A 57,671-nucleotide genomic window follows, 5' to 3' on the forward strand; every position below is an offset into this window, starting at 1 on the left:
CACCTTAAATTATTACGAACGTTTTGTATTTACCAAGCTTATTACCGGAAGTTTTAGAATTGGAGTGAGTCAGAAATTAATGACGCGTGCTTTATTGAAAGCTACAGAAATCGATGAAGATATTTTAGCTTATAAATTAATGGGAAATTGGGATCCTGCCACTACAACTTTTACCGATTTAGTGCTGGAGGAAAAACCGGAAGACTACCTCTCTAAACCCTATCCGTTTTACTTGGCGTATGCGATTGAAGATGAACCCGAGACATTGGGTGATGTAAAAGAATGGGTGGCAGAACATAAATGGGATGGTATTCGTTCACAGGTGATTATTAGAAATGGAGAGCTATTTGTGTGGAGTCGCGGAGAAGAATTAGTAACCGATAAATATCCAGAGTTCGAAAAATTTATCCACCTAATTCCGGATGGGACGGTCATCGATGGAGAAATTTTACCTTTTCCGAAGAATGAAATCGGTACGTTTAAAGACTTACAAACCAGAATTGGACGTAAAAATATCACCAAGAAACTATTAGAAAAAACACCAGTTATTTTAAAAGCTTATGATCTTTTAGAATGGAAAGGGGAAGATATTCGAGAAAAAGCTTATCAAAAACGCCGCGAGTTATTAGAACAACTTTTTGTGGATGTTGCTTCAGATGAAATTCCACTGCATATCTCTTCGACGATTTCATTTCAAACTTGGGATGAGGTGGCTAAAGAACGCGATCGATCCCGTGAAGTAAAATCTGAAGGATTAATGCTAAAACGCTGGGATTCTCCTTACCTCGTCGGAAGAAAAAAAGGTGATTGGTGGAAGTGGAAAGTAGATCCGCTCACCATTGATGCCGTGTTAACCTATGCGATGCGTGGCCACGGAAGACGAAGTAACTTATTTACCGATTACACGTTTGGGCTATGGGATGAGGAAAAAGAAGAACTCGTCACCTTTGCAAAAGCGTATTCCGGTCTCACCGATGCTGAATTTAGAAAAGTTGATGCGTGGATCAAAAAAAACACCTTAGAACGTTTTGGTCCCGTGCGTAGCGTAACGCCACAGCACGTTTTTGAAATCGCTTTTGAAGGTATAGCCGAGTCGAGCCGACATAAAAGCGGAGTGGCTACTCGTTTTCCTCGAATTTTACGCTGGCGACACGATAAAAAAATTGAAGAGGCCAATACCTTAGAAGATTTAAAAGCTTTAATTCCGAAGTGAAACTTCTACTTAAAAAGGAGAGGAAATTTAAAAAGTTCCTTTCTAATTTAGTGAAGGAGGATTCTGAAGCGATAACGAAAGAAGACGGAAGGGGAAAAATTACAAATGAAAAATAAATTCATACATAACAAAAAATATCTAGAACCTTTCCGTAAGGAATTAAGAAATAATTTAACCCCTGCAGAAGCATTTCTATGGAAACAATTACAGAAAAGACAACTAAAAGGAAGAAAATTTAGAAGACAACATAGCATTGAAAATTTCATTGTAGATTTTTATTGTCCACAAGAGCAATTAATTATTGAATTAGATGGTGAAATTCATAAAAATGCAGTTGCAGAAGAAAATGATAGAAAACGAGATCAACGGTTAGAAGAGTTAGGGTTTAAGGTATTACGTTTTGAAAATAAAACGGTATTTGATTTTTTACCTTCGGTATTAAAAGAAATTGATGATAATTTTAAATGAAACCACCCCTTACCCTTCCTTTTTGAGGGGATCAAAAATGTTCCTTTCCTTAATAAGGAAAGGTGGCGTTCCGCAGGAATGACGGAAAGGTTAAAAAGTAACTTTTGAAGCGATAGCGGAAGAAGACGGAAGGGTAAAATAATGAATTAAAATGAATAAGAAAGAGCTTTTAGCGATTGCACAACATTGGTTTACCAATCAAGGCTGGAAGCCTTTTCCTTTCCAGAAAAAAGCATGGGATGCTTATTTAAAAGGTGAAAACGGACTCCTAAACGCGCCTACTGGAAGCGGTAAAACCTATGCGCTTTGGGTGCCGATAGTGTTAGAATACCTCAAAAAAAATCCGGATTATAAAACCAAACACCAAAAAGGCTTAAAAGCCATTTGGATCACGCCACTCCGAGCACTTTCTGTTGAAATTGCACAGGCCGCTTCTCGATTTGCAGAAGAAACACAATCAGGTTTAACGGTTGGGATTCGTACCGGTGATACTTCTCAAAAAGAGCGTGCAGCACAGAAAAAGGCGATGCCTGATTTACTCATTACTACTCCAGAAAGTTTACATTTATTACTTTCTTCAAAAAACTACCCGAAGCTTTTTAAAAATCTAAATGCCATAGTGGTCGATGAATGGCATGAACTGCTAGGAAGCAAGCGTGGCGTTCAAACCGAATTAGCACTTTCTCGTTTAAAAACAGTCGCTAAGAATTTAAAAATATGGGGTATTTCAGCAACCATTGGCAATCTAGATCAGGCGCGAGAAGTTTTGTTGGGAGCAAAAAGCGAAGCACTTCAACATTCAACCTTAATCAAAGCGAATATTCAAAAGAAAATTGAAGTGAAATCGATTATTCCCGAGTCAATGGAGAAATTTCCGTGGCGTGGTCATTTAGGCTTGCATTTACTAGATGAGGTAGTTCCCATCATCAATAATTCTAAGACCACATTGATATTCACTAATACGCGTTCGCAATGTGAATTGTGGTTTCAAAAATTAATGAACAAGTATCCGGAGTTTGCAGGTGAAGTAGCCATGCATCACGGGAGTATTAATAAAGAAACAAGACTTTGGGTAGAGCAAGCGATTAGAAATGAAAGTTTAAAAGCGGTGATTTGCACGTCGAGTTTAGACTTAGGAGTAGATTTTGCACCGGTAGAAACCATTATTCAGATTGGTGGACCCAAAGGGGTAGCTCGATTTTTACAGCGCGCAGGAAGAAGCGGTCACCAGCCGGGAAAAGCCAGTAGAATTTATTTTTTACCTACGCATGCTATCGAGTTGATTGAAGCTTCAGCTTTACAGAAAGCGGTTGAGAAAAAAGCGGTAGAAGATCGAATTCCCTACTTGCAAAGTTTTGATGTGTTGGTGCAATACCTCACCACTTTAGCAGTTTCAGATGGTTTTTACCCAAAAGAAATTTATCCTGAAATCAAGTCAACGTTTTGTTTTCAAGGCTTAACAGATGAAGAATGGCGTTGGTGCTTAAATTTTATCACGAAAGGAAGTCAGAGTCTGCAAACCTATGATGAATATAAAAAAGTAGAAATTGAAGACGACGGCAAGTTTAAAGTCAATCAACGTGGAGTAGCGATGCGTCATCGCTTACAAATAGGTACCATTGTAAGTGATGCCATGTTAACCGTAAAATATGTGAAAGGAGGTTTTATTGGTACGATAGAAGAATGGTTTGTTTCAAAACTTTCACCCGGAGATGTATTTACATTTGCCGGTAGAAATTTAGAACTTTCTCGCATTAAAGGAATGCAAGTATTGGTGCGAAAATCTAAAAAGAAAACTGCTAAAGTGCCGAGTTGGATGGGAGGTAGGATGGCATTTTCAGCGCAAATGAGTGAATTGCTTCGTGAAGAATTGTATGAGGCCGCAGAAAGCTTCACTGTCACTTCAAGCGGAGTCGAGAAGTCTCCAGAGTTAAAAGCGCTTCAACCAATTTTAGAGCGTCAGCAATTAGAATCAATTATTCCAAAGCATAATGAATTTCTTATCGAAACCTTTAAAACACGAGAAGGCTATCACGCCATTTTTTATCCGTTTGAAGGTCGGTTTGTACACGAAGCTTTAGGCAGTTTATTGGCGTATCGCATAAGTTTGTTATCCCCTATTTCTTTTAGTATAGCCTTTAACGATTATGGTTTCGAGCTGCTTTCCGATCAAGAAATCGATATGCAGCAGCTATTGGATAACGATTTGTTTTCTGCTAAATTTTTGATGGACGATCTCTACAAAAGTTTAAATGCGACAGAAATGGCACGCCGAAAATTTAGAGATATTGCCGTCATTGCCGGTTTGGTGTTTACCGGTTATCCCAATAAATTGATCAAAAGTAAACACTTGCAATCAAGCTCTCAATTACTTTTTGATGTATTTCGAGATTATGAAGATGATAATTTGTTATTTCAGCAAGCCTTCAGGGAGACTTTTGAGCACCAGTTGGAAGAAGGAAGATTGCGACAAGCATTAGAGCGCATCCATCAGCAAAAAATCGTTTGGAAATCTTGCCAAAAACCCACTCCATTTTCATTTCCCATCATTACCGATCGTTTGCGTGAAAAGCTCTCTTCAGAAAAATTAGAAGATCGCATTCAGCGTATGCTTAAGCAATTTGAAAAATAAAATTTCTACGCAGACTAGAAATCTCTTAAAAAATAGAAATTTATAAAGTATCCCTTTTCTTATGACGTAAAGGGTGAACCATTTGGGCGTTTCCCTTCGGGTCGGGCTATTCGTTACAATTCCTCATAAGTTTTTGCTAGCGCTACAACTTACTGCGGGATTTCCACTACTATCCCTAACGCAAAAAGCATGTTAAGAGAAATACATTTCAAGTCCCAATGCTCTATCTTAGCATTTCAAAAAAATATATATGAAAAATTTTATTTATATCTGTTTAGCTGTGTTTTTTTTTAGTTGTAACTCAGCAAAAACCACACAACATATGGCACCAAAAGTAATTTCAGAAGGTAATTTATATGGTAGTGGGAGCGAAGGTTTAAGGCAACAAAATACCATTATCACCAATGAAACAGAGTGGAAAGAATTTATGCTTAAGTTAAATTCTGCCAATGAAACAATTAAGAAGGATCAAGCTTCGAAAATAGATTTTGACGAACAAAATGTAATCGCAATCATCGATCAACAGCGTACAACCGGGGGCCATAAAATAGAAATCGGTCAAACCTATACTCAAAACGGAACGGTGTATTTCACTATCAAAAAATCACATCCGGAAGGGATGGCTACTATGGTAATGACGCAGCCTTATTACTTGGCAACGATCCCTAAAACAAAACAAGAGATAAAATTCAAAGAAGCCGAGTAATTGTCTCTAATTACAATTCAAAATAACCATTTTCAGCTGGCATGCAGTGGTGTTTCCTATTGGGAAGAGCAAAAAGCCTTGCTGGTGGCCGATGTGCATTTGGGAAAGATTTCTCATTTTCGAAAGCACGGCAGCGCAGTGCCACCAACCGCAATTCAGACTAATTTTGATCGTTTAGATCAAGCGGTAGCGCAGTTTCAACCACAAAAAATCATCTTTTTGGGTGATCTTTTTCATAGTGCTTTAAATGCAGAATGGAATTTATTCGAAAACTGGCTTCAAAATCAACAAGCTAAAATTATACTGATCGCCGGAAACCACGATATTATTTCTCCGCTGCATTATACCCAATTGGGCGTTGAAATCTATCAGGAATTATGGCTAGAGAATTTTCGATTAACGCACCATCCTGAAGAAAAAGAAGGAAGTTTTAATATCTGCGGACATATTCATCCAGGATATCGATTGGTAGGTTTGGCCAAACAACATCTAAAACTGAAATGCTTTTTCCGAAGTAAAAATCAACTCATTTTACCCGCTTTCGGTGAATTTACCGGTACTTTTTTAATGAATCCCGAAGCCGAAGATCAGGTTTTTGTATGTGCAAAAACTGAAGTAATTCGGGTGAATTAGCACAATTAATTTTTATCAGAATAAACTTTAACCTAACGCTAACATGGGGTTAATTCGTTAATAGTTAATTTTAAGAATTAATTAAGCCATCCCAGAGCTGTCTCGCCGGTAGGCAGGTTTAGAATGACTCTTGATCATCAAAATTATGAAACCAAAACTGCTCGCTGTTCTCAATTTTATTTCTGTAGTTATCACGCTTTTTGTGAGTTATTATACCCAGGCTGTGAAGCTCAATGGAAATACAATGGGCAGCCTAAGTCACGAATATTTCAACCTTTTTACGCCGGCCGATTATGCTTTTGCGATTTGGGGAATTATCTACTTAGGATTACTGGCATTTTCAGGATACCAGCTTTATCAAGCTTTCGGCCCAAAAACCGATTTGCAGTTTCTTCAGCAAACAAAGTTTTGGTTTATTATAGCCAATCTTGCCAATGCTGTATGGGTGATTGTTTGGTTGTATGAATACACAGGCTTATCCATCTTTTTGATGTTGTTGATTTTGTTTTCGCTCATCAAAATTATCCTAAATACCAATATGGAACGTTGGGATGCGCCTTTAAAGATCATCGCTTTTAGCTGGTGGCCTATTTGTTTGTATTCAGGATGGATTGCTGTGGCGACCATTGCGAATATCGCCGCCTATTTAGCTAAAATTGGATGGAAGGGAGGCATTTTCTCTGAAGTACAATGGACGATTATAATGATTGTAGTCGCTGCGATTTTGAATATTGTAATGATTTATACCCGATGTATGCGGGAGTTCGCAGTCGTTGGGATATGGGCGTTGTTTGCCATTTATATGCGGCATTCTGAAGACCAAACTTTAATCGCTTACGTTGCCTTGGGTGGCGCTATTTTAATCGGTCTTAACGCTGCTTATCACGGTTTTATTAACCGAAAGCAAAACTCAATATATCGAATGATGAACAAGAATTAGATTTTAGACCAGCTTTGCCTATTCGATTTTAAAGTTTAGATCGCTTCACTGTTAGAAAATAGAATCAAGATGAGAGAATCAGGAATCAGGATTAAAAAGGTTAACTTTTAATCCTGAATTTTGAAGTCTTTTTTTGCTGATAGCTAGGGTGTTTTTTACTCAATTAAAAGACTGTCTAAACTCTATAGGAGAACTATCGGTTTTCTTCTTGAATAATTTACTGAAAGAAGCAGAGTGCTCAAAGCCTAATTCAAAAGCAATTTCGCTGATACTTAGGGTTGTAGTCGATAATTTTTCTTTAGCTTTTTCAATTAATTTGTTCTGAATGTGTTGCTGTGTGCTTTGTCCGCTGATTATTTTTAACGTACTGCTTAAATAGTTAGGAGAAAGATTTAAATCATTTGCAATCTGGCTCACCGTCGGAATTCCATTCGCTGCCACCTCCGAGTTGTTGAAATAGTAATCTAAGCGTTTTTCCAATTTGGTAAGGATATGGTGATTGGTGATCTTTCTTGTTATAAATTGTCTTTCGTAATAACGTTCAGCATAATTCAGGAGTAACTCAATCTGTGAAATGATGATATTTTGACTGAATTTATCAATAGTTGATTGATATTCTTTTTGAATGTTTTTAAAGAGCGCGACTATATTAGTTTCTTCTTTTTCTGATAAAAATAACGCCTCATTAACGGCATAACCAAAGAAGGCGTAATTTTTAATGGATGTTGCCAAGGGCGTGTTCCATAAAAAATCGGGGTGGATCAATACTAACCACCCCGATGCATTTGCTTTTACAGCTTGATTTATTTGTATGTTCAGGGTTTGTTGGGGTGCCACGAAAGACAATACCCCTTCATCAAAATCATAGTTTTGCTGTCCGTAATTAAACTTTTCGCTTACATTTCGCTTTAAACCTATAGAATAAAAATCTTGTATCCACTTAATTTCACCGACATCTGTTGGGTAGCTAACTTTACTATAATCAATTAAACTAATCAAGGGATGCTCGGGTTTGGGTAAGTTGCTATAGCTATGAAATTCGCTAACAGATTTAAATCGAAATAGGTTTTTCATTTTTTAAAAGTAAGGATTAAAGTTCTTTGTACAGTACCATTCCTGCGTGATACAAGATTCCATTTTTAAATTCCCCATCAGCGGTAAAGCCTGTATCATCTTTGTAATCTATATGATTTCCTGAAACTTTATAAGCTCCCTGATATGCACTTTTTCGGGTGCCTCGTGCTTCATCATATCGATTATTAGGCAATAACTCATGACGAATGTTTCCATCTGCTGTTACCCACATCCCAATATATTCTTTTGATTCTTCTAATGTCATACCCAAAAATTTAATTTTTAAATCCTGTTGAGGTTCCTAAAACTTCGTTCTCTTTCATCGCTTTTTGAATGGTTTCAATTTTGAGATTTGCATAGTGATAGGCATCTTCTCCCATAAAAAAATGTACAGGTGGATTTTTGTGTTCACTTAGTGCAATAAATACGTCTGCAGCTTTTTCAGGGTCGTTGGGTTGATTACCATTGATGTCGTTTAAATGGGCTTGTTCCATTTCACGAGCAGCTTTATAGTCTTCAATTTCCCGGGTTGGTGTTTGAACTGAACCTTTTGATAAAAAATGGGTTCTAAAATATCCAGGATATACTAAAGTAGTATGAACTCCAAAGGCTTTCATTTCTTCTGCCAATGCTTCGGTAAAACCGGCAACAGCAAACTTCGTAGCGCAATATATACCAAAACCGGCAAAATTTCCTGTATAACCACCTATGGAGGAAATGTTGAAAATATGCCCAGATTGTTGCTTGCGCAAATATGGGGCAACATTTCGAATAACATTCAGCGAACCAAATACATTTACCTTAAAGTTGCGTTCTACTTCTTCTGCAGCAAGTTCTTCTAAAGTTCCTATTTGGCTATAGCCTGCATTGTTCACTACAACATCAATTTTACCAAAATGCGCAATAGTGGCCTCAATAGCTTGCTTCACATGCTCGTTATGGGTTAAATCCATTTCGATGGGTAAGCATTTTTCATTTGCTGCTCCGATCTCTCTTATTAAGGATTGTTTGTTTCGTGAAGTAGCTGCTACACTAAAACCCAGAGCGAGTAATTTTTTGGTTAGGGTTAAACCTAATCCTTTAGAGGCTCCTGTAATAAACCATACTTTTGTTGTATTCATTTTCTTTAATTTTAAATTAGAATGCAAAGTTGGTGTAACAAAAGGGGGATCACTTTTCCATATCTACGGAATGCATGTTCAAATCTATCTTATACGAGGCTTGGTTGATTTGGTAATGGAAAAAATAACGAATAGGAGTGTGATTGAGAATTTTTCAATTTAAAGAGTATTGTGATTTCTATGTTGTGATTTTAAACTTTTCAAACTTTGAAAACTGCTAACAGTCCCTGCCAACTGAAGGCTGGCGTCTATATTTTATGCGCTAGTTTCTAAAATCGCACTACTAAAAATGAAATATTCAAAACCTGATAAATGTCATATTTTAAACGCTAGCTACTTTTCATCTTTGGGGATTAAACTTAAAACGAATGAAAAACGCCATATCCCCACATCAATTTCATATTCCGGTGATGGGCATTGCTTACACCATTGATACGCCGGTAAAAGTGGCGCATTTTGGGATAAACTCTTCCATTTCAATTATCGAAGATCACCTTATCGAAAAAATGCGCGCGTATTATTACAAATTGAATAACGAGCCTTTTCTGCCCATAAGCAAAAAGGAACCCAATTATAGAGCTAAACGGATTACCGATTATCTGAATCTGATAAGTGAAGAAGTGAAAAAGAAAGTAGAAGGGGTGAAAACCGCTGCTTTTTCAAGTACTTCAGAAATCACCAAGTATTTTGAAATGCTGCCGGAAGTGTCTGAATTAAAACAGAAGTACCTTAAATTTCTTCAGCTAACGGATCCTTCCGAAAAAGAGAGTCTGGAGTCTGAACTGCGAAATGAGGTAAAGCCCGGTGCGATTGAAGTCAATATCATGACGAAAATCGATAGCGATCAAATCGATGACAACAAAGAAGTTATCGAAAATGGATCTGATGCTTTACAGGCTTTAAAAGGGTATGCAGAAAGCAATTTAGAGCATTCAACCCTGGTTTTTTCGGCTGGGATGAATCCAAGATTGTTCAATTATCTATCCTCTTTTAAAAGCTTTCATTCCGATAACAACGGTAACTTCAGCAAAGCCATTGCTATAAAAGTCAGCGATTACCGTTCGGCTTTAATTCAGGGAAAATACCTCGCCAAACGGGGAATCTGGGTGAGTGAATTCAGAATTGAATCCGGCTTAAACTGTGGGGGTCACGCCTTTGCAACCGATGGTTATCTGCTGGGGCCAATACTGGAAGAATTTAAGCAGAACAAAGCCCAATTACACTCGGAATTATCGGCACTTTACCGAAGTGCTGTTGGTGAAGAAGCTGAAATTTCTGAATTACCCGAAATAAAGATTACCGTTCAGGGTGGGATAGGTACTTTTGAAGAAGATACCTTGCTAAAAGATTATTTTCAGGCTGATGCGACTGGTTGGGGATCGCCGTTTTTACTGTGTCCGGAAGTAACCAATGTCGATTCTGCAACCTTAGGGAAACTTCAACAATCAAAAGAAGAAGATATTGTTTTGAGCCACAGTTCGCCCTTGGGTGTTCGGTTTAACTACCTGAAGGGAGCTAGTGGAGAAGACTTCCGAAGAAAAAATCTTTTACGAAATAAACCCGGTAGTTCGTGTCCCGAGAAATTATTAGAAGCGAATACCGAATTTACCGAAAAACCGATTTGTACTGCTTCGCATAAATACCAAAAATTAAAACTGAAGCAAATTCAACATTCCGATTTATCGAGAGCTGAAAAGGCAAAGGAAGCCGATTTGTTGTTTGAGAAAGAGTGTTTGTGTACCGGTTTGTGCACTAGTGTCGCTAAAAACTACAACTTCACCTTTGTAAAGAAAATGGATTTTGTGACCGTTTGTCCCGGCCCTAATTTGGCCTATTTCTCGGGTAAATATTCGCTACAAGAATTGACCGATCACATCTATGGTCGCAAAAATGTGCTGAGTGGCTATCGCCCGCATATGTTTATTAAAGAGCTGCAGTTGTACATCGATTACTTAAAAGAATTGGCAGAGAGTACCGATTTTTCAAATAGACGGGAAGCAAAAAAGTTCACCCGATTTACACAAAATCTGGAAGAAGGCATTGACTATTATAAGAATATGTTCTCTAAAAAGCTGATTAAAGAAAACCAGTTTTTAACCGATTTACATATTTGCGAAAACCGAATTTTAGAAATCACACAGCAAGCTGAAGTGGCTTAAATGCTAAACTTTGAATGTATTTTTGTTGAAAGCTAATGACTTATTGCTGTAAACTGTAAACCGTATATTGTAAATTTTTGAAAATGAATTAATGTGCTACTTAGAATGTCACTTATAGTGATTCTAGTACAGCGGTAGCGGAAATTAAATTGTATCGAGAAGTTATGAGTGAATGTTTTTCGTCATAATTCACTTTATTAACCTTTCTAGGAGTACTTGACCTGAGGATGTTCGTTTTAAAATAATAGATGATGAAAATGTACTATGTTTATATATTACAATGCTCTGACAACACATATTATACAGGAATAACTTCTAAACTTGAAGAAAGGTTGTTTCAACATAATTCAGGTTTTTATAGAGATGGTTATACCTATAGGCGACGTCCTGTGGAACTTAAATATTATACGACATTTTCCAATTCTGGAAAGGCAATTGATTTTGAAAAGAAAATTAAAAAATGGTCGAAAGCTAAAAAGGAAGCACTCATTAATTCTGAATATGATCAACTTCCTAATTTAGCAAAGAAAAAATTTTAGGAATAATGCTTTAGCCACTTCAAGTGATTTTAGTGTAGCTAAAATTGTATCGATAAGCTCTGTGAGATATGTTCTCGATACGATTTACCTCCGTTTCACTTTGGTAAATCACTCGAACTGACTTTTTGAGTTTGGTTGTTGGTCACTTCGAGTGATTTTTGGGAGCGATAGCGACAAACAATTGTATCGAGAAGTTATTTTGAGAATAGTTCTCGATACAATTTACCTCCGTTTCACTTTGGTAAATCACTCGAACTGACTTTTTGGGTTTGTTTGTTGGTCACTTCGAGTGATTTTTGGGAGCGATAGCGACAAACAATTGTATCGATAAGCTCTGTGAGATATGTTCTCGATACAATTTACCTCCGTTTCACTTTGGCAAATCACTAGAACTGACTTTTGGTGTTTGTTTGTTGGTCACTTCGAGTGATTCTAGTACAGCGGTAGCGGAAATTAAGTTGTATCGAGAAGTTATGTTGGGAATAGTTCTCGATACAATTTACCTCCGTTTCACTTTGGTAAATCACTCGAAACCGACTCAAGTTTCTCTATTTAGTTTCCTGTATTTTAGTTCTTCTAAGGCTATTTTTGCTTCAGAAACTAAATCTTCCTCTAACTTTTTATTTATTTCTACAATTTCTAATGCTGAAAAATTCCTTTTAAAAAATTCACCTTTTTTATTCTTTCTGTTTATAACTTCTTCTTCATCTTTTACGAAGGTTGAAAATAGAGAATCGAAAAGTGATTTTCTAAATATAAAAGCGTGAATTAAAAATATTAAGAAAGCACCAATAGAGAAATTAAAAACGTAGGCTGTAAAAGAAATAGGTGTAAAACTTACAATTAACAATACAACAGCAAAAAAATATTTATAAAAGTGGCTTCCAGAAAGAAAAAATAAGATAGAAATTCCTAATAAAAGTAAGGCAATAATTTGCCTATAATCATAGACATATCCTTCCCAAATGGAAATAAATATTGAAACTGTAGAGAAAAATGAAACAATTCCTAATGGAATAAACTCTTTAATCTTTTTTAATAGCATTTGATAAGTAAAGAATAGGTCTTACTATAAAATCAGCTTTGTTCAATGAGTTCAGATTGAAAGTTAGACAATCTACAACTCCTTAAACCCCATATTCCATAAGGTAAACCCAAAAATATCGGCGTATTGCTCGATGGTTTTGCTAACGGGCGTTCCCGCACCATGCCCGGCATTCGTTTCAATTCTAATGAGCACGGGGTTATTACCGGTTTGTTTGGCTTGAAGTTCTGCCGCAAACTTAAAACTGTGAGCAGGAACCACCCGATCGTCATGGTCACCTGTAGTGATTAACGTAGCGGGATACTCGACGCCTTCTTTTACATTTTGTACCGGAGAATAGTTGTATAAATACTCAAACATTTCTTTGGAGTCTTCGGCAGTTCCATAGTCGTACGCCCAACCGGCTCCTGCAGTAAACGTGTGGTAACGTAGCATATCTAACACGCCCACGGCCGGTAAAGCAACTTTCATTAATTTTGGACGTTGTGTCATTGTCGCTCCCACTAGCAATCCACCGTTAGAACCCCCACGAATGGCTAAGTAATCGCTGGAAGTATAATTGTTTTCAATTAAGTATTCAGCGGCAGCAATAAAATCGTCAAAAACGTTTTGTTTTTTCATTTTAATTCCCGCATCGTGCCATTCTTTTCCGTATTCACCACCTCCGCGAAGGTTAGGAACGGCGAAAATTCCGCCTTGTTCCATCCAAACTGCATTGGTGATGCTAAAAGCGGGGGTTAAGCTAATATTGAATCCGCCATAACCGTAAAGAATAGTTGGGTTTTTGCCGTTCAACTCGATTCCTTTTTTATGCGTGATAATCATCGGAACTTTAGTACCGTCTTTGGAAGTATAGAAAACTTGTTTGCTTTCATATTCATCTGAATTGAAATCTATTTTCGGTTGTCGGTAAAGTTCAGAAGTTCCTTCTTCAATATTGTATTTGTAAATGCTTCCCGGCGTAATGTAATTGGTAAAGGAATAATACAGTTCTTTTTCTTCCTTTTTAGTACCAAAACCACCAACACTACCTATTCCCGGAAGTTGTACTTCTCGAACTAGCTTTCCGTTATAATCATATTGTTTGATGGCAGAAACCGCATCTTCCATATATTCTGTAAAGAAATAACCACCACCGGTCGATGGAGTTAATACGTTTTCGGTTTCCGGAATAAAATCTTCCCAATTTTCAGGACCTGGGTTGGCTGCATCTACGGTGACAATTTTTTTGTTCGGTGCATTTTTGTTGGTGACTAAAAAGAGTTTGCTACCTTCATTCTCGATGAGGTAGGTATCGGTGTCCGTATTGCCAATAATGGTTTGGAGCTTACTGTTAGGTACTGCTAAATCTTTTAAAAATAACTTGTTTCCGGAAGTGGAGGTACTTGCACTAATTAATAAATATCGATTGTCTTCGGTCACATTTCCGCCCACGTAGCGATGTTTTTCTTCTTCAGTATCCCCAAAAATTAATTTGTCTTCTTTTTGTGGAGTGCCCAGTTGATGGTAATACAGTTTATGTTGGTCTGTCTTAGCGGAAAGTTCACTTCCTTTCGGTTTGTCGTAGCTAGAATAGAAAAAACCTTCGTTGCCTTTCCAAGACAATCCGCTAAATTTAATATCAACCAACGTGTCTTCGATAATTTCTTTGGTTTCCGCATTCATGACTAATACTTTTCGCCAATCGCTTCCGCCTTCAGAAATAGAATAAGCTAAGGTTTTGCCATCTTCCGAAAAACTTATTCCGCCTAAAGAGGTAGTTCCGTCTTTACTAAAGGTATTGGGATCTAAAAATACTTCTGCCGTAGAAGGATCTTCTCCGGTTTTGTAACGATAAATCACATATTGATTTTGTAACCCATTGTTTTTGCTAAAGTAGGTATAATCACCTTCTTTATAGGGAGCGCTCACTTTTTCGTAATTCCAAAGTTTGGAAAGTCGGTTTTTTAGGGAGTCGCGGTAAGGTATTTTATTAAGGTAATCAAAGGTGAGTTTATTTTCTTCTTTTACCCAAGCTTCGGTTTCTTTGCTTCGGTCGTCTTCCAACCATCGGTATGGATCTTTTACTTCGGTTCCAAAATAGGTGTTGACGGTATCTACTTTTTTAGTTTTTGGGTAGTTCAAGGCAATATTTTTTTGTGAGGTTTTTTCTTTTTCTTTTAAAACGTTACAAGCAACGAGTACAAGTGCAATAAAAGGAAATAAGATTTTTTTCATAATTGTAAGTTGTGCGGTTTTCAAAGATAATGAATTTAGCCTTGTCCAAAAAGATTAAGATTCTCTTTAGAAGCTTGATAAGATGAAATTCTTAACTTTAGAAGAAACGAAGAAGATGACTTTTATTCAAACTGAAATACCCCAACCTGAAGAAACCCAGCCCTACCAAGAATGGGGTTGGTATAGTTTTCAGGATTTTTTTGTAGCCAATTGGTTTTATGTTACGGTAACCGTAATTATAGCAATTATTGTCTTTATCTATGCTCGGCATAAGAAAAAGCAACGCGTGAAATATCAAGAACAATTAAAGGCCGAACAGGAAAACAGTAAACAAGTCTAGCGCGTTTTTAACCAGCCGGTAATGCTTAAGCGTTTATCGTTTTTTACTTGTTGAACTTCGTGTTCCAGTTCTTGACTTTCAAAAATAACGACCCTTCCCGGAAACGGAAATAAGTCAATGGGCTTTTCGGTACCGTTTTCTTCGGTGTAAATGGTCAGTTCTCCACCATTTTCTTTTTTCCATGATTCGTCGTTGAGGTAACAGACCACCGATAGTTTTCTTCGGCCATCATTTTGAAAAGTATCTAAATGGCGTTTGTAAAAAGTACCTTTTGGGTAAACCGCATAATGAAATTCTTTATGCAAAATTCCCATAAAACAGGTTCTGTTTAAGTAATCAACCAGTTGATTGATTTTATTAAAGTAAGTTTTTTCCGGCAATCCGGCTTCCGCTTCATTTAACCATAAAATAAAATCACCCCTAATTTCGCTTTCAATGAGTTCATTCACACGGTTGCCAATAGCCGATTTTTTGAATTGGTCTTCTTCGTATTTGGTTAGAAGTCCGTTTCTAATGATCTCAATTTCTTCCGCAGAGAAAAAATCATCGACAACACTATATTTTTTCTTCTGTAAATCTTCAATAATCTGTTCGTATTGATCATTTACTTGAAAATCTATTTCTTCAAAAAGTATATCCATTTTTTAGGTAAAAAAAGCGCGGTAAATATAGATTTTAAATCCATAGGTTGTTTTAAAAATAACCTTTATGCCGGCTAAGTTTATTGTTTAACTTTGTACCTTTCATAATTAAAGAGATAAAGAAGTGGATATTTTAAGATTTTTAAGCGGTCCCGGACTGTTTTTAGTTTTGGCGATAGTTTTAATTGTAGTCATAGCGATAAATAAATTTAGAAAGTAATGAGCAAGATTAGAATTACCAAACAGTTTAGTTTTGAAGCGGGTCACGCGCTTTACGGTTACGATGGCAAATGCCGAAATGTCCACGGACATAGTTACAAGCTGAACGTAACGGTGATCGGGAAACCCATTGATGATAAAGACCATGTGAAGTATGGAATGGTCATTGATTTTGGGGATTTAAAGAAAATTGTAAAAGAAGAGATTGTGGATAAATTTGACCACGCAACTGTATTTAATAAAAACACACCGCATCGCGAATTGGCTGCGGAATTGGAAAAGCGAGGACACAGTGTGATTTTGGTAGATTACCAACCTACAAGCGAACAGATGGTGATCGATTTTGCAGAGAAAATCATCAAGCGCCTTCCTAAAAATATTAGTTTACATTCCCTCAAACTCCAAGAAACAGAAACTAGTTTTGCAGAGTGGTATGCGAGTGATAATTAGAAATTTTTCTTCTGTAGTTAAAACCTCTATTTGATAAAAAAATTAATGATTAAAAAACGTAATTTATTCTTTTTAAGTCTTCTTGTTCAGTTTAGTCTTTTTGCTCAAGAAGAAAACATAGGAGCAATTTCTACCGATAGACCTAATGCTACCTATGCTGCCAGTATGATGAATTATAAATATCTGCAGGTTGAAAGTGGTGGTATTTATCAGGAACTGGAAGGAAACGGATATGTAGAAGATGCTATTACTTACAACACATCGGTGATTAGGTATGGTCTGTTAACTAATTTAGAGGTTCAGGCAAGCTGGTCTTATCAAGAAAATAATTACCACCATCGGGATTTAACTTCAAAAAATGGTTTTTCTGCGCTTCATCTAGCTACTAAAGTAGGTGTTACCGAGCAAATGGGATGGGTTCCTAAAATGACGCTCTTTAGCCAGCTAAGCTTTCCGTTTGCGGCAAGCAAAGACTACCAAAATGAAACGACAGGAATAGAGGTGAGAATGTTAATGAATAATGATTTAAGTAAACGCTCTAGCTTATCTTACAATTTGGGAGTAAACAAACTCAATGATGCTAGTGAAATTTCTTATGTTTATACATTGTCGTATGGATATTCAATTACTCAGAAGATAGGATTATTTGCAGAAGTTTATGCAAATATCCCTGAAGACCATACAGCTGAGCACTTTTGGGATATAGGAGGTACCTATTTACTGAGTAATAACTTTCAGGCAGACTTATTATTTGGGACTGGATTTGACAATGCTCAAAACTACCAAATAGCGGCAGGTCTTAGTTATCGGTTTTCTAAAAACCCAAGTAAAGCTTCAGAAGTTAAATAACTAAATTCTCTTTCGAGGAGATTGAAATTTTTATCTAATAGGATTATTGCGGGTAAGCTAAAAGCTTGATTTTTTCTACTAGCCAGTAATTTTGCTAATTGATGGGTGGGATTTCTTTTTTCAACTACTTCCTCATTATAAAATGTTACCCCCTCAAACCTGATGGTATCTGTGCTTTCAGCATTCATTTTCACCGCATAAAACTCATTGGATAATTGTTGAATGACTTCTAAGTTTTTAAAGGCATGTCGATCCATTTTTTTACAATAAGCACACCAATCGGCATAAAAATATATAAAAACCGGCTTAGGTTCTTGCTGAAGCGAATCTTCTAATTGTTCAAAACTTAACCAGTTGATTTCAGCTTGAGCGAATGCATTTCCGGCGAAAATCAATAAGAAATAGAAAAGTAGTTTTTTCATTTTTATAGTTTATTCAAGCCGTTAGAAGCTTACTTATTCTTTATTTATAAATAGTTTTCGACTCCGCTCAAACTGACATAGCCTTTATATTGGTTTTTTAATGATTTTGAGGCATTGAGTAAAATTTCATGGAAAATTTGTATCGAAATGCCATCCAAAATAGAGGCTTAGAAATTTTTAATTTGAACTCATGCTAGTCATGCAAATTGCCAAATTTTATTCCGAAGAAAAAGGTTCTGGGTTGTGACGGTCCGTAAATATAATCGGAGTCACGGGTAGCGCCGGTATCAAAATCATTTTGGTAACTATTGAATATATTTTTGAGGCCACCAAAAATATTTAGTTGAAAACTTTCGCTTAAGTCGATATGATGATTCAATTTTAAATTGAGATCATAAAAAGGATTGCTTTCATTTAATTGTAAGAAACCGTTGTCACTAATCACTAATGGTATGGTCATTTTTCCGGTATAGGTTCCGGTAATATCAATGCTCGATTCTTCCAAAACTTTCCAATTGGTATTGAGGTAACCATAAACACTAGGATTTCTTACAAAATCTTGAATCACGATATCAGTTTCAGCAGCATTGCTTCCGTCAGCTTCGAACAGTACCTGATTTTCTCTGTACTTAGACTGTTGAAGGGTTCCTCCCATTTGAAAGGTGAATTTTGAAGAAGGAGAAATCCCTAGTTCAAAATTTGCACCTGCAACATAGGCGCCACTGCCATTTCTTACTTCTTCTAAAATAGAACCGTTAGGCAAACTTGCCCCGGTACTTACGCTAGTAAATGGATTTTCTAAATCGGTATAAAAACCTTCTAGTAAAAAATTGGTTTGTAGTTTCTTGAAGTTGTTGGAGTAATTGAAGGATGCTGTAAAGGCATTGGAATATTCGGTTTCTAAATTTTTGGAGAGAATTACAAATTGAGGTTCGCCTCCTACCGAAGAGATATGCAAATCTTCATTAAAAGCTTGCGGAGCCCGAAAACCTCTGGCATAGCCTCCGCGAAATCGCCAATTTTCAGCAAAATTATAAAGTACAGTAAAGCGTGGACTTAAAACGGTCTGATCAATTTTTGAAGTTCTCTTTACCTGTTGAATATGATAATCTCCTTCTACATTTACATAATCGAGTCTACTTCCTACCAAAGCCGTAAATTGAGCTGTAGGTTTCCATTCGTATTGCGCAAAAGTTCCTAAGGAATGCACTTCTTGATCAATGTATCGGTTATAACCGCTAATATTATCTTCTGTACTGTTAATATTATATTCGGTACCTACCGTTAATACATCGTTATTTTTAAAATGTCGGGTAAATTGAACTCCAAAAAGTAGCGCAAGATCATCGGTATTTCCATAAGCATTTGCTGCGGTAATGGAGTCCTGTTTGGTTCTTCCACCACCTAAACCACCGTAAAAACTTTTTCGATCGGTATGTTGCCCGGAAGCGTACACCGAAAAATTATTGGTTTTCGCATCATTGCTAATCTCGTAGGTAATACCACCCATAATGGTATTGTGGTTCAATTCTTCCGTAATATCGGTTAAATGAGGAGCTAAATATAAGCGATCACCGCCACGACGATATTCTTCGAGGGCTGTTAAGTCTAACGTGATTTTACTGTTCTCGTTCGGTTTTAAAAAAGATTTCGTTCCTAAGCTGGTATTGGTGAGTTCTGTAATTTCAGAAAATCCATCATCATTCGCATCATAACTGTCACGGTCTCGTTTCAGTCCGTAAACTGTGATTCCGCTATTTAAATCTTCGCTAACTACACTGGTGTTGGCGTTAAAAGTTCTGTCGGCCGTTTTACCGTCAATCAATCCGAAATTAGAGGAAACTTCCCAAGAATTTAAAACCGGGTCTTTGGTGATAATATTCACGGTTCCTGCAATCGCATTAGAACCATAAAGCGCCGAACCACCACTTCTTACTACTTCAATTCTATCTAAAATAGAAGTAGGGATTTGTTCTAACCCGTAAACACTATTTAGAGCGCTGAAAACCGATCTGCTGTTAATGATTACTTGCGTGTAGCTCCCATCCAAACCATTCAGGCGGACTTGGGTGAAACCACAATTTTGGCAATTGGTTTCTACCCGAACGCCGGGTTGATAATTTAAACTTTCTGCCACGGCAATGGATTGTGTAGCATTAAAAAGCTTGGGACTTAACACATTTACCACAACCGGGGTTTTCTTTACATTTACACGATTTCGAGTCGCGCTAATCACTACATTATCTAAGCCTAACATGTCTTCATCGAGCTCGATGCCTAAATTTTTATCTGTATAATTTGATGTTGAAATAGTTAACGTTTTTGTTTTAAAACCCACTGCTTGAACTTTTAACGTATAAGTCCCCGGTTCAACTTCTAGAAGATAGTCTCCGTTAATAGTTGCCGATGTTCCTTTGGAGCTCCCTTCGATACTGATATGGGTGAAAGGTACCGGTTTTCCTGCTGAAGTGATTTTTCCTTTGAGAGCAATATTTTCTTGTGAAAAACAACTTAGGGAAATGATCATCATAAGAAATTGAACAAGCTTCATTTTTATTAGTTTGGTTTAATTTAATTTTTAGACAAATCTAAAAATTTGTTTTTGTTTAAAAAAATGTATTTTTGTATTAATAAAAAATAAGAATGACACTTTCCGAAGAAAATTATTTAAAAACGGTTTATAACCTACAGAAACACTATAAAAAAGGAGTGCCCACAAATGCTATTGCAGAAGAGATGGAGACGAAAGCTTCTTCTGTGAGTGATATGATTAAGCGCTTAGCAGAAAAAGAGTTACTTTTTTATAAAAAATACCAAGGAGCAAAACTTTCTGAAACAGGAGAAAAGCATGCGGTAAAAGTGGTAAGGAAGCACAGACTTTGGGAGACTTTTCTAGTAGAAAAACTTAATTTTTCTTGGGATGAGGTTCATGACATTGCAGAGCAATTAGAGCATATTGAGTCTGAAAAGCTAATTAAAGAATTAGATAAATTATTAGGCTATCCTAAAACAGACCCACACGGTGATCCTATTCCCGATGAAGATGGGAACGTAGTAAAAGTAGAAAAAAGAATGCTTGCTGAATTTAAGAAAGGAGAACAAGGAGTGTGTGTCGGAGTGAATGATTCCTCTTCATCATTTCTGCAATATTTAGACAAGCACCAGATAGCTTTGGGAAAAGTGATTACGGTAAAAGACAAAGAAGAGTTTGATGGTTCTATGCAATTAGAAGTAGATCATAGAGAATTTAATATTTCAAATTTAGCCGCTAATAATATTTATTTGAAAACTGTAAATTCATGAAAAACTCCGGCCAAGAGCGCAAATCTTTAGAAGAAGTTCATGAGTCTGTAAATACTTCCACAAAGAAGAAGGGGTGGAGAAAGGTTTTGGCTTTTTTAGGTCCGGCATATTTAATTAGTGTAGGCTATATGGATCCAGGTAACTGGGCCACAGATTTAGCAGGAGGAAGTCAGTTTGGTTATTCTTTGCTTTGGGTGTTGCTCATGTCTAACCTTATGGCACTTTTACTGCAAAGTTTATGCACCAGACTGGGGGTGGTGAGAAGAATAGATTTAGCTCAAGCTTCTCGAGAAGAATACCCTAAATTTGTTAATTTTATTTTATACATATTTGCAGAGATTGCTATTGCCGCCTGTGATTTAGCTGAAGTGATTGGGATGGCCATCGGGTTAGAGCTTTTATTTGGCTTACCCATGATTTGGGGGGTTTGCATTACTGTTTTTGATAGTTTTTTACTTCTTTTTTTACTCAACAAAGGCATGCGAAAAATGGAAGCTTTTATCGTAAGCCTTATTGCTGTGATTGGCGTTTCCTTTTTGATTGAAATGTTTTTTGCTAAACCTGATTTAGCAGAAGTAGCTAGTGGCCTTATTCCTTCTATTCCAGATGGTAGAGGGCTTTACATTGCTATCGGGATTATTGGTGCTACGGTGATGCCGCATAATTTATACCTACATTCTTCTTTGGTACAAACCCGAAAAATAAAATCCGGAAAAAAGAGCATCAAACAAGCCCTTCGGTTTAATTTTATAGATTCTACCATAGCACTTAATTTAGCTTTTTTTGTAAACGCTGCCATATTAATTCTTGCAGCAGCAGTATTTTATAAAAATGGCAGGTATGATGTGGCAGAGATTCAGGATGCATATCAACTATTAGCTCCATTTTTAGGATCTAATTGGGCGCCAATCTTATTTGCTTTAGCGTTAATTGCAGCCGGTCAAAGCTCTACTTTAACAGGAACACTGGCAGGGCAAATAGTTATGGAAGGCTATTTGAATTTAAGAATACAGCCTTGGGTACGGCGCTTGATTACCCGCTTGATTGCTATTGCCCCCGCATTATTTACCATTATTTATTTTGGTGAACGCGCCACAGGAGAGTTATTAGTGCTCAGCCAAGTGGTGTTGAGTTTACAATTGGGGTTTGCTATCATTCCATTAATTCATTTTGTAAGTGATAAAAATAAAATGAAAGGCTTCCATATTAACTGGCTTATTAAAATTGCTTCTTGGGTGATTAGTATAGTAATTATTATGCTAAATGGGAAACTTGTTTATGATGAAGTGACAAAATGGATAACTTCATCAGACCATCCTATTTATATTTGGATATTTATAGTGCCTGTTATTTTAGGATGTCTATTTTTATTGGTGTTTATTACCTTTTGGCCGCTGGTTCAGAAAAGACAAAGGCGACAAATAAAAACCCATTCACCAAATCATTCTCCGGTAAAAATTACGGATTTAAAAGCGGTACCTGCCTATAAAGACATAGCGATTGCGGTAGATTTTTCTGAAGCCGATAAGAAAAGTATTGCTGCGGCTTTACAACTGGGAGGCAAATCTGCAAATTATACTTTAATTCATAGTGTAGAAACTGCAGGGGCCTTTATCCATGGAAAGCATGTAGATGATTATGAAGCGGCCAATGATCAAGCTTCTTTAGTAGCTTATCAAGAAGATTTGAAAGCAATGGGCTATGCAGTGCATATAGAATTGGTTTTTGGTACGGCAAAGAAAGCTATTCCTAAGATCATCAATGCACCTGATCAAAATTTTGATATATTAATACTTGGTAGCCATGGGCACCAACTCATGAAAGACATTATATTGGGTACCACGGTAGATAGTGTAAGACACAAGGTATCCATACCTGTCTTTATTGTATAAATACAACAACTATTATGAAAGAAGTTATTAGTTTTTTTGAAAATATAGATCCTGTTCTTGCGGCACTTTACGCTACACTTTTTACGTGGGGATTAACAGCCATCGGGGCTTCATTGGTTTTCTTCTTTAAAAAAATGAACCGAAAGCTATTTGATGGTATGCTTGGTTTTACCGGTGGTGTGATGGTAGCTGCGAGTTTCTGGAGTTTATTGGCGCCGGGAATCGAGATGAGTCCGGGAGAAGGTTTTGAAAAAACCATTCCGGCCATTGTAGGTTTTGGACTGGGCGCATTGTTTATTTATGCCTTAGATAAAGTTTTACCGCACTTGCACGTTAACTTTAAAATGAGTGAGAAGGAAGGGGTGAAAACCCCTTGGCATAAATCGGTGTTATTAACCTTGGCCATTACCTTGCATAATATTCCAGAAGGTTTAGCGATTGGTGTCTTGTTTGGAGGAGTGGCGGCCGGTTTTGAAGGAGCGAGTATTGGCGGAGCGGTAGCTTTGGCGATTGGAATAGGGATACAGAACTTCCCGGAAGGTTTTGCGGTGGCAATGCCCTTACGCGGTCAAGGTTTAAGCAGGTGGAAAAGTTTTAACTACGGGCAGCTTTCGGCAATAGTAGAACCTGTTGCCGCTGTAATTGGAGCCTATGCCGTGATGACTTTTAAACCTATTTTACCCTATGCTTTATGCTTTGCGGCAGGAGCAATGATTTTTGTGGTGGTGGAAGAAGTGGTCCCTGAATCACAACAGGATAAATATACCGATATTTCTACACTCGGTTTTATTGGTGGTTTTATGGTGATGATGACCTTAGATGTTGGTTTAGGATAAAATATTTATCTTACAGATGAAAAAGATACTTCTGCTTATTTTGGTTGTTTTTTGTAGTAGATTGACAAATGCGCAACATCAAAATGATGCTACAGCGACTCAACAGATAGAAACTCCCGTGATTGTAGTAAAATTACCGGAAGGTGAATCTTACCGATGGAAAAACTATTGCCTTACGTTTACTAAAATGCTTGCTGATTCTCGCTGCCCTAAAGATGTAACTTGTATTTGGCAAGGAGAAGCAAAAGTAGAAATCAGTTTAAAAAGAGATGGGAAGCTGGTCGATTCGCAAGAAATAGTACTTAACCATCCTGAGGAGAACGGGACTTCTTTTACGTTAGGTGAAAAACCTTTTCGAGTATATGCTTTAATGCCATACCCAACGAAAAAAACGAAAACTGAAGGAAATATTGATTATTACCTTCGTGTTGAAATTCCTTAAGAGTACCATAGAAATAAGAAATTATAACTATTAGACATTATCATTTACTTCAATCCAATACCCGTCTGGGTCTTGAAAGTAAACCTGTCTAATTCCATCTTTTCGGATGTAATCTTTATCAGGTGAATTAATCCAATCTGAATAGTCAATATTCAATTTCTTTAAGTGGATAATAAATGCAGCTAAGGTTGAGGTAGCTAAAGCAAAATGAACCGCCTTATTTGTTTTTATTTCAGCAGTTGGGCGCGGAATAAGATGAAGCTGTTTTCCTTCATGAATAGAGAGCCATCTAGTTTTGGAGTTTGAAGCCGTATTTTCAATTTCTTTAAATTGAAATACTTTTTGATAAAACTGAAAAGATTCGTTTACATTTTTTACTGAAAGCGCTATATGGTTAAAGGAAAATGCAAACATTCTTTGGTTTTAAATAGTAAAGATAAAAAAATTAAAATTATGGAAACTAGCATTTTATAATTGAAAGTCTCCCTGTTTTTTAGTGGCAACCACAATCAGATTTTCCGCAAGCACTTTCGCTACCGGTTGCTTTCTTAGGACTTTTCCAGAAGAATTTTTTCACTAAAAAACCTACAGCGATTAAAAAAGTAATAAAAACTAAAATTTCCTGTATCATCATCGTTCTATTTTAAGAGTTGAAAAGCTGTTAATGCAGCTACATAAGCTATGCCAGACATGACGAATAATTGTAATATTGGCCATTTCCAAGAATTGGTTTCCCGTTTTACAATAGCAAGTGTACTCATACACTGCATGGCAAAGGCGTAGAACAGCAATAAGCTAATACCACTAGCAAAATTAAACAAAGGACCGCCTAGAACCGGATTGGTTTCAGCTGCCATTCGATCTTTAATGGTCTTTTCTTCATCGCTGCCTACACTATAAATGGTGGCTAAAGTTCCTACAAAAACCTCTCTTGCGGCAAAAGAACTTACAATGGCAATTCCGATTTTCCAATCGTATCCTAAAGGTCGAACCACAGGTTCAATGCCTTTTCCCATCATCCCAATGTAACTATTCTCTAATTTAACCGATCCTACATGCTTTTCAAAATCTTCTTGAGATAAATTTTTACCGTATTGCTCGGTGACAATTGCTTCTGCATTATCAAAATCATCACCCGGTCCGTAGCTAGCTAGTACCCACAAAATAATGGAAATCGCTAAGATGATTTTTCCGGCACCAAAAACAAAGGATTTTGTTTTTTCAACCACATTAATCGCGACGTTTTTGAAAAGCGGAAGTTTATAATCGGGCATCTCAATGACAAAGTACGTCTTGCTTTTTATTTTTAAAATCTTATCCAATACCCAAGCTGAAAATACCGACATCCCAAAGCCTAGCAAATAAAGCAGCATAAGGGTGAGTCCTTGTAAGTTGAAAATCCCCAGTACCCGTTCATTGGGAATAACTAAAGCGATAATAATTAAATAGACCGGAAGCCGCGCTGAACATGTGGTAAAAGGAACAACCAGAATGGTAATTAAACGTTCTTTCCAATCTTCAATATTTCTAGTGGCCATCACTGCAGGAATGGCACAGGCTGTTCCAGAAACCAGGGGAACTACACTTTTTCCGCTTAATCCAAAACGCCGCATGACGCGATCCATTAAAAAGACCACACGGCTCATATAACCACTTTCTTCCAATAGGGAAATAAAGAGGAACAAAAATGCAATTTGCGGAATGAAAATCACGATGCCGCCTAATCCCGGAATAATCCCTTCGGAAATGAGATTGGTAAATACGCCGGCCGGTAATACTTCTTTCGTCCATTCCCCTAGAAAAGCAAAAGTCGTGTCGATTAAATCCATAGGATAACTGGACCAATCATAAATAGCTTGGAAGATTAACAGTAAAATTCCGAAGAAAATAAAATACCCCCAAACCTGATGGGTCAATACCCGGTCAAGCCTAGAACGTAAATCTTTAGCCGTGGTGATATCTTTTTTAAAGGTTTCTTTTAAAACACCGTTGATAAATTGATAACGGACAATGGTTTCTTTCTGTTGAAGTCTTTTTAGCTCGCTTTTTTCTTTGGTTTGAAAATCTGAAGTTTGTTCTAAGGTCTTGCGGTTAAGGTTCCCAAAGTTCACATCTTGCGTAATTACCAACCAAAGTTTGTACAGTGATTGATTGGGAAAAGCTTTTCTTAACCGATCAAAATAATCTGGTGCGATGGTAGATGCATTTACACAAGGCTCGCTTGAAATTTGGCGGTAATTGATGATGAGTTCTTTTAGCTCTTCGATCCCGGTTTTTTTACGGGCACTTACCAAGGCGATTTTTGTTTTCAACCGCTTTTCCATCAATTCAACATCCAACGAAATCCCTTTGCGCTCCATTCTATCGGCCATATTGATAACCAGAATAGTAGGGATGCCTAAATCTTTAATTTGGGTAAAAAGGAGTAAGTTCCGTTTTAGGTTTTCTACATCGCTCACCACCACAGCTACATCAGGATAATCTTTATCGTTTTTATTGAGCAATAGCTCAATAACGATATTTTCATCAAGGGAAGAAGCATTTAAACTATAGGTTCCCGGTAAATCTAAAATATGCGCTTTAAGTCCGCGTGGAAGTTTGCAGATTCCTTCTTTTTTTTCAACGGTAATTCCCGGATAATTCCCTACTTGTTGGTTAAGACCGGTAAGGTGGTTAAACACCGAGGTTTTACCGGTGTTAGGATTTCCGATGAGGGCAACATTTATTTGTTTTGGCATTACTCTATTACTTCAATTTCAATCAACAGTGCCGTTTCTTTTCTAATGGCCAGGTGGCTTCCGTTTACATTTAAATATAAAGGATCTTTGAACGGAGCAGTTTGTACTAATTCAACTTCATTCCCCGGAAGGCAGCCCATCTCCAGTAATTTTAATGGAATTTGGTCATGAGCGAATTGTTTGATGATTCCGCGCTGACCTTTTTTTAATGATGCTACCGTGAGTTTCAAATTTTTATTTAGATTGATTTTAAACAATACAAAAGTACAGTAAAAATTATTCTTACAAAAACTTATTCAAATGAAGTGAGATTAGTCTTTTTTCTCTAGTTTTTTGAGAAGTTTTACATCTTTTACCAATTGCTCAATGGCTTCTGGATCGGTGCCATCGTAAAACCCGCGAACTTGCTTTTGTTTGTCGATTAAAGCGAAATTTTCGGTGTGTACCATATCGTATTTTCCACCGTTTCCTTGAGATTTGGCAACGAGGTAAGATTTTCTGGCGAGATCGTAGATTTCTTTTTTATCGCCCGTGACCAAATTCCATTTTTCATCGATCACCCCTTTTTTTTCAGCATAACGTTTTAATTGTGCTACAGAATCTATTTCGGGCGTTACGGTATGAGAAAGCAATAAAATTTCTGGATCATCTTTAAACTCTTCTTGAATTTTTACCATATGGTCGGTCATAATAGGACAAATACTCTGACAGGTAGTAAAAAAGAAATCGGCGATATAAATTTTATCTTGGTAATCTTTTTGCGTGATGGTATCTCCGTTTTGGTTTACGAGTTTAAAATCGGGTATTTTATGATATTTTCGAACATATTGAACGGTGGTGTCTACCAATTCTCGATTAACCATGTCGGGTTGGTAAACGGGTAAAGTAGGGGCGGGTTTCAACAATTGATAAATAATAGAAATAATAATTGCTGAAAGTACAAAGAGTACTAGGGCAAAAAACTTATACTTGGCAAAAAACTTCAGCATAGCTTCTGTAACTTTTTTACAAAATTACAACCTATTAAGCAGACGAAAATTGATTTTGGTCAATTATTTGCTATACAAAGCACTATTGAAGTCACATTTTTTTTCTAAGCAGATTTAAAAGGTTACTTTTGTGCGATTTTTTACAACAGAATATTGAAATTAAGACTATGAGTCCATTTTTTATAAAAGCCCTTCAGTTAATATTAAGTTTATCTATTTTAATTGTATTACACGAATTAGGTCATTTTATTCCCGCAAAAATATTTAAAACGCGCGTAGAAAAATTCTTCTTGTTTTTTGATGTCAAGTTTGCCCTTTTTAAGAAAAAAATAGGAGATACCGTTTACGGGATTGGTTGGTTGCCTTTGGGAGGTTATGTAAAAATCTCCGGAATGATTGATGAGAGCATGGATAAGGAGCAAATGGCAAAACCTCCGCAACCATGGGAATTTAGAAGCAAACCGGCTTGGCAACGTTTAATTATTATGATTGGAGGGGTCACGGTAAACATTATTTTAGGCTTCCTTATTTATATAATGGTGCTGTTTGTATGGGGAAGCGATCGCGTCACCTTTGATGATATTCCACAAGGTTTAATGGCCTCAGAAAATGTGGAAGCACTAGGGTTTCAAGATGGTGATCGTATTTTAACTATTAACCATGAACCCGTTGAAAGTCAGTTGGACATTAATAAATATTTCTTGGTGAGAGATGTAAAAACCGTTACGGTTCAGCATCAAAATGGAACAAAAGAAACCATTGATATTCCTGAAGATATTGGCCATCAACTTTTTCAAAAAGGAGATTTAGAACCTCTTTTTCCTAAAATGAAACCCTTGATTGCTACGGTTAGTGAAGGTAGTAATGCAGAGAAAGCCGGATTAAAGGAAGGAGATTTAGTGATAAGCTTAAATGGAAAACCTGTACATAGCTGGCAAGAGTTTAAGGAGATGCAAAAAGCCCAAGAGGGGAAAACTTTTGAGGTTACTTTAAAAAATACAGCTACGCAAGATGAACGTCAAGTGCAGTTGCAAGAAGATAGCACCGGGATCGTGGGCGTTGCGATAGACCTTAAAAACGATATTAAATTTACCCATAAAGAATATTCTTTAGGAGAAAGTATTCCTAAAGGCTTTGATTATGCGTATTGGACCTTACACGATTATGTAGCACAGTTTAGTTATGTGTTTACCAAGAAAGGAGCTTCTCAAGTAGGTGGTTTTGGTGCGATTGGTAATATGTTTCCTGGGCAATGGGATTGGCATAGCTTCTGGCTAACAACAGCGCTTATTTCGATTATTTTGGCCTTTATGAATATTTTACCGATTCCGGCTTTAGATGGAGGGCACGTGATGTTTTTACTCTATGAAATGATTACCGGAAGAAAACCGAACGATAAATTTATGGAGTATGCGCAAATGGTTGGATTCTTCATTCTCATCGCTTTAGTGCTTTATGCCAACGGAAATGATATTTACCGATGGCTGGTTGGGTAAAAAAATTCAAAAAAATATTTTGGTAAATTAAAAAAGTGCTTATATTTGCATCCGCTTAGGGAAATAAAAGGTATTCTTACCAACTTCGATTAAGCATACTTATTGAAATAACACTCCTCAGTAGCTCAGTTGGTTAGAGCATCTGACTGTTAATCAGAGGGTCGTTGGTTCGAGCCCAACCTGAGGAGCAAAAAGGAAAAGCCTTTACAGAAATGTAGAGGCTTTTTTGTTTTTTAATATGTGCTGCTTTGCTTTTTACTCTAAATCCACCAACAAATCTGCCGCCTGTTCAATCGTAGGTTCAAACTCATGGCCTGTATTGGGGGTTTCTATGATTTGCCAGTTAAAAGAAGTGTTGATTGCTTCGGCCTTTGTCATTCCTAAATCATAAAAATAATAAGCTCGATCATAGCGGTTATTTCCTTGTTGATCTACGGTGTTGTTATGCCGAAGTGCAGGCGAATTGGGATCATTATCCAGTTCCCCTATTTGGAGGATTAACTCTTGAGCAAAAAAATTGTTTAAATCTATATCTACAAAGCTATGATTCAATCCATAAGGAAAATCTACCGTGAAATCGGGAAGCGTGTACCAACCCGCAGCCGAAGCTACCACTTTATCTACATGAGCTTGAGGTTTAAACAGCAAAAATCGATGCGCAAATTGCGCTCCGGCAGAATGACCGTAGATAGAATAGTTCGAGGAAGTATTCCCGGTCAAAGATTTTATTTTAGCAAATAGTGGTTCAATCAAGGAAAATGTCCATTGTGATTCATTATTTAGAGTAGCAGCAGAGGGATGGTAGCCATCTACAAAAACATTGCCTAAATTATAGGCATTGCTGCCGGGAAAATAATTTTCAGAAAATTCAGGAACTACTAGAATCAACCCTTTTTGGTTGGCTTGCGCAATCCAAGCATCCCGGTATTCTGCTGCATTTCTTCCGGCACCATGAAATACAAATAAAATCTTTGTGCTTGCGGTAACATTAGCAGGAATGTGGTAAAAAACATTAATAGGCTTTGAAGAAAGGGGGGCATAATCTTTAAAAACAAAAGCACCGGTTCCCGAAATCGAATCGTCTGTGGTTTCGCTAGATACATCATTAGGGTCACAAGCGGTAACAACCACTAGTGAAAGGAAAAAAATAAAAAACTTGTTCATCTAAACTATTATTCGTCTTAATGGAAGGCAATGTATTTATAAATCATCCCTATCAAACCATACCAGTTAGTAATAATTTTAACTACCAATTTAGTTGATGACCGACTTATAGATCTTCGCCATTTCGATGATTTTTTTGGTAATGATGGGTTTTCTAACACACGAGTGCCCTAAAATAAGTCCATTTTTCTCTTCACTTACATAACATTTACTGTAAGGATGCGCAATAATATTTTTGTCTGAAAATTCCTTGGCCAACTTTTTATCTGAAACATTTTTTGGAAGTTCAGCAAGCAAGTGCAAACTCCGCGCTTGTGAAGGAAGGAGCCGAATAGAATCCTCAAATTGTTCTTTAAAAGACTGCAAGAAAACCGCTTTCCGCTCTTCGGCCACTTCAACTACATTCTTAATATGCTTATATAAATAGTTTTTTTCAATAAACTGACTCATCACCACTTGGTTGGAAGGCGAAACAAAGCGATGGGAATGTTTTTGTAAGGCTTTAATAACGTCTAGCAAATAATAAGGCACCACCATATAGCCCAATCTTACCGAAGGGTGAAGCAATCGGTTAAACGTGCCCAAATACACCGTGCGCTGTTGCCGATCTAAACTAAAGATCGCTTCACTTTTATCTTTCCAATTGCTAATTTCATGATCATAATCATTTTCAATAATCATCGCTTCATGGCTATTGGCCCATTCCAATAGTTCCAGTTTTCTTTCCTTCGTCATTTTAATTCCTGTAGGATAATGGCTCGAAGGCGTAAGATGAATTAATTTTGGATGTTCGTTAGAAGAAAGCTGTAACTCGTTAATTTTCATTCCTTCCTCATCAAGAGGAACCGCTTTTATTTTCGCTTCTAAACTCCTGAAAATAGAATGAACATTCGGGAAGGTGGGATTTTCCATCACGATGGTATCTCCCGTGTTTAAAAGCGCATTCCCTACCAAATAAAGTGATTGAAGCGATCCTGAAACAATAATCACCTGATGGTGGTCGCACTTAATTCCGCGGATAAGATTTAGATAGGTCGCAATATTCTTTTTTAAAGGCTCAATTCCCGAAGAATCAGAGTAGGAAAGTGCAGAAGATTTAATATTCCTCCAATACAAATTAGACAATTTTTTCCATTGGTTGACGGGAAATATATCCAAGGGAGGCAAGCCCGGCCGGAAGGCAACAAATTTTTCTGAAGTACTGTTGATCAAAGAAACATTTTCAGAAAAAGCTTTTCCCTTTTTAGAAATCGAAGGGTACTTGATGCTCGGGTCAATCTCATCGTGAGAAGAAAAACTAAAGTCATGATCCTTTACCCAATAGCCTGAACCTTTTTTTGATTCTATAAATCCCTCTAAAATCAATAACTCATAAGCTTTGATCACCGTGCTTCTAGAAACCGATAATTCACTGGCCAAAAGGCGGGTAGAAGGCATAAGGGTATGGGCGGGAATATCTTTCTGTTCAATCTTCGATTTAAAAAACTCACAAATCCTTAAATACTTACTGAGTTCTACTTTGTAAGTTTCTAAAGTAAAGTTTTTCAGAAGGTTATTGATAATTAAATTCAACTGGTATGCGAAATTAAAATAGATTGGTACGAGAAAGGTACTTAAATTTTTCTATTGTTGTATTGAATTATTCATAAAAAAAAGAATAATTTTTTGAAGATATAGTTTTAATTTCTATTAAATATAGGTGATATGAGAAAAACTTACACACTTTTAAGTTTAATTTTTGCCTTTGCTTTTTCAGTGAATGCTCAACATTTGGTGATTACCAATGTGGTCGTTGGCGATTGTGGGAATAGTAGTAAATTTGTGGAAATTTATATAGATGGCAGCATAGATCTAAGTCAATATAAATTAGTGAGACGCTCTAATTCAGGAACCTGGGCAGACAATGGTGTAGACATAGCTTTAACCGATTTTGGGACTAGAACTAATGAATTTATCTACTTAATCAGGGATTTGGCTACCTTAAACACCGAGTTTCCCAATGTGGATATCACCACCAACAATTCCATGGTGAACGGTAGCATCAGTCATAACGGTAATGATTCTTATAGAATTGTAGAGGTGAGTAGCAATACGGTGATCGATCAGTTTGGGGGAGATACCGATGGGACCGGAGAGAGTTGGGAATATATCAAATCTTGGGTTTCTAGGAATGACGATGTAGGGCCCAACCCTAATTTTAACGAGAGTGAATGGACTTTTCATGGCTTGAATGTACTGGAAGGTGAAGGTATTTGTAAAAATAGTGATCCCTTAGAAGATATTGTAAATACACTAGCTAGTTATAATAATAGTTCTTTTACCGGTGGGGCAGATTATGCCTATAATAATGGCTCATGGATTCCTGAAAACCCTGAAAATGGAGTTTCCGATGATACAGACGAAGTGCTTATTATGAATGGAACAGCTACCTTAAATGAAGATACTTATATGAATAAGCTTACCGTAAATAGCGGAGCAAAATTAGTAGTCAATAAAGTACTTTACTTAACGAATGAATTAAACAATGAGGGAAATATCACCTTTGCCAGTAGCTCTGCGACTAGTACAGGGATGTTAGGGGCTGTAGCTTCCGGTTTTCAAAACACAGGAACAGGAGAAGTAACCATAGAGCGTTTTATTCCGGCCAATCGGGCTTTTAGACTTTTATCAACCGCGGTGAATACTTCCACAACAATTCGTGATAATTGGCAGGAAGGCGTAAATAATAGTGGTACCGATTTTACACAAGATAACTTGAATCCCAATCCCGGTTATGGAACTCATATTACCGGATCTACCACTGGAGCAAATGGTTTTGATGCAAGCATCTCCGGAAATCCATCTTTGTTTGGTTTTGATAATATGAGCGGCAGTTGGGAGGATATAGAAAATACTGATGTAAATACCTTAACCGCAGGAACTCCTTACCGTTTGTTTGTAAGGGGAAGTAGGGCTACCGATTTAAGCGATAATTCCTCTACACCTACTGCGACCATTTTAAGAACAACCGGACAGTTGGTGACCGGGAATGTGACTACCGATGTATCAAACGATGCAGGTGCATTTAACCTCGTAGGAAATCCTTACCAATCTTCGGTAGATATGAATACCCTCATCGCAAATTCCAATAACATCAACGATGGTTATTATTATATCTTTGATCCTAATATTGGCGAGCAAGGAGCATATGTCACTATTTTACTACCAAGTGGAGCTAGTTCTCCTACGGATACAGGAGTATCGGGAACCTCTGCAGCTAACCAATACTTGCAACCGGGACAAGCAGCTTTTGTAAGAACCCTTGATAATGCTCCGGGAACCCAAGTGATTTTCGAAGAAAATAGTAAAGCGCCTGCACAGTTAACGGATACTTTTAGGCCTGCACAAGATCCCGATGAAAGTCTGTTTATTTACGGACAGCTTTTTACAGAACAAAATATACTTGCCAACGATTTGGCAAATGATTCGTTTTGGTTACGTTTTTCTGAGAACTATTCCAATGAAAAGACGATGCAAGATGCCTTAAAATTATTCAACGCCGATGAAAATATAGGAAGTCTTACCGACAATGAGGTGTTTAGTATAGAAAATAGGGAAATGCCTTATGAAATGGAAGAAATTCCGTTATACAGTAACAATTACACCGCAGAAAACTATAGTTTAAGATTAAATGTGAGCGACTTTGGTGAGCTTCAACCTTACTTAAAAGATAACTTTACCAATGAGTTAATAGCGTTGTCATCTGGGGAGAATGAGATTAGTTTTGTGGTGAATCCTAATGATGAAAGTTCAACCAACCAACGTTTCTCTATTGTTTTTCAGAACAGCAATTTACATACAGCTACATTTGATAAGAATAACCTATTGGTGTATCCTAATCCTGTAAACAACAGTTCTGTGTTTGTTCAATTAACAAATTCGAACCTTGGAGCATGCACCATAAAAGCCTATACTATACTAGGCCAAGAAGTGTATAGCTCAACACACTCCTTCACCCAGCGAAAAAGGTTGGAAATTAAGGAGGCTGCCCATTGGGAGACCGGAGTTTATATGTTACGCATAACCAATGCTAAAAAAACTTACACTACAAAAATTATAATAAACTAAACTTTTCAAGAAAAGTTTTAACGAAAGACCAGCTGAAAAGAAATCATTAGAAATGGCTGCTAGTCTACAACTTAGTTGTAGTTGGGCCTAGGTTAACTACGATGATCCTTTTAGCTGGTCTTTTTTCGTCTCATTTCTTCCGAGAAGCTCTTGCCAAATAAGCTTTCCCTCCACCTAAAATTAAAATTGGTATGCTTATTTAATATTAATTGGTATGCTAAAGATAGGCAAAAGTTTCATCTATTTGAATTGTATAATTCATAAAAACAAAGAGTTTTTTTTGAATATATAGTTTTAATAAGCTTTAATTTTTATCAAATAGAGACATTATGAGAAAAATTTACACACTTTTAATTTTAGTATTCGCATTTACCTTTTCTGTAAATGCGCAAAATTTGGTAATCACTAACGTGGTAGATGGCTCGTGCGGCAACACTAGCAAATTTGTAGAAATCTATGTAAGTGGTACGGTAGATTTAAGCAACTATAAAATGGTGAGACGTTCTAACTCGGGAACCTGGGAAGATGACGGAGTAGATATAGCTTTAACCGATTTAGGGACTAAAACCGATGAGTTTATTTATTTAATTAGGGATTTAGCTACCTTAAATACAGAATTTCCTAGTGCAAATATCACTACCGAAAATTCATTGGTTAATGATGATATTAGCCATAATGGAGATGATTCTTACCGAATTATGGAAATTAGTACGGAAGCAGTCATCGATCAGTTTGGAGGAGATATAGATGGTACCGGAGAAAATTGGGAATATGTAGATTCTTGGGGATCAAGGAATAATGACATGGGGCCCAATCCTACTTTTACCGAGAGCGAGTGGACGTTCTATGGAGTAGATGTGTTAGACGATCAAGGAATCTGTAACGAAAGCGATGCCCTTGAAAATACAGTAACCACTATCGGTACTTACACCAATACCAATTTAAGTGCGCAAAAGTTTAAGCTTGAAAACCTTTCCATTTATCCTAATCCTGTGATTGGAGGAAAACTCTATGTGCAAGCTCCGGAAAATTCAATTAGCAATATTAAGGTTTATAACTTGTTGGGACAGAAAGTACTGGAGCAAAAAATCAACAATGCTTCTATGTTCAATGTAACGAGTCTTCATTCAGGAATCTATCTGGCTTCTTTTGAAACTACGGCTCACCAACGTATTACTAAAAAAGTAATTATAAAATAATATTCATGAAAAATTTAATAACCTACAGCTTAGTGCTTTCAAGCCTCTTCTTTTTGAATGCATGTAGCACGGATGATGTCGAAGGAAGTGAACCCATTTCAGAATCAGAATTAGTAGAAATTCCCGATGCCGCTTTTGCAGAATATATGCTCTACAACGAAACTCCCGGCATCTATAGTGAGGTAGAAAATGATGGCGTACATTATTATTTAGATCCCAATGAAGTAGCTGTCGTGGGGGAGCTTTTGTTAAGTAAAACCAGTAGTAATGTAGAAGCCTTAACGCAAGCTGGATTGGCCACGGCCGAAACAAAGATTACCGATTTAACCGGAATCGAATACTTTGTAGGGCTTCAACATTTGGTGCTTACCTCAAACGATGTAGAAGAGTTGGATCTTACCAATTTAAGCGGATTGGAAGAGTTGGAGATTAACTTCAACTTACTAGGGAGTTTAGACCTTTCCAATAACACCGCCCTTAAGCTGTTACGCTACAAAGGAAGTTCAAGTGCCGATGAAACTCAAAAACTTTCTGGCTTAGATTTGAGTGCCAATACCCAATTGCTGCATTTGCACTTGCCCAACCATAATTTTGTTAGTATCGATTTAAACAATAACCTTCAAATTCAAGAACGTTTAGATATGAGCGGAAATCCCGGTCCCGATGGAGATCCCGATACTCCGGATATTGTGGTTCCTGCCCAAATATATGATCAAGTCCCGGAAGAAAGTAGGTTAGGAGTGGTTTCAGATGCCAGCGTAACCACTACCGTGTATTTATCGGTAAATGAAACCTTAATTGCGGAAGATGGCGGAATGGCAGTCCTTAGTGCTTCTTTAAATGCCGCTACTAATGAAACGGTGACGGTAGAATTAAACTTTGCCGGGAATGCTACCTTAGCTACTGATTATTCGGTAGAAAGTGAAAGCATTACCATTCCTGCAGGAGCTACTGAAGCGAGTATAGAATTAACTGCTATCCAAGATTCAGAAGTAGAGGGAAATGAAACGATTAAAGTGAGCTTGGGTAATATCACCAATGCAGTGGCTGGAGAAAACCAAGAGGTAATCATAACCATTGAAGATGATGATATTGAAGTTTCTTTAATTTTAAATGAAATTTTATACGATCCTTCGAATAATAATTTAGACGGTGATGCTAACGGGGATGGAGTGTATGCTCAAAGTGAAGATGAATTTATAGAACTTTACAACGATTCTTCTTCTCCCTTAGATGTGAGCGGTTTTAAAATATTCGATACCGAAGCTTTAGATAACGATACCCCAAGACATATTGTACCTGATGGAACCATAATTCCAGCCCACGGTGTATTAGTGGTTTTTGGCGGAGGAACGCCTACCGGAAGTTTTGGTGGGGCAGTAGTACAAACCTCTTCTACCGGAGACCTGAACTTAAACAATTCTGGAGATATCCTTACCGTAGAAGATGCCGAGGGAACAGTATTGGTTACGTTTGATATTGAACCTTATTCCAATAACCCCAACGAGTCTTATACAAGAAACCCAGATATCACTGGAGATTTTGTTCAACACGGAGATGTTAATGGCTTGCTTTTCTCTCCGGGCACAAAAGTAGACGGAACCCCATTTTAAAATGAAATGATAACTGAATTTCAACTTTAAGCCTTATGGTCGATATAAAATCTTAATAGGGTTTCATTCGATTTGACGGGCTGGAAGTGAAAACAGCAAAATGCACTAGTGGTAAATAATTAAAAAATTTATTTGAATGTCAGCTTTAGGACCCATCATCGCAGTAATTTTTATTGTACTCGTCGCCATACTTCTTATCAAGAAGTTCTATCCCCATGCGGTATTATTATTTGCAGGATTGGCGATGTTGGTGGTGTCTTATTATTTAGATTATCCGGTTCCTGTCTTAACTGAACCTACCGGTTTCTTTGGTTTTGACTTGTTTCGCTACATTAGCGGTTCTTTTGCAAAAACCAATGCCGGCGTAGGATTAATGATTATGGCCATTGGAGGTTTTGTGGCATATATCGACAAAATAGGAGCTTCTAAATCTTTGGTGTATATCGCCCTAAAGCCTTTGTCGTTATTCAAAAAACGGCCTTATATCGCTGCGTCTTTAGTGATACCTATCGGGCAAATATTGTTTGTTTGTATTCCTTCGGCAGCGGGATTGGGGCTCTTATTAATGGCTTCCGTATTTCCCATCTTAATCAATTTGGGGGTAAGCCGTCTTTCTGCTGTTTCCGTCATCACCGCTTGTACTGCTTTTGGGATTGGACCGGCTTCCGCTATTACGGCGAGTGCCACCACGATTATCGACCAAGATGCTATTTCCTTCTTTTTACAAGATCAGATTCCCTTAGTAATACCACTTAGTATATCGATGATGGTCACCTATTATTTCGTGAATCGCTATTTCGATAAAAAAGATCAAAAAGAAGGGAAGCCGCTAGAGAAAGTTGAAAAACTAGAACTCACCGCTCCTTTGTATTATGCCATTATTCCTGTTTTACCCTTAGTCTTACTAATTGTTTTTTCAGAAATATTCAGCTTTTTTGAAACCGCGATAGTATTGGACACCACCACCGCCATGTTCATTAGCCTTTTTGTCGCTTTGGTTTTTGAATTGCTACGGAAAAGAAATTTCAGGGAAGTGCTGGTCTCTTTAAAAGAGTTTTGGAACGGTATGGGAAATATCTTTAAAACCGTAGTCACCCTTATTATTGCCGCCGATATTTTTTCAAAAGGACTTATCAGTTTAGGCTTTATCGATGGCTTAATGAGCTTGTCTCAACACCTGGGACTAGGGGGCGTGGGAATAGGTATTGTACTCAGCGTCATGATTTTCTTGGCTTCGATGTTAATGGGGAGCGGTAATGCATCCTTCTTTTCCTTTGGACCTTTGGTTCCCAATATCGCTCAGCAACTCGGTGTAAAAAGCAGCTCCATTATTTTGCCCATGCAATTATCGGCTTCTATGGGAAGAACCGTTTCTCCCGTAGCCGGCGTTTTAATTGCTGCAGCGGAATTAGCCAAGGTTTCCACCTTTTCTATTGTTAAACGGAACCTTATTCCGCTAGGCGTGGCTTTAATCATCATGTTAATCTATCATTTTATATAAAAATATATGCTCACACTTATAAAAAATGCAAACGTTTATGCGCCAACTCCACTAGGGAAAAAAGATATCCTAATTGGTGGAGAAAAGATTTTGGCCATACAAGACCATATAGAAGAAAATTCTGCGATTGCTAAAACTTGGGACGCCCAAGGAAAAACCCTTACTTCCGGGTTTATCGACCAACACGTTCATATTATTGGAGCCGGAGGAAAACACGGTTACGAATCCATGACCCCGGAAATTATGATGGGCGAATTTATTTCCTGCGGAACGACCAGCGTAGTTGGCCTACTGGGAACCGATGGAACCGCACGCAGTATAAAAACCTTATACGCCAAAGCCAAAGCTTTGTCTAATGAGGGGATCAGTGCTTATATGTTTACTAGTTATTTCAGCATCGATCCGGTGACGATTACCGGTTCTATTCAAGATGATATGGTGTTTATCGATAAAGTCTTGGGCTGTAAAGTCGCCATTAGTGACGAACGTTCTTCCTATCCAACTGCCACTGAACTTTTAAGACACTTACGTGAAGTACGTGTAGGCGGTCAGATTTCCGGTAAAAAAGGAATCCTGCATATTCACTTGGGAAGAATGACTTCGCAAATCGATATTTTATTGGAACTAGTAGAAAAATATGAATTCCCTATCGAGAACATTTCCCCTACCCACGTAGGACGAACCAAAGCCTTGTTTGACCAATCCTTGAAATTCGCTGAGCTGGGCGGAATGATTGACATCACCACCGGAGGAACCAAATACACCGATCCCTATAAATCGGTATTGTATGCGTTGGAAAAAGGGATTTCCATCGATCAGCTAACCTTTAGTAGTGACGGAAATGCGGGATTAGGGAAAAAAGACGAACACGGAAATTTAATAGGCTTTACCAAAGCCCCTATTCATTTAAATTTTGAACAAACCCGGGCACTTATTAAAGAGGGAGGTTTACCCATAGAAGAAGCCATCAAGCTGATTACCCTTAACCCCGCTAAGAACTTAGCCTTAAAAGAAAAAGGAAAAGTAGCGGTAGGTTTCGATGCAGATTTCTGCTGCTTGGATGATGACTTTAAGCTAACCGATGTCTTTGCCAAGGGAAAATTAATGATGGAAGACCATCAAGTTCTTCAAAAAGGAAATTTTGAACATTAATCAATAGCGATGAAAGCTCTAAAACTTATAATTACTTTCTGGGTATTAAGTGTTCCCTTGTGCGCTTCTGCACAAATCCACTTAGATAAATATACCTTTGGCGAAGGGCTCAACTTTTCGGGAGAGAAAGGTTACTCTATACGTTTAGAAGGCTATGCGCAACCCTATGTAGAAGTAAAGCGTTATGTAGGGAACGACGATAAAGAATTGTACAATCGCTTCCGCATGCGTCGGTTGCGACTAAATTTAAACGGAAAATCGGAAAACGAAAAATTAAGCTATCGTTTAAAAGTAGACTTAAGTGGAACGCCCGAAATTCAAATAGAAGGCGATGACGCCGGAACTTTTCTATTAGATGCGTTTATTTCTTACGATATCACCGATAATATTTCACTCACTTTCGGACAAAAATCAACCCCTACCGATAACCGCGAACTACGCATGAACTCGCAAACCCTACAATTAGTAGAACGCAGTAGGGTAACTTCAGCGTTTAGTACCATTCGGGAATTTGGCCTTTTTGCTGATGCCACTTATAGGCTTCGTGGTGGTTCTTATCTAAAACCTTCCTTAGCCATTACCAATGGCGATGGGCTAAATGTTTTTGACAAAGACCGTGGCGGACTCAAATACGGCGGAAGACTCGATTTTCTTCCCTTTGGTTTGTTTACTTATTTTGGACAATTTCGTCAAGTAGATATGGTTCGCGAGCTTACCCCAAAATTAGTGGTAGGTGTAAATTACAGCTTTAACAACGGGATAAGTAGCCGTCGGGGAAGAGGAAGTGGTAACATTATTTATTTAAATGATGATGACGAAGAAAGCTTACCCGATTATACCAAATACGGTATTGATTTTCTATTTAAATACAAAGGATTTTCCATGATTGGGGAATTTGTAAAATCGACCGCCAGTGTGAGTAACGATATTACCCAACGGGTGAGAAACGATGGGTCTATTTCTTCCAGTTTTGAGGTGAACGGCATTCAGGATGTCAAAAACTATGTAAAAGGAAGAATGATGTTGGGCGAAGGCTATAATCTTCAAGCCGGTTACCTATTTAGGAACTTAATTTCGGTAGATGCCCGATATACGCATTTGAAAGCTGATGAACATTCGTTTTTAAATAATGGTACGTTTTACAACCGACCCAATTACTACACGTTCGGAATCAGTAAATATTTAGAAAGAAATTACGGCGCCAAAGTACAGGCCTCTTTTACCTATATCGATGCCGCGCCGGGGTCTAATGATATTAATGGAAATCCTATTGATGGAAACGAATGGATTGGCCGACTCATCTTTTCAATCGGATTTTAATTTTAATAGCCATGAAAAATTTATTCCTAGTAATACTTATCGCATTCAGTTCTATTTGCTCAGCGCAAATGTTCAGTCCGCAAACAAAAGAAGTTACCGAAAAGTTTTTTCCGGATGTTGAGGTAGAAATCAACACGCCGGCTTTTCACAAGAAAAAAGGCTTTACCACCTATAAGGAAATGATGAATTTTCTGCAACCACTGGTGGATCAACACCCGGAAGAGGTGCAGTTAAAATTTATCGGTAAAAGTCAAAGAGGTTTAGAAATACCGATGCTTACCTTTAACAAAGCAAGTGATACTTCAGAAAAAGACAAAGTAAGGGTTTGGATACAAGCAGGAATCCACGGAGATGAACCTGCCAGTACTGAAGGTATACTTTACCTTATTCAGCAATTATTAACCAATAAAGAATACCAACATTTATTGGATAGATTGGAAATAGGCATTGTCCCGATGGCGAATATTGATGGTTTTAACGATCAAGTGCGGGATGCTAAAAATGGCTTGGACTTAAATCGGGACCAGACCAAATTAAATGCCAGCGAAAGTATTTACCTTAAACAAGCCTTTAGTGATTTTAAGGCGGAAGTAGCTTTAGATTTTCACGAATACCGACCTTTCCGAAGGGATTTTGTACACTACCGCGAATACGGGGTGACCAATCCGTATGATGTGATGTTCCTGTATTCCGGAAACTTAAACGTTCCCAAAAACTTACGGGAATTCACCGAAGATACCTTTGTCGCCAATGCGAAATCTTTATTGAAAGAAAATAACTTACGCGCATACAATTATTTTTCTACATCCGATTGCGAAGGCTATACATGTTATAATTTAGGTTCGGTAAATGCCCGTTCCAGTGCGACTTCCTATGCGCTGGCCAATACGATTTCTACCTTAATAGAAGTACGGGGTGTAGGATTAGGGAAGACCTCTTTTAAACGAAGGGTGATGACTACCTTTTTAGTGGCTAAAGCTTACCTCGAAACCGCTTATAACCATCCAGAAGAGGTGAAAAAGGAGATTGAACAAGCTGTAAATAGTCGCGCTGAGGTAGTGGTGAAATCAAAACGAAAAGTTTCCAGAGAAGAAATGAGCTTTATCGATTTAGCAGAAAATAAATTAGTTACCGAAGAAGTGATTTTACGCAATGCCTTAGCATCTTTTCCCACCTTAACACGGGAGCGACCTACCGCCTATCTAATTTTACCTACCCAAGAGAAACTTATCAAACGCCTCAAGGTATTGGGCTTAGAGGTCGAGCAACTTTCTTCCCCTAAAACTTTAGAAGTGGAAAGTTATGAGATTACCGATTATTATCGGGATTCAAACAAATACGAAAAAGTGCACCGGCAAAAAGTTTCTGTAGCAACGCATACGATAACCAAAACTTTTCCCAAAGGAACCTACGTGGTGTACCTCGACCAGAAAAATGCCGGTTTGGCCATAGAAACCTTAGAGCCGGAAGCCGCAAATAGCTTTTTGTCGTACGACGTGATTGCTACCCAAAAAGGAGAAGAGCTTCCTTATTACAGATATTTAACGCCCCAAAAACTCTAACTAGAATACTTTCATCATGAAAACAACGATAACATACCTCTTATTTTTCTTTACCATTGGAATTATGGCACAAGAAAACGATAGTATTATAAACTCCAACACCGCCGATTTTGAACTGGGAAAAGGTTTACAGTTTAATTTCGAAAACAATAATTATCAATTTAAAATTGGTGGGTTTATTCAACCTTCTTATTCCTATCAAAAAACGGAAGGTATAGATGGCGATAGTCAATTTAATGCCAAACGGACTTATTTTAATATCGGAGGAAAGGCTTTAAAAGAAAAAGTAAGCTTTTTTATACAAACCAATTTTAGTCTTTCAGATCCTTTGTTAGATGCTTGGGTGGCTTATCATCCTACGGAGAATATCCACCTGACGGTAGGACAACAACGAACTTTTACCAATAACCGGGAAATGACCTTTGATGAAGATAAATTTCAGTTCACTACCCGAAGTTTGTTGAGTACTGAATTAAGTAATACCGGACGTGAATTTGGAGTGTTTGTCGATGGTGAATTTTTGTTAGGATCTGTAGGTTTGCATCCGCAAATTGCAGTGACTTCCGGCGATGGAAGAAACTCCTTTGGTGCCGATTCACGGGATACCGATAGGGGCGGACTCAAATATGGTGGCCGATTAGATGTGTATCCTTTAGGCTATTTTAAAAAGGGAAATGCTAAGCTTACCGCAGATTTGCTGCATGAAGAACATTTAAAAATGGTGATTGGCGGTGCCGCCAGTTACAATGATGGGACCAGTAATGCCGTAGGAGAAGGTCATAACGATTTTGTGATTTATGAAGAAAACGGAAAACCCCAATTACCGGATTACCGTAAGCTGTATGCAGATGTACTTTTAAAGTACCAAGGTTTCTCTTTTTTAGCAGAGTACGCCAATGCTTCGGCAACCGGGTTGGAAGAAACCTTTGTTAATGAAGCAGGGACCGTTGCCTTACAACCACAACAAATTAGTAGCTATTTGGCTTTGGGAGATGCTTATAACTTACAAGCAGGTTATGTCACATTATCCGGTTTAGCTTTCGATCTTCGCTATACAAGTATAAGTCCAGAATTTGAAGATTATGCGGGCTCGGTCTTAACCGATAAAAAAGCCTATACCTTTGGGTTTACGAAATATTTTAAAGGCAATGATTTAAAAGTACAAACTGCTTTTTCTTCCATCGAGCAAAATGAGGTGAATACTTTTCGAGCAGAATTAGTGTTACAGGTGGTTTTTTAAAAAATAATTAGTATTATCGAGCTTACATTTGTTCCGTTAATAGAATACGTTGATGAATGTCAGTTCGAGCCTTTCGATAAAGCTCAAGACAAGCTTAGTCGAGAACTTATTAAAATCTAGAATACTAATTGGCCATACTAGATGAGAGTCCATGTCAAGCCTTCCTGTGGTAGAATAGGTAAGGAATGAAGCAGATCGAAAGAATTACAAATTGTATTTTTACAAAGCTATGTTCAATAACCTAAAAGAAAAGAGCGGCCTCCTAGCAACAGTCTTAGGACCTCTTGTGTTTATCATCATACAATCTACGAATGCACCTGAAGGTTTAAGTCCTGAGGGCTTTAACTTGTTAGGCATAACCCTTTGGATGGCGATCTGGTGGGTTTTTGAAGCTGTGCCCATCGCGGTAACGGCTTTGTTGCCCGTGATTTTATTTCCTTTATTTGGGATTTTACCTATTCAGGAAGCCACTGAACAATACGGACATAAATATGTGTTTTTATATATGGGTGGTTTTATTTTGGCCATCGCTATTGAACGCTGGAATTTACACCGAAGAATCGCCTTACAGATCATTAAAGCCATTGGTTCTAAAGCTTCCTACCTCATTTTAGGCTTTATGGTGGCGACGGCTTTCCTTTCTATGTGGATTTCCAATACCGCAACGACGGTGATGATGTTACCCATTGCAATTGCCATTACCAATCAGATTAAACAAAATTCAGCTGAAAATAAGAGCACTTCCTATTTCTCTAAAGCTTTGATGTTGGGGATTGCCTATAGTGCTTCTATTGGGGGAATAGCCACCTTAATAGGAACACCACCTAACTTAGTCTTGGCGGGAGTTTTAGAAAATACCTATGGGGTGAAAATCAGTTTTTTTGATTGGATGAAATTTGCCTTGCCCGTATCGGTCATTTTATTGATGATTTGTTGGAAATACCTCACCTCTTTTGCTTTTAAGCTGAAAGACTTAAAGTTTATCAATAGCAAGGAACAGATCAATGGAATGCTAAAGGAAATCGGAAAGATTTCTTATGAAGAAAAAGCGGTAGGACTTATTTTCTTACTGGCTGCACTAGGTTGGATTTTTAGGTCCTTGCTGGAAAAAGTAATTCCGGGACTGGACGATACCATTATCGCTATTGGAGCCGCTATTTTACTTTTTCTTATCCCCACCAAAAAACGGAACCGAAAACTATTGACTTGGGACGAAGCTGTAAAAATACCTTGGGGCATTATTATCTTATTTGGCGGAGGAATGGCGTTGGCCGAAGGATTTACGTCTACCGGATTGGCCAATTGGATTGCCGGGAAAATTACCTTGTTTGAAGGCGTTTCCCTCATCGTATTGATTCTAGTGCTTTCGGCCATGGTCAACTTTTTAACCGAAGTCACTTCCAACTTGGCTACCACCGCGATGCTATTGCCCATTTTGGCACCCGTTGCTTTGAGTTTTAATGTACATCCGTAATGATTATGGTTGCCGTGACCTTATCGGCTTCTTGTGCGTTTATGTTACCCGTGGCGACGCCTCCCAATGCGATTGTATTTGGCTCCGGCTATTTACGAATTCCCGATATGGTGAAAAAAGGTTTTTTGATGAATATTATTTCCATCCTTTTGATCACACTGGTGATTTATTATTACCTACCCATCGCACTACAACTCGATACCGTGGAATTCCCGGAGTTTTTGAGGTGAGATTGTGGTGAAGGTTTTTTAAATAAAATTGAGTTTATGTGTTTTTTATTTTTATTCCGTCAAAGAAATAGTCCAAAATATACTTATCAAAATTGTCTAAATTTTTAGTCCGTTCAATTGTTGTTTCTTTCCCAATCTCATTTAATTGAGCTATAGCACTATGAATTGTTAATTCACTGTCAAAGAAATTCATTACTTCTGATTCGTGTAATTTCTTCGAAATCATACGTGGTAAACCATATTCCTCAAGTTGGAAGACAACTTTTGGAAGAAATGCTTGAGAACACAAAGTCATAAACCTTGTAATGTCATAACTTTTACTCTTTAAAATCCTTTTTTGTAATGAGTTCAAATCTTGAAGTAATGCTGAAAATTTATAAGTTATGTTTCTCTCCAATTTAAAGAAATCATCAATTCCGACATCATAATCTTCAAGTTCCTTTAGTAGCTCCGGAATTGATTTTCTCCAATTGTAAGCAATGATTTTTATGAACTCAACAAAGGTTTTGTGGCCTGTATCCCAATTTCCTGGTTGTAGCTTTATAATTTTATATAGTAACCTATCCCAATTTTCAGGTTTGAATTCATTTAAGTAATATAAACCATTCCATTCGTCAGGATTTTTAGTTAAGTCAATTGCAATAGTCTTTATCAAATCAGAGTTACTTGACTGAAACACAGATTCAGATTTTAATTCTTCATAGACTTGAACGCCAATTAGTTCAGACATTTCCTCATTGTAAAGTTTTAGTTTTGCAACCTGTTCTTTGGTTAAAAGACCTTCATACTTGGGCTCATCTAAATCTCCTAAAATTTCGTCTGGAAAAGGTATGTCTAATTGAGTTTGTCCTTCTTCTGGTGGTTGTTCCAAAATGTAAATTTTACCAATAAAGTGTTTAAACATTCTGCCACCTCTACCAATTATGTTTTTATATGTGAAATCGTCTAATTTGGCAATACCTTTTCTGTTTCTCCAAATTATTACGTTTTCAGCAGATGTATTTACACCTTCAATTATTGAAGAAGTAGAGATTAAATTTCTAATTCCATTTTCTTCCTCAAATAGCTTTACTTGAATTTGGCTTAATGAACGGTGCAACCTTCCATTGTGTACACCAATTTCACGGCTAATTAATTTTGTCAAACTCCAATTGACATCATAATTTTTAGATAGCCAATCTGAAAACATTTCAAGAAGTTCATTTTCTACAGGTTCGTATGTGTCAAGAAATAAGTTAGTTAAGCTGTCAATGTTGGAATATGTTCCTGCATAAATTAATGACTTGCCTTTGTTGTTAGATAAAATTTCTAACAGCTTACCACTCTTTTCTTCATTGTTGTTTATCTGATTATAGAGTTCGTGTTTTTCTAAATAGACTGTATTAAAATCAAGTCTTATAAACTCCATATCTTCTGTGAATGGATTGCTGTCTAAAGAGGTGATGTTTGGTGCTAAATAATATTTTTGGTTAGATTTTGCCCCAAGCTTTATCATTGCTCTTATTAAACTTGGTGAACGTTCTTTGTCAAATTTACTACTGGCTTTATAAAATTCATCAACTATCATAATGTCGAAGGATTCAATGATATTGATATAATTCATAGCCCTTTCTTGAGGAAATATGAAAATGTTTTTGTCTGATAACTCTACGTCAGAAGTTGTTATGATTTTGTATTCGTGTGCAAATTTTTTATAAAGTCTTCTTCTTGTTTCGTCTGTTAATGCTAATGTTGGTACAATTATTAAAACATTATTTGGTTTTTTGATTTTAATATAGGCATCAATTACAAAGCTTTTTCCGAAACTGGTTGGTGCACTAACTGCAATGTTTTTTCCTTCTAAAAGCCTTTTAAGTAAGAATGACTGCTCCCGATGAAGAGTTAATGGTTTTTCTTCGCCAACATCTACTTTAAATGCGTTATAAATAAATCGTTCTTCCCAATTTGATGTCTCTGGTTCTAAATATGGAAAAAGACCAGTTTCTCTTATTAAATGATTTACTAATGGATTATATGCTAAATCATTATTGCTATGGTAATCCAACAACTTAATAAGTTCTTGTCTGGCTTCATTTTCTTGATTAGAAATAAGAAGTCCGTTTATTATATGGCATTGGTTAAAAACTTGTTCTTGCATATCTAATCTCTATAAGCTTTTGCTATTTGAATGAATTTATTCACGATTTTTTCCTTTTCTGCTACAGGGAATAGGATTATATGAAAATTGATTTTTTCATATAAATGCACGTCAGTGCATTTATTGATTTGTTTTTTGAAATATTGTGTTGCTCTATCTTTGTGATAGTCAATTACTGTTTGTTTATATTCATCTGTTAAATCCGTACCTGACTTTGTATGTTCACACTCATACAATAGCAAAATCGGAATATTTAAAATTGGTTTTATTTTATCTATTGATTCAGTTTGCGAAAGACTTGCTTTTATCTTCGTTCTTAAATCATCCGAGATTTCTTCTAAATCGTTGATGTCACTCAAATTAGTTATAATGCTATTTTCTTTTTTGATTTTCTCTAAACTAATTGAGTCTTTTACGGAAGCGACAATTGTGTCTAATCTAGCGTTTTCAATACTATTGTAAAATTTAGATTCTCCAAACCAAAGTGAAAAAGTATCTTCAGATTCTATGACAATGTGAACACTATCTGAACCTTTAGCTTCATCTCCTGTGTTTTGCTTATAAAATATTTTCGGCACGATTGGAAGTGCAGAATAGTGGTCTTTCATTATTCCATAAAGCACAATTTCCGCAATTTCACTTCCTCTACCTATTGCGTCTACGGATTCCACTAATCGTAGTTTCTTTGCCGATTCAGCGAGTATTGAACCTGCACCATCACTTAATAAAGCTTGTCTTTCACTATGACTTAAAGCAGTTTCTGTGATATTGTCCCAAACAAATTTTTGAAACTGTTCGTATCTCCATTCTCCGTTTTCAAAGTCGTTTATTATTCCAAGAACTGATTTGTTGTCAGTCGGACTTAAAGTGCCGTCTAATTTAACGTCATCAAATATGTTATTTATGATAATTTCAAATTTCATTCTCGGTTTTCTTTAATGAAGTTCAGGTTTTTGCGTTTATTTAAACTTAAACCTTGATAAGGTGGTTATAAATTTAACATTTATTTTTAAATATAGTTTACGGAAAACCGTAAAAATTATGATTTATTCAATGAAGTATTGTTAATTTTAGTAAAAAAGAGTAGAAGCTAGCAAAAACCGTGAAGAAAATAGTTTAGTGATTGTTGGTTAACATTTCTGGCGTAGCCACTGTTCTAAAGCCTACATGGTCAGAGCCAGAATCAGGACGCATTCCCATTTTAGCAGAAATATGGAAACTGGCACAATAAGAACAACCGCCATCACTGTTGATAAGCTTAGAAGTGTCTCATTAACTATATTTGCTTTCCTCCCCTCAAACTTAAGGATAGGCCTAGGCAGCCTCAAAGAAACTACGGAGAAACTATGGCTTTGCTAATTTTTGAGTATACTTTTTTACTTTGACTAAAATCGTACTATTTCTGACAGTTGTTATATCTCTTTATTGATATTTATGAATTAGGTTTGGATGGTAAATTACAGCTAATGGTTTGTGTATAGCTTCGTTCTAGAAAATCAACTATGATTTTCCGCCATAACCGAAAGATAACAAATTAGCGTTGAATTCCGGTAAAAAATTAAATCGCAATGAATTATAGCTGTTGTACTTGTTGTACAAGTTAGTAAAAAGTTTAATTTCATTTACTGCAAGGCAAAAAGAACTATTAGGAAAGAATAGAAAATTAGGAAGTTTTAATTTCTTATTTAGTTGAGGTCAGCTAAAGTTTGGTAGAAATAGTTTAGTGGGTATTGACAAATATTTCATGAGTAGAAATGGCTATACAACCTCCATGTTCGGACTCGAGATTTCTTCTTTTAACTGATAACTCATTTTTATACTCCCGTTCAACTCCCATAGATATAAATACTCCTAGGCTAAAGAAAAAGATCGCAATTAGCAAAATCATGAGTTCTATAAAACCAACTATTATTCGCTCTTTAACAAAATTCCAAATGGCAGAAAACATCAGTATTACTGCCGAAAGATATATTAAATAGAATCTATCATCCTTATTTTCTAGTATTGAAACTCCTATTGAAAATAAGAAGAAAATCGTAGGGAGCCATCTCTTCATACCATTAACTATACGTTACTAAAAAATTGAATTCAATAGAACTTCAAGGTTTCCTTTTGAAAGTTCATTTAAAACACTGTTAGGTTAAGGCAACTCAAAACCTCAAGAAATGAATAGTGCTAAAAACATTTCGTGTTTTGTTATGTAGGGTTTGTGCGACCAGTTATTTTTAGATTTTAAAGTTAATCATATCTGTATGTTGAATTGTTGAGAATCCATTTTTTTTTATTAATTAGTAATGTCAAGCCAACTTTGAAAAATGCTTTTGAGTTATTTGGTCTTTTTCAAAACGATAATACATCATTCCTGCTTGTGAAATCGAAATCGCCTCCATGCCTTTTATATAGTCAAAATTAATATTTTCTGAACTGTATTGAAGATTAACTGACCAATCATTATCAGGTTCTTTGTAGACAAAATAATAATATTCTTTATCTGCCATTAGCTTTGGTACTTCATCAAAGCCAAGATGGAACCAAACTGGTTTTACATATTTTGAGTTGTTAAATTCTTCTAGAGTTAATGGGTTTTCTAAAAGCTGCCATTTATCCTGTTCAGGATAATGGGTGAGGATTAACCATTCCGGATTTATATCAAAGTAATATTCGGATTGATTTGGGTCATTTGAATTTGCCCAAGTTGTATCCACCAACATCTATTCATTATTTAACTTTACCGCATTCCATCCGTGTCGAAAATTCTGATCTTTATTTAAATCGACATAGCCTAAACAAACTGCTTTGCGATTTTCATACACATAATACTCATCTTGGCTATCAAAAAACTCTTTTAAAGAGATTATACCTTGTTCAATTTGTTTTAAAGTTTGGGAATCATAGTTAATGTTTTTGCCTATCCAAAGGAAAAAGAAGTTTGCCAATTCTTTTTTAGATTCAATTCTCTCAGCTACAAAATCCGTCAACTCCCATATATCAAGTTTCGTGTTGTTTGTTTCTTCGATCAACAATTCTACATCAGTTGATTGACTTGATACACTTAACTAGATGAAGAAAATAATTATTGAAAGTAATAGGCGTTTTATTACAACTGATGGTGATGGTATCAGATATTGGTAGTTACGAGGGGTAGCGCTTAACTTTGCAAGTACGTACCTAACTGAAAATCCCGAAGCTCCGGAACGCGAGGATTTTTACAAGTAGGTGCATACAAGCAATTATTTACGGTCATTTTTGTAGTACGTTGGTATGAATACTTATTGGATTATTACTTTCTTGGTGATGGTGTTACCCGTTTTAAAAGTTATTTTAAAAAAATATACCTGAGGTGGTAATTCTATATTCAATTGGTGGGCCCCTTCGTTAAGAGCTAAATTTTTATAAATGAATTGACCTTGTAAGTTCAAAATATTTAAAATTCCATCTTGGGGACTTTTCAAAAACAAATTTTCGGTGGAGGGGTTGGGGTAAATTTTTACTGAATTATGAGTGACTAAATGCTTGGGAGTGGATAAAGTCAAATTATTTTCCTGAACCGATAAATCTGCTGACCAAATTATATCAGCTAACCCATCATTATTCATATCCTCAGAATGAATAACGCTAATTATAGTTTCTGCGTCTTGAATTAATGTTGGGTCGTCAAAATTACCAAAGCTATCGTTTGTATATAAATATAGATCTTGATTTTGAATAATTATAAAATCAAGATCATTATCGTGATCAAAATCATTTAATGTAGCAGATCTTATATTCGTTACCGCTGAGTCTATGGTTTGTAAATTGGAAAAATTTCCATTGCCGTCATTTTCCATCCATACCACACCGGTAGAGTTGTTTCCTTCCCTCAATAAATCTACATCGCCATCATTGTCTAAATCGGCTAAACGTAAGAATAAACTAAAAGTACCCGTGGTTTGGCCGAGCTGACTACTTCTAGTGGAATCGTAGCTCAATACCCCACTATTGTTCTTATAGACAGATACATTACTACCACCAGTAATAACATCTTGAAAACCATCTGAGTCAATATCTGCGACGGTAATATCAAAAAAGTCTTCTAAAGGTCCTGCGATAGTTTGAGATGTAAAATTGGCTACCCCATCATTATAATATACGTTAAAAGTGGTGCCCCCAATAGCAATAATATCTAAGTCGTTGTCATTATCGATATCAGTTACACTAATATCACTTTCGAAAAAAGTAAAGGTATCTAGTACTTGTGGAGAAAATGATAATGCATTATTCACATAAAAGGTTACAGAATTTGTAGCATCACCAATACTAACAATGTCAAGCCAATTATCATTATTGAAATCACCTACCGATATATTAGTAACTTGACTATTACCGGTGGCAATTGGAATTTCCGTACCAAAATTGAAATCTCCTTGATTCAAATAGTAAGAAATAAGCGTATTGGCGGAAAACTTTTTTGTAATTATAAGGTCTTCTAAACCGTCGTTATTTATATCAGCTGTGATGATATTCGTTATTAAGCCGGTGTTTGAATCAATAAGAATTGGATTAGAAAACTGCGCCCATAAATTTGAGGTAAATAGTAATGAAATAGTCAATACCAAATAAATCGAAAGTTTAGGGGTATTCATTTTTTTATTTTTATATGTTGTTAAACCTGCTACCATACGCGAATAAACGATAGCGTTTATTTACACTTTACCGATTTAAATATAAAAATTTTTAACATACCTGCGTGTTTGTTTTTTTAAAAGCGACAAGGCTAAAAGGAATCTTAGGCGAGAATGATAAGGGTGAGGTTAAAAGTAAGATAATTTATTTCTTTAACTCTTCAATTAAATTTTCAAGTTGATTGATAGGCATTTTTACCACAGAGGTAATTTGACCATCTTCGCCATTTATGCTTAAAACCCCAACCTGATCATCTTCGTAACCTACGGCTGAAACACTGTACTTGTTGTCTTTCTTATTGGTAATGCTCGTTTTTCCATCTTTAAACCAGCCATAATCTGCTTCATACTCGATATGCTTGTCAAAAAAAGAGATTTTTTCAGATCCATAGGAGTTCCATAAAGCAACTCTTAAAATATAGAATCCCAATAGACCAAAAGCTCCTGCGGCAATTAGATAGCCAATATGAAACCTACCGCCATTAACAATCAAATTATAAATAAATAGTAATGGGAGAGCAAATGAGATGAAAGCCATAGGGAACATAAATGCACGAAAGAAAAGGGGAGGCTTTTTAGTGGTAAGAATCACTGAGTTTTCTTTAAGATGATATTGTTTTTCAGCTTTTTTGCTCAACTTCAATATATTTTTATTTTCTGTTGCTATCCTTTCTCAACATTTCTGGAGTTGCCACGGTTCTAAAGCCTACATGGTCAGAGCCAGAATCAGGACTCATTCCCATTTTGGCAGAAATCCGAAAACTTGCGCAATAAGAAGCGTGGCATAAAAAGCTTCCGCCTTTAATTACTTGTTCTTCTTGATACGGGTTTTGTGGACTGTAACCTTTCTCGGCGCCTTGGGGATTGTTGATCACTTGGTTTTTGTCGAGTTGCTGGTAATAATTCACATTAAACTTATCGCTGGTCCACTCCCATACATTTCCCATCATATCGTAAATACCAATACTGTTGGGAGGAAAAGATGCTACTGGTGATACATATTTAAAACCATCTTCAGAGATGTTTTGGGTAGGGAAAACACCTTGCCAGGTGTTGGCATGTTGGGTTAACACTTCCGGGTCATTGCCCCACGTAAAAATTTGATCGGTATATTTTCCTTGAGCGGCAGCTTCCCATTCAGCTTCGGTAGGCAGCCTTCGGTTTGCCCATTCACAATAAGCCAAGGCGTCTTCATAGGCAATATGGACCACCGGTAAATTTTCTTTTCCTTCAATAGTGCTTCCCTCGCCATAAGGGTGTTTCCAGTTGGCACCGAGTTGCCAGGTCCACCATTGTGTGTAATTATTCATGGAAGCAACTTGCTCTACCGATTTATCGAAGGTTAAACTTCCCGGTTGCAAGATAGAATCTGCCGGTTTGGGAGTGCCGGGAGGCAATTGTTTTTTCATTTCTTCCCAATCGATAGGGCGTTCGGCAACGGTTGTATAACCGGTGGCTTCTACAAATTTTTGAAATTGTTGATTGGTGACTTCATGGGCATCGATAAAAAAACCATCCACATGAACTTGATGCGCCGGTTTTTCTCGTCTCATTGCCATAGGATCTCCGGGTTTGGCTCCTTGAGTAAAGGTTTTTCCTCCGACCCAGACCATTCCTTCCGGGGTTTTGAGGTGAGCAGGTTGCTCTTCAATGGCGGTAGTTTCTTTTACAGAAGATGCTTCCTTGGTGTTTTTTGGGGATGAATTGGTTTCTTTACAGCTGATGCAAAAGAATACCAGGCTTACTAGTAGGAGGGGATGGAAATAAATTTTCATAAGTATTTTTTTCAACTTGCCAAAAAGCTAATTGGAGGTATCCAATCTATTTTCAAAGATACAAGGAAGTAGATAATTTTAATAGTTGAAACAACTAAATATCACACTTTTGCCGAGTTCACGATTTTACCTCCCAATGCTTGAATATCGCGTTTGGCTTGAGCAAAGTCTTCTTCGTTAAGGGCTTTGGTCGCATCTTCAATGAGATAGGAAACAAAGCCTTCTTTAAGCGCATCTTTCACGGTAAAACTCACACAGATGTCGGCTGCAAGTCCGCAGAAATACAATTCGGTAGCTTGCTTTTCTCGGAGATAGCCTGCCAATCCGGTCGATTTTAAATGGGCATTATCATAAAAACCGCTATAACTATCAATCATAGGATGAGTACCTTTTCTAAAAATAGCTTCTATCTTTTCAGTCTGTAAATCTTTATGAAAATCGGCGCCACTCGTATTTTGGATGCAATGTGCCGGCCATAGGGTTTGTTTAATCCCTTCCACTTGAATGCTTTCAAACTCATTTTTTCCTAAATGATTTTTTGCAAGGCTAATATGGTTTTCTGGATGCCAGTCTTGCGTGGCAATCACTAACTCAAATTGGGGAAGGATTTGATTGATCACCGGGATAATTTTATTGCCTTGGGGAACTGCTAAGCTTCCGCCCGGCATAAAATCGTTTTGAGCGTCGATAATGATTAAAACTTTCATAGGTTAATTTTTATGGGAGCGGATTAATTTATCGCGTTCTTGTTTTAAGGCATCACTAATCCCCACTTTGTAAATATGCGGGTTGTCGAAACGTTTATATTCTAACGGAAGTAAGGATAAACGTTGTTTACGAAAGGCTGCAATTTCTTGTAAGGAAGGCGAGGGGTTTACTTTTTTCCCATTTTCCATCACGACGTGTAAAAGAGGTTCTTGTTTAAAATGTTCCACCTTTAGGTTTTTGTAAGGCTCAAAAGGGTGATTCATTTGCGTTATGTGTACTTCCTCTTCCATGGCTATCACATCGGCTCCGCTAAAGTTGCCGTGTTCATCGTAGGTTCTAAATACTTGTTTACGATGAGGAATGGTGGTTTTTGCTAAGCTTTCTGAGATTTTAATTCGTGGTTTTCCAGCAGCAAAAGCTAATTTATAAACGCCGTCCAAGGCGCCATCGGGTTTCCCTATCACTAGATTGGTGCCTACGCCATAAATATCAATAGGCGCATTTTGTTCTTGTAAACTTTTAATGACAAATTCATCTAATTGATTCGACGCAGCGATTTTTACATACGATAAACCGGCATCATCCAATAGTTTTCGGCTTTTTCTAGCAAAATAGGCTAAATCTCCACTATCTAAGCGAATGGCCAATAACCGATTCCCTCGGGCTTCCATTTCTTTGGCGACGCTAATCGCATGGGGGACGCCACTTTTTAGCGTATCATAAGTATCTACTAACAATACACAATTTTTGGGTCGGTTAGTTGCAAAATCCCGAAAAGCTTCTAATTCACTATCATAACTTTGAATAAAAGAATGGGCCATAGTGCCCGAAATAGGAATGTTGAAATCCTTTCCCGCACTCACATTGCTAGTGCCATCAAAACCTCCGATGACGGCTGCTTTACTGGCGTAATAACCACCCGGTCCTTGTGCTCGTCGCAGTCCAAAATCTAACAAGGTTTTTTCTTGAGCAATAAGTTTAATACGGCTGGCTTTGGTAGCAATTAAGGTCTGGAAATTTAATAAATTCAGTAGAATGGTTTCTATGAGTTGTGCTTCAATAATAGTGGCTTCCACTTGTAAAATTGGAGAGGTAGCAAAAACTACTTCTCCTTCTTGACATGCGCGGATCTTTCCGGAGAACCGAAAGTCTGCTAGGTAGTTTACAAATGACTCGTCAAAATCCTGCGTTTTTAAATAAGCGATATCTTCTTTACTGAAGGATAGGTTTTCCAAAAGTTCCAGAAAATCATGAAGTCCGGCAAAAATGGCGAAGCCACCTTGGTAAGGGATTTTCCGAAAGAAATAATCGAAAACCGCTTTTTCTTGGGTTTTGCCTTTTAGAAAATAGACCTGTGCCATACTCAGTTGGTAAAGGTCGGTATAGGTAAGTGTGAAATTGAACATTGGGTAAGGGCTTTCTACAAAATTAGTTATTGTTGAACAGTTTTTGCAGGTCACAATGCTAAAAATGAATTAAAAAAAACCTCCATCTTCTATAGAGAATGGAGGTTTTTCTAATTCATCAATTTTTTTTGTTTTATCGAATTACTCGAATTTCTGAGCTTACATCGTTTAGTTGGCCTTTAAGGAACTTACCAAAATAGACTAACTCTTTTCCTTGATAGTTGCTAAAGTTTTTATCTAATTCTTTTTCCGCTTCTTTTAAGGAATAAGAATACACTTTAATATCGCTATAAAAAGAGTTTTGATTTTCTTGTTTTATACCAATTTGGATAGTTCTGGTTTCTTGATTGTAATTGGCATACTTTGCTTTTAAAGTATATCGAATCAATTCTACAAATTCATCGGATAGTTGCTGGCAATTTTCACAGTTTTCAACATATTGCTTTACCAAGGTTTTTAATCCGTTTTTAATTTCATATTCTGTCAGATACGCCGTCATTGCTTTTGTGTTTTTTGATTTCTGGGGATAAAAGTAGAAAGAATATTTTATTCCGAAAACGTTTTCGTAATCTTTTAACTGCTCGGCTTAAATTTTTATTAATGCGTAAACTAAAAGTTATCTAAATTCTGATAACTTAAATTTAAGAAGCTTTAAAATGAAAATTTGGAAATGAAAACTTTGCTTACTTTTCTGATTTTTAAGTATCTATTAGCGATTTTAAATAATTGTTTTAATTTCTTATTTATAGAAACATTATCATAAAAACACTTTATTTATGTATGAAATATCTCTGTGCTTTCCCCTCGAAATTAACTTTTAATTGGGTAGGTCTTGCTTAATCTCTGCAATGTATAATTGTACGGCGACCACCCGGGGTATTTCTCCGCCAACGGATCGACACTTAACCAAATACTCCATTTGGGGTCGTCTATTATTATTAATCATTCCACCTGTCTTCTATCTCTTTTTCTTTTAGCACTTTAGGGTTTGGTGTTGGCTTTTTTCTGTTATTATTCTCTGTAAATAATTTTTTTCCTTTTTTAAAGCCATCTTCTGG

Annotated in this window: 50 protein-coding genes, 1 tRNA gene and 1 pseudogene (2 of these 52 running past the window's edge); 26 read left to right on the top strand and 26 right to left on the bottom strand. The window is 36.9% G+C overall.

The features are described from left to right. From FVB9532_RS01125 to FVB9532_RS01150, 6 genes are all read left to right on the top strand, one after another. Window positions 1–1,213, top strand: the 3' portion of a protein-coding gene (locus FVB9532_RS01125; protein ID WP_150543373.1) for an ATP-dependent DNA ligase. The gene continues 383 nt to the left of window position 1, outside the view; 1,213 of the gene's 1,596 nt are visible here — the last part of the coding sequence; its start codon lies off the left edge, out of view; the stop codon is at window positions 1,211–1,213. A 105-nt stretch (window positions 1,214–1,318) separates the two neighbouring features. Beyond that, complete coding sequence (locus FVB9532_RS01130) at window positions 1,319–1,681, top strand: endonuclease domain-containing protein (RefSeq protein WP_150543374.1); 363 nt, start codon at window positions 1,319–1,321, stop codon at window positions 1,679–1,681. A gap of 151 nt (window positions 1,682–1,832) precedes the next feature. Beyond that, on the top strand, window positions 1,833–4,313 hold the full coding sequence (locus FVB9532_RS01135; RefSeq protein ID WP_150543375.1) for a ligase-associated DNA damage response DEXH box helicase: 2,481 nt from the start codon (window positions 1,833–1,835) through the stop codon (window positions 4,311–4,313). A 250-nt stretch (window positions 4,314–4,563) separates the two neighbouring features. Beyond that, window positions 4,564–5,019, top strand: coding sequence for a protease complex subunit PrcB family protein (locus tag FVB9532_RS01140; RefSeq protein WP_150543376.1), 456 nt, complete (start codon window positions 4,564–4,566; stop codon window positions 5,017–5,019). Beyond that, the gene (pdeM, locus tag FVB9532_RS01145) at window positions 5,020–5,652 is read left to right on the top strand and encodes a ligase-associated DNA damage response endonuclease PdeM (RefSeq protein WP_150543377.1); all 633 of its coding nucleotides are present in this window, start codon (window positions 5,020–5,022) and stop codon (window positions 5,650–5,652) included. Window positions 5,653–5,797: 145 nt separating this feature from the next. Further along, window positions 5,798–6,592, top strand: coding sequence for a TspO-related membrane protein (locus tag FVB9532_RS01150; RefSeq protein WP_150543378.1), 795 nt, complete (start codon window positions 5,798–5,800; stop codon window positions 6,590–6,592). Window positions 6,593–6,751: 159 nt separating this feature from the next. Here the strand turns inward: FVB9532_RS01150 and FVB9532_RS01155 are convergent, their stop codons facing one another. Genes FVB9532_RS01155 through FVB9532_RS01165 form a run of 3 tightly spaced genes read right to left on the bottom strand, consistent with a single transcriptional unit; the run spans window position 6,752 to window position 8,787 of the window. Then, the gene (locus FVB9532_RS01155) at window positions 6,752–7,666 is read right to left on the bottom strand and encodes a helix-turn-helix domain-containing protein (protein ID WP_150543379.1); all 915 of its coding nucleotides are present in this window, start codon (window positions 7,664–7,666) and stop codon (window positions 6,752–6,754) included. Between the two features lie 16 nt (window positions 7,667–7,682). Further along, complete coding sequence (locus FVB9532_RS01160; protein WP_150543380.1) at window positions 7,683–7,931, bottom strand: Atu4866 domain-containing protein; 249 nt, start codon at window positions 7,929–7,931, stop codon at window positions 7,683–7,685. 10 nt (window positions 7,932–7,941) lie between these two features. Next, window positions 7,942–8,787 (bottom strand): SDR family oxidoreductase, encoded by an 846-nt coding sequence (locus FVB9532_RS01165; protein WP_150543381.1) that lies wholly within the window; start codon window positions 8,785–8,787, stop codon window positions 7,942–7,944. Window positions 8,788–9,155: 368 nt separating this feature from the next. Here FVB9532_RS01165 and FVB9532_RS01170 point away from each other — a divergent pair, with 368 nt between their 5' ends. After that, the gene (locus FVB9532_RS01170) at window positions 9,156–10,946 is read left to right on the top strand and encodes a hypothetical protein (protein ID WP_150543382.1); all 1,791 of its coding nucleotides are present in this window, start codon (window positions 9,156–9,158) and stop codon (window positions 10,944–10,946) included. A gap of 251 nt (window positions 10,947–11,197) precedes the next feature. After that, complete coding sequence (locus FVB9532_RS01175) at window positions 11,198–11,485, top strand: GIY-YIG nuclease family protein (protein WP_150543383.1); 288 nt, start codon at window positions 11,198–11,200, stop codon at window positions 11,483–11,485. A 538-nt stretch (window positions 11,486–12,023) separates the two neighbouring features. Here the strand turns inward: FVB9532_RS01175 and FVB9532_RS01180 are convergent. Next, window positions 12,024–12,530, bottom strand: a complete 507-nt coding sequence (locus FVB9532_RS01180) for a hypothetical protein (RefSeq protein WP_150543384.1) — start codon at window positions 12,528–12,530, stop codon at window positions 12,024–12,026. Window positions 12,531–12,602: 72 nt separating this feature from the next. After that, window positions 12,603–14,747: a prolyl oligopeptidase family serine peptidase gene (locus FVB9532_RS01185; protein WP_150543385.1), complete on the bottom strand. Its 2,145-nt coding sequence runs from the start codon at window positions 14,745–14,747 to the stop codon at window positions 12,603–12,605. Window positions 14,748–14,829: 82 nt separating this feature from the next. Between FVB9532_RS01185 and FVB9532_RS01190 the strand changes: the two genes are divergently transcribed. Beyond that, window positions 14,830–15,087: a hypothetical protein gene (locus FVB9532_RS01190; RefSeq protein ID WP_150543386.1), complete on the top strand. Its 258-nt coding sequence runs from the start codon at window positions 14,830–14,832 to the stop codon at window positions 15,085–15,087. Here FVB9532_RS01190 and FVB9532_RS01195 read toward each other — a convergent pair. After that, complete coding sequence (locus FVB9532_RS01195) at window positions 15,084–15,728, bottom strand: 2OG-Fe(II) oxygenase (protein WP_150543387.1); 645 nt, start codon at window positions 15,726–15,728, stop codon at window positions 15,084–15,086. The two genes, FVB9532_RS01190 and FVB9532_RS01195, sit on opposite strands and share 4 nt — an antisense overlap. A 219-nt stretch (window positions 15,729–15,947) precedes the next feature. Between FVB9532_RS01195 and FVB9532_RS01200 the strand changes: the two genes are divergently transcribed. Further along, window positions 15,948–16,397, top strand: a complete 450-nt coding sequence (locus FVB9532_RS01200) for a 6-pyruvoyl trahydropterin synthase family protein (RefSeq protein WP_150543388.1) — start codon at window positions 15,948–15,950, stop codon at window positions 16,395–16,397. A gap of 30 nt (window positions 16,398–16,427) precedes the next feature. After that, a complete protein-coding gene (locus FVB9532_RS01205) occupies window positions 16,428–17,246 on the top strand; it encodes a transporter (RefSeq protein ID WP_150543389.1) in 819 nt (272 codons plus the stop codon). On the opposite strand, the gene FVB9532_RS01210 is transcribed toward FVB9532_RS01205, so the two are convergent. Together FVB9532_RS01210 and FVB9532_RS01215 are read right to left on the bottom strand one after the other, a co-directional pair. Continuing rightward, the gene (locus FVB9532_RS01210) at window positions 17,201–17,668 is read right to left on the bottom strand and encodes a thioredoxin family protein (RefSeq protein ID WP_150543390.1); all 468 of its coding nucleotides are present in this window, start codon (window positions 17,666–17,668) and stop codon (window positions 17,201–17,203) included. The genes FVB9532_RS01205 and FVB9532_RS01210 overlap by 46 nt on opposite strands. 193 nt (window positions 17,669–17,861) lie before the next feature. Beyond that, window positions 17,862–20,219, bottom strand: a complete 2,358-nt coding sequence (locus FVB9532_RS01215; protein WP_150543391.1) for a TonB-dependent receptor — start codon at window positions 20,217–20,219, stop codon at window positions 17,862–17,864. A gap of 92 nt (window positions 20,220–20,311) precedes the next feature. On the opposite strand from FVB9532_RS01215, the gene FVB9532_RS01220 reads away from it, so the two are divergent. The 4 genes from FVB9532_RS01220 to FVB9532_RS01235 are packed head-to-tail and all read left to right on the top strand — an operon-like array spanning window position 20,312 to window position 24,141. Next, window positions 20,312–20,971, top strand: a complete 660-nt coding sequence (locus tag FVB9532_RS01220) for a metal-dependent transcriptional regulator (protein WP_150543392.1) — start codon at window positions 20,312–20,314, stop codon at window positions 20,969–20,971. After that, complete coding sequence (locus FVB9532_RS01225) at window positions 20,968–22,863, top strand: Nramp family divalent metal transporter (RefSeq protein ID WP_150543393.1); 1,896 nt, start codon at window positions 20,968–20,970, stop codon at window positions 22,861–22,863. The genes FVB9532_RS01220 and FVB9532_RS01225 overlap by 4 nt, the downstream gene beginning before the upstream one ends. Before the next feature lie 14 nt (window positions 22,864–22,877). Continuing rightward, window positions 22,878–23,699: a ZIP family metal transporter gene (locus FVB9532_RS01230; protein WP_150543394.1), complete on the top strand. Its 822-nt coding sequence runs from the start codon at window positions 22,878–22,880 to the stop codon at window positions 23,697–23,699. Between the two features lie 16 nt (window positions 23,700–23,715). After that, the gene (locus FVB9532_RS01235; protein WP_150543395.1) at window positions 23,716–24,141 is read left to right on the top strand and encodes a hypothetical protein; all 426 of its coding nucleotides are present in this window, start codon (window positions 23,716–23,718) and stop codon (window positions 24,139–24,141) included. A 30-nt stretch (window positions 24,142–24,171) separates the two neighbouring features. Here FVB9532_RS01235 and FVB9532_RS01240 read toward each other — a convergent pair whose 3' ends face one another. The 5 genes from FVB9532_RS01240 to FVB9532_RS01260 form a co-directional block, all read right to left on the bottom strand. Next, window positions 24,172–24,555 (bottom strand): VOC family protein, encoded by a 384-nt coding sequence (locus FVB9532_RS01240; protein WP_150543396.1) that lies wholly within the window; start codon window positions 24,553–24,555, stop codon window positions 24,172–24,174. 79 nt (window positions 24,556–24,634) lie between these two features. After that, on the bottom strand, window positions 24,635–24,775 hold the full coding sequence (locus FVB9532_RS01245) for a FeoB-associated Cys-rich membrane protein (protein ID WP_317132279.1): 141 nt from the start codon (window positions 24,773–24,775) through the stop codon (window positions 24,635–24,637). A gap of 4 nt (window positions 24,776–24,779) precedes the next feature. After that, window positions 24,780–26,879: a ferrous iron transport protein B gene (gene feoB, locus FVB9532_RS01250; RefSeq protein WP_150543397.1), complete on the bottom strand. Its 2,100-nt coding sequence runs from the start codon at window positions 26,877–26,879 to the stop codon at window positions 24,780–24,782. Continuing rightward, complete coding sequence (locus tag FVB9532_RS01255) at window positions 26,879–27,109, bottom strand: FeoA family protein (protein ID WP_150543398.1); 231 nt, start codon at window positions 27,107–27,109, stop codon at window positions 26,879–26,881. Before FVB9532_RS01255 ends, feoB begins: the two co-directional genes overlap by 1 nt. 81 nt (window positions 27,110–27,190) lie before the next feature. Further along, on the bottom strand, window positions 27,191–27,868 hold the full coding sequence (locus FVB9532_RS01260) for an SCO family protein (RefSeq protein WP_150543399.1): 678 nt from the start codon (window positions 27,866–27,868) through the stop codon (window positions 27,191–27,193). Window positions 27,869–28,035: 167 nt separating this feature from the next. Between FVB9532_RS01260 and rseP the strand changes: the two genes are divergently transcribed. Together rseP and FVB9532_RS01270 are read left to right on the top strand one after the other, a co-directional pair. Then, entirely contained in the window at window positions 28,036–29,364 is a 1,329-nt protein-coding gene (rseP, locus tag FVB9532_RS01265; RefSeq protein WP_150543400.1) for an RIP metalloprotease RseP, read from the top strand. A gap of 114 nt (window positions 29,365–29,478) precedes the next feature. After that, a tRNA-Asn gene (locus FVB9532_RS01270) sits at window positions 29,479–29,552 on the top strand. Window positions 29,553–29,619: 67 nt separating this feature from the next. Here the strand turns inward: FVB9532_RS01270 and FVB9532_RS01275 are convergent. After that, complete coding sequence (locus FVB9532_RS01275) at window positions 29,620–30,528, bottom strand: alpha/beta hydrolase family protein (protein ID WP_150543401.1); 909 nt, start codon at window positions 30,526–30,528, stop codon at window positions 29,620–29,622. 90 nt (window positions 30,529–30,618) lie between these two features. After that, on the bottom strand, window positions 30,619–32,100 hold the full coding sequence (pdxR, locus tag FVB9532_RS01280; protein WP_150543402.1) for a MocR-like pyridoxine biosynthesis transcription factor PdxR: 1,482 nt from the start codon (window positions 32,098–32,100) through the stop codon (window positions 30,619–30,621). 132 nt (window positions 32,101–32,232) lie between these two features. Between pdxR and FVB9532_RS01285 the strand changes: the two genes are divergently transcribed. From FVB9532_RS01285 to FVB9532_RS01325, 9 genes and pseudogenes are all read left to right on the top strand, one after another. Beyond that, window positions 32,233–34,635, top strand: a complete 2,403-nt coding sequence (locus FVB9532_RS01285; RefSeq protein ID WP_150543403.1) for a DUF8693 domain-containing protein — start codon at window positions 32,233–32,235, stop codon at window positions 34,633–34,635. 329 nt (window positions 34,636–34,964) lie between these two features. Then, window positions 34,965–35,834, top strand: a complete 870-nt coding sequence (locus FVB9532_RS01290) for a T9SS type A sorting domain-containing protein (RefSeq protein WP_150543404.1) — start codon at window positions 34,965–34,967, stop codon at window positions 35,832–35,834. A gap of 5 nt (window positions 35,835–35,839) precedes the next feature. Next, on the top strand, window positions 35,840–37,447 hold the full coding sequence (locus FVB9532_RS01295; RefSeq protein ID WP_150543405.1) for a lamin tail domain-containing protein: 1,608 nt from the start codon (window positions 35,840–35,842) through the stop codon (window positions 37,445–37,447). 136 nt (window positions 37,448–37,583) lie between these two features. Next, window positions 37,584–38,948: a C4-dicarboxylate transporter DcuC gene (dcuC, locus tag FVB9532_RS01300; RefSeq protein WP_150543406.1), complete on the top strand. Its 1,365-nt coding sequence runs from the start codon at window positions 37,584–37,586 to the stop codon at window positions 38,946–38,948. 6 nt (window positions 38,949–38,954) lie between these two features. Continuing rightward, window positions 38,955–40,100 (top strand): beta-aspartyl-peptidase, encoded by a 1,146-nt coding sequence (gene iadA, locus FVB9532_RS01305; protein WP_150543407.1) that lies wholly within the window; start codon window positions 38,955–38,957, stop codon window positions 40,098–40,100. A gap of 9 nt (window positions 40,101–40,109) precedes the next feature. Beyond that, the gene (locus FVB9532_RS01310; protein WP_150543408.1) at window positions 40,110–41,420 is read left to right on the top strand and encodes a porin; all 1,311 of its coding nucleotides are present in this window, start codon (window positions 40,110–40,112) and stop codon (window positions 41,418–41,420) included. Window positions 41,421–41,431: 11 nt separating this feature from the next. Next, the gene (locus FVB9532_RS01315; RefSeq protein WP_150543409.1) at window positions 41,432–42,982 is read left to right on the top strand and encodes a M14 family metallopeptidase; all 1,551 of its coding nucleotides are present in this window, start codon (window positions 41,432–41,434) and stop codon (window positions 42,980–42,982) included. A 16-nt stretch (window positions 42,983–42,998) separates the two neighbouring features. Next, window positions 42,999–44,222 carry a porin gene (locus FVB9532_RS01320; RefSeq protein WP_150543410.1) on the top strand — a complete coding sequence of 408 codons (1,224 nt, stop codon included), beginning with the start codon at window positions 42,999–43,001 and terminating at the stop codon, window positions 44,220–44,222. Window positions 44,223–44,451: 229 nt separating this feature from the next. Further along, window positions 44,452–45,926: pseudogene (locus tag FVB9532_RS01325) on the top strand (SLC13 family permease). Window positions 45,927–45,960: 34 nt separating this feature from the next. Here the strand turns inward: FVB9532_RS01325 and FVB9532_RS01330 are convergent. The 11 genes from FVB9532_RS01330 to FVB9532_RS01380 all read right to left on the bottom strand — a co-directional run. Continuing rightward, window positions 45,961–48,063, bottom strand: a complete 2,103-nt coding sequence (locus FVB9532_RS01330) for a DEAD/DEAH box helicase (protein WP_150543411.1) — start codon at window positions 48,061–48,063, stop codon at window positions 45,961–45,963. Between the two features lie 2 nt (window positions 48,064–48,065). Then, window positions 48,066–48,986: a HamA C-terminal domain-containing protein gene (locus FVB9532_RS01335; protein ID WP_150543412.1), complete on the bottom strand. Its 921-nt coding sequence runs from the start codon at window positions 48,984–48,986 to the stop codon at window positions 48,066–48,068. A 1,374-nt stretch (window positions 48,987–50,360) separates the two neighbouring features. Further along, window positions 50,361–50,774, bottom strand: coding sequence for a hypothetical protein (locus FVB9532_RS01340; RefSeq protein ID WP_150543413.1), 414 nt, complete (start codon window positions 50,772–50,774; stop codon window positions 50,361–50,363). Further along, a complete protein-coding gene (locus FVB9532_RS01345; RefSeq protein ID WP_150543414.1) occupies window positions 50,775–51,083 on the bottom strand; it encodes a hypothetical protein in 309 nt (102 codons plus the stop codon). A gap of 249 nt (window positions 51,084–51,332) precedes the next feature. Continuing rightward, on the bottom strand, window positions 51,333–52,685 hold the full coding sequence (locus FVB9532_RS01350) for an FG-GAP-like repeat-containing protein (protein WP_194716455.1): 1,353 nt from the start codon (window positions 52,683–52,685) through the stop codon (window positions 51,333–51,335). A 184-nt stretch (window positions 52,686–52,869) separates the two neighbouring features. Then, complete coding sequence (locus FVB9532_RS01355) at window positions 52,870–53,361, bottom strand: hypothetical protein (RefSeq protein ID WP_150543416.1); 492 nt, start codon at window positions 53,359–53,361, stop codon at window positions 52,870–52,872. A gap of 13 nt (window positions 53,362–53,374) precedes the next feature. Then, the gene (locus FVB9532_RS01360; RefSeq protein ID WP_150543417.1) at window positions 53,375–54,499 is read right to left on the bottom strand and encodes a formylglycine-generating enzyme family protein; all 1,125 of its coding nucleotides are present in this window, start codon (window positions 54,497–54,499) and stop codon (window positions 53,375–53,377) included. A gap of 101 nt (window positions 54,500–54,600) precedes the next feature. Next, window positions 54,601–55,206, bottom strand: coding sequence for a bifunctional nicotinamidase/pyrazinamidase (pncA, locus tag FVB9532_RS01365; RefSeq protein ID WP_150543418.1), 606 nt, complete (start codon window positions 55,204–55,206; stop codon window positions 54,601–54,603). A 3-nt stretch (window positions 55,207–55,209) separates the two neighbouring features. Next, window positions 55,210–56,613 (bottom strand): nicotinate phosphoribosyltransferase, encoded by a 1,404-nt coding sequence (locus FVB9532_RS01370; RefSeq protein WP_150543419.1) that lies wholly within the window; start codon window positions 56,611–56,613, stop codon window positions 55,210–55,212. A gap of 133 nt (window positions 56,614–56,746) precedes the next feature. Then, window positions 56,747–57,112, bottom strand: coding sequence for a hypothetical protein (locus FVB9532_RS01375; RefSeq protein WP_150543420.1), 366 nt, complete (start codon window positions 57,110–57,112; stop codon window positions 56,747–56,749). Between the two features lie 439 nt (window positions 57,113–57,551). Beyond that, window positions 57,552–57,671 carry the 3' end of a hypothetical protein gene (locus FVB9532_RS01380; protein WP_150543421.1) on the bottom strand. The gene runs 402 nt beyond the window's last position, so 120 of the gene's 522 nt are visible here — the last part of the coding sequence; its start codon lies beyond the right edge, outside the window; the stop codon is at window positions 57,552–57,554.

It is taken from the genome of Mesonia oceanica (assembly GCF_902499555.1).
Taxonomy (GTDB): domain Bacteria; phylum Bacteroidota; class Bacteroidia; order Flavobacteriales; family Flavobacteriaceae; genus Mesonia; species Mesonia oceanica.

What these genes read in the sequence shown, in the direction of transcription:
- FVB9532_RS01130 (WP_150543374.1), top strand. Translation starts at nt 1,319, where the DNA reads ATGAAAAATAAATTCATACATAACAAAAAATATCTAGAACCTTTCCGT.
- FVB9532_RS01135 (WP_150543375.1), top strand. Translation starts at nt 1,833, where the DNA reads ATGAATAAGAAAGAGCTTTTAGCGATTGCACAACATTGGTTTACCAAT.
- FVB9532_RS01140 (WP_150543376.1), top strand. Translation starts at nt 4,564, where the DNA reads ATGAAAAATTTTATTTATATCTGTTTAGCTGTGTTTTTTTTTAGTTGT.
- FVB9532_RS01150 (WP_150543378.1), top strand. Translation starts at nt 5,798, where the DNA reads ATGAAACCAAAACTGCTCGCTGTTCTCAATTTTATTTCTGTAGTTATC.
- FVB9532_RS01155 (WP_150543379.1), bottom strand. Translation starts at nt 7,666, where the DNA reads ATGAAAAACCTATTTCGATTTAAATCTGTTAGCGAATTTCATAGCTAT.
- FVB9532_RS01160 (WP_150543380.1), bottom strand. Translation starts at nt 7,931, where the DNA reads ATGACATTAGAAGAATCAAAAGAATATATTGGGATGTGGGTAACAGCA.
- FVB9532_RS01165 (WP_150543381.1), bottom strand. Translation starts at nt 8,787, where the DNA reads ATGAATACAACAAAAGTATGGTTTATTACAGGAGCCTCTAAAGGATTA.
- FVB9532_RS01170 (WP_150543382.1), top strand. Translation starts at nt 9,156, where the DNA reads ATGAAAAACGCCATATCCCCACATCAATTTCATATTCCGGTGATGGGC.
- FVB9532_RS01175 (WP_150543383.1), top strand. Translation starts at nt 11,198, where the DNA reads ATGAAAATGTACTATGTTTATATATTACAATGCTCTGACAACACATAT.
- FVB9532_RS01180 (WP_150543384.1), bottom strand. Translation starts at nt 12,530, where the DNA reads ATGCTATTAAAAAAGATTAAAGAGTTTATTCCATTAGGAATTGTTTCA.
- FVB9532_RS01185 (WP_150543385.1), bottom strand. Translation starts at nt 14,747, where the DNA reads ATGAAAAAAATCTTATTTCCTTTTATTGCACTTGTACTCGTTGCTTGT.
- FVB9532_RS01190 (WP_150543386.1), top strand. Translation starts at nt 14,830, where the DNA reads ATGAAATTCTTAACTTTAGAAGAAACGAAGAAGATGACTTTTATTCAA.
- FVB9532_RS01195 (WP_150543387.1), bottom strand. Translation starts at nt 15,728, where the DNA reads ATGGATATACTTTTTGAAGAAATAGATTTTCAAGTAAATGATCAATAC.
- FVB9532_RS01200 (WP_150543388.1), top strand. Translation starts at nt 15,948, where the DNA reads ATGAGCAAGATTAGAATTACCAAACAGTTTAGTTTTGAAGCGGGTCAC.
- FVB9532_RS01210 (WP_150543390.1), bottom strand. Translation starts at nt 17,668, where the DNA reads ATGAAAAAACTACTTTTCTATTTCTTATTGATTTTCGCCGGAAATGCA.
- FVB9532_RS01215 (WP_150543391.1), bottom strand. Translation starts at nt 20,219, where the DNA reads ATGAAGCTTGTTCAATTTCTTATGATGATCATTTCCCTAAGTTGTTTT.
- FVB9532_RS01220 (WP_150543392.1), top strand. Translation starts at nt 20,312, where the DNA reads ATGACACTTTCCGAAGAAAATTATTTAAAAACGGTTTATAACCTACAG.
- FVB9532_RS01225 (WP_150543393.1), top strand. Translation starts at nt 20,968, where the DNA reads ATGAAAAACTCCGGCCAAGAGCGCAAATCTTTAGAAGAAGTTCATGAG.
- FVB9532_RS01230 (WP_150543394.1), top strand. Translation starts at nt 22,878, where the DNA reads ATGAAAGAAGTTATTAGTTTTTTTGAAAATATAGATCCTGTTCTTGCG.
- FVB9532_RS01235 (WP_150543395.1), top strand. Translation starts at nt 23,716, where the DNA reads ATGAAAAAGATACTTCTGCTTATTTTGGTTGTTTTTTGTAGTAGATTG.
- FVB9532_RS01240 (WP_150543396.1), bottom strand. Translation starts at nt 24,555, where the DNA reads ATGTTTGCATTTTCCTTTAACCATATAGCGCTTTCAGTAAAAAATGTA.
- FVB9532_RS01245 (WP_317132279.1), bottom strand. Translation starts at nt 24,775, where the DNA reads ATGATGATACAGGAAATTTTAGTTTTTATTACTTTTTTAATCGCTGTA.
- feoB (WP_150543397.1), bottom strand. Translation starts at nt 26,879, where the DNA reads ATGCCAAAACAAATAAATGTTGCCCTCATCGGAAATCCTAACACCGGT.
- FVB9532_RS01260 (WP_150543399.1), bottom strand. Translation starts at nt 27,868, where the DNA reads ATGCTGAAGTTTTTTGCCAAGTATAAGTTTTTTGCCCTAGTACTCTTT.
- rseP (WP_150543400.1), top strand. Translation starts at nt 28,036, where the DNA reads ATGAGTCCATTTTTTATAAAAGCCCTTCAGTTAATATTAAGTTTATCT.
- FVB9532_RS01275 (WP_150543401.1), bottom strand. Translation starts at nt 30,528, where the DNA reads ATGAACAAGTTTTTTATTTTTTTCCTTTCACTAGTGGTTGTTACCGCT.
- FVB9532_RS01285 (WP_150543403.1), top strand. Translation starts at nt 32,233, where the DNA reads ATGAGAAAAACTTACACACTTTTAAGTTTAATTTTTGCCTTTGCTTTT.
- FVB9532_RS01290 (WP_150543404.1), top strand. Translation starts at nt 34,965, where the DNA reads ATGAGAAAAATTTACACACTTTTAATTTTAGTATTCGCATTTACCTTT.
- FVB9532_RS01295 (WP_150543405.1), top strand. Translation starts at nt 35,840, where the DNA reads ATGAAAAATTTAATAACCTACAGCTTAGTGCTTTCAAGCCTCTTCTTT.
- dcuC (WP_150543406.1), top strand. Translation starts at nt 37,584, where the DNA reads ATGTCAGCTTTAGGACCCATCATCGCAGTAATTTTTATTGTACTCGTC.
- iadA (WP_150543407.1), top strand. Translation starts at nt 38,955, where the DNA reads ATGCTCACACTTATAAAAAATGCAAACGTTTATGCGCCAACTCCACTA.
- FVB9532_RS01310 (WP_150543408.1), top strand. Translation starts at nt 40,110, where the DNA reads ATGAAAGCTCTAAAACTTATAATTACTTTCTGGGTATTAAGTGTTCCC.
- FVB9532_RS01315 (WP_150543409.1), top strand. Translation starts at nt 41,432, where the DNA reads ATGAAAAATTTATTCCTAGTAATACTTATCGCATTCAGTTCTATTTGC.
- FVB9532_RS01320 (WP_150543410.1), top strand. Translation starts at nt 42,999, where the DNA reads ATGAAAACAACGATAACATACCTCTTATTTTTCTTTACCATTGGAATT.
- FVB9532_RS01330 (WP_150543411.1), bottom strand. Translation starts at nt 48,063, where the DNA reads ATGCAAGAACAAGTTTTTAACCAATGCCATATAATAAACGGACTTCTT.
- FVB9532_RS01335 (WP_150543412.1), bottom strand. Translation starts at nt 48,986, where the DNA reads ATGAAATTTGAAATTATCATAAATAACATATTTGATGACGTTAAATTA.
- FVB9532_RS01340 (WP_150543413.1), bottom strand. Translation starts at nt 50,774, where the DNA reads ATGTTGGTGGATACAACTTGGGCAAATTCAAATGACCCAAATCAATCC.
- FVB9532_RS01350 (WP_194716455.1), bottom strand. Translation starts at nt 52,685, where the DNA reads ATGAATACCCCTAAACTTTCGATTTATTTGGTATTGACTATTTCATTA.
- FVB9532_RS01360 (WP_150543417.1), bottom strand. Translation starts at nt 54,499, where the DNA reads ATGAAAATTTATTTCCATCCCCTCCTACTAGTAAGCCTGGTATTCTTT.
- pncA (WP_150543418.1), bottom strand. Translation starts at nt 55,206, where the DNA reads ATGAAAGTTTTAATCATTATCGACGCTCAAAACGATTTTATGCCGGGC.
- FVB9532_RS01370 (WP_150543419.1), bottom strand. Translation starts at nt 56,613, where the DNA reads ATGTTCAATTTCACACTTACCTATACCGACCTTTACCAACTGAGTATG.
- FVB9532_RS01375 (WP_150543420.1), bottom strand. Translation starts at nt 57,112, where the DNA reads ATGACGGCGTATCTGACAGAATATGAAATTAAAAACGGATTAAAAACC.